This is a genomic window from Pseudomonas sp. R28(2017) (assembly GCF_002112505.1).
In the GTDB taxonomy this organism is placed as follows: domain Bacteria; phylum Pseudomonadota; class Gammaproteobacteria; order Pseudomonadales; family Pseudomonadaceae; genus Aquipseudomonas.
In genome coordinates, this window is record NZ_NEHW01000010.1 from 112377 (window position 1) to 170047 (window position 57671).

The window sequence follows — 57671 nt, forward strand, 5'->3', positions numbered from 1 at the left end:
CGGCTCAGGCGCTGGCGGCGCGGTTGGCCGCTACCGCCCTCATGGCGTTGCAGTTGGCGCGGGAACAGCCCCTGCTCGCGCAGCAACTGGCGTGCATGGCGTTCGCTGTCGGCCTGCAGGCTGGCCTTGTGGGTCTTGCCGGCGAGGTCGACGGCCTGGTAGCGGAAGGTCGGCATCGCTCAGCCCTGCACCGCGCGCAGCACTTCGGCCAGGCTGGTTTCGCCACGGGCCAGGCAGGCGCTGGCCATCGCCACCAGGCTCTGCCGGCGCTCGGCCAGGTAACCCTGCATGGCCAGTTCGCTGGCGCCGTCGTACAGCAGGCCGACCAGGCCGGCGTCCAGTTCGATGAATTCGTAGAGCCCCAGGCGGCCGACATATCCGCTGCCCTGGCACTGCTCGCAACCGACCGCGTGGTAGCTGCCATGCAGCGCTGCCAGCTCCGGCCAAAGGGCGCGCTCGGCTGGCTGCAAGGGCTGCGCGACGGCGCATTGGCACAACCGCCTGACCAGGCGCTGGGCCAGCACACCGCGCAGGCATGAAGCGATCAGAAACGGTTCGATGCCCATGTCGCGCAAGCGCGTGACCGCGCCCACCGCACTGTTGGTGTGCAGCGTCGACAGCACCAGGTGGCCGGTGAGGCTGGCCTGCACGGCGATCTGCGCAGTCTCGCGGTCGCGGATTTCACCGAGCATGATCACGTCCGGGTCCTGGCGCAAAATGGCCCGCAAGCCGCTGGCGAAGGTCAGCCCGGCACGTGGGTTGATGGCGGTCTGGCCGATGCCGGCGATGGCGTATTCGACCGGGTCTTCGACGGTGAGGATGTTGCGGCTGCCGTCGTTGAGGCTGTTGAGGCTGGCATACAGCGTGGTGGTCTTGCCCGAACCAGTCGGGCCGGTGGACAGGACGATACCGTTGGGCCGCGCCAGGCAAGTGCGCAGGCCCTGCAGTACGGCGGCGGGCATGCCCAGGTTGCCTAGCGCCAGCAGGCTGGCCTGCTTGTCGAGCACCCGCATGACCACGCGTTCGCCGTGGATGCCGGGCAGCGTCGACACCCGCACGTCCACTTCGCGGCCGGCCGCGCGCAAGGTGATGCGGCCATCCTGAGGCTGGCGCTTTTCGGCGATGTCCAGCCGAGCCATGACCTTGATCCGCGACACCAGCATCGCCGACAGTGCCCGCGGCGGGCGCAACACCTCGCGCAGGTGGCCGTCGACGCGCAGGCGCACCACCAGGCTCTGCTCGAAGGTTTCGATGTGGATGTCCGAGGCACGTAGCCGCAGGGCTTGGCCGAACAGGCCGTTGATCAAGCGGATCACCGGGGCTTCGTCGTCGCTTTCGAGCAGGTCCTCGATGCGCGGCATTTCGCTCATCAGGCTGTCGAGGTCGACCTGCTCGCCGATGCCTTCGATCAGCGCTTCGGTCGTGCCCTGGCCCGCTTCATAAAGCTGGCCAAGGCACTCGTCGAACGCTGCAGGATCAAGGTATTCCAGCGCCAGGGGCCGGCCATGCACGCGCAGCAGTTCCTGCAGCTGGTCGCTGTCGGCGTCGCGACGCAACCACAGGCACCAGCCTTCCTCGGCCGGGGCCATGGCCAGCCCGGCCTGACGGGCCAGGCGATACGGCAGCATCACCAGTTACCGCCTTCGAGACGCGCACGGCTGGCGGGGAACACCTGCAGCAACGGAGTGCTCTCGGCCAGGTCGGGCAACTGCAGCGGCGTGGTCTGCTGCAGGGTGCGGTACTTGCCTTCGCTGAGGCCCGCCAGGCTTGGGCCATCGCGCAGGATACGCGGGCGGATGAACACCATCAGGTTCTGCTTGGTGTTCTTGCTCGCATCGGAACGGAACAACCGGCCCAGGCCGGGAATGTCACCGAGAAACGGCACCCGCTGGTCGCTGGTGCTGAGCTCGTCGCTGATCAGGCCGCCGAGGATGACCAGGCCATTGTCTTCGACCATGACCTTGGTCTTGATCTCGCGCTTGTTGGTGATCACGTCGCTGGCGGCGCTGGAGTCGGCGATCGACGACACTTCCTGGACGATGTCCAGGCGCACGCTGTTGTCGATGTTGATCTGCGGCTTGATGCGCAACTTCACGCCGACTTCCTTGCGCTCGATGGTCTGGTAGGGGTTGGCGTTGTTCTGGGTCACCGAGCCGGTCACGAAAGGCACCTCCTGGCCGACCAGGATCGACGCCTCGGCGTTGTCCAAGGTCAGCAGGGTCGGCGTCGACAGCAGGTTGAAGCCGCTCTTGCCCTTGAGGGCGTTGATCAGCATGGCGAAGTTGAAACCGCCGCCGATATGGCCAAGCCCGGCGGTGACCCCGGTGGTGGACGACAGCAGGTCGCCCAGCGCCTCGTTGTCACCACTGGCGGCAGCACCCGCGATATTGGCGATGTTCACCCCGTTGCTGCCGAAATTGACGATGCCGGCACCGAACTTCTCGTCGGCGAACAACCACTGCACGCCCAGCTCCTGGGCTCGCGTGTCGGACACCTCGGCGATGATCGCCTCGACCACCACCTGGGCACGGCGGATATCCAGCTGTTCGACGATCGAGCGGTAGGCCGCCAGTTCACTGTCGGGGCCGACCATGACCACGGCGTTGGTGCCCTCTTCGTACTCCAGGCGGATGCCGGAGTCGCTGGCGGCAGCCGTCACCGGGCGCTCCTTGCCTTCCCCTTCGCCAGCCGCTTCGCCGGGCACCGCGCCTTCCTGGCTGAGGCCGCGCAGTACCTTGACCACTTCGGCGGCATTGGCATGGCGCAGGTACATCACCTGGGTGTTGCTGTTGTGCTGGTTGTCGCTGGGGCGGTCGAGCTGGCCGAGCAACGCTCTCACCCGGTCGGTGCTGCCACGCACCAGCAAGGCGTTGCTGCGCGGGTCGGCGACCACCTGGGTGCTGTCGGCGCCCTGCTCGCGGGCCAGCAGGCGGGTGAGCAACTGGGCGGTGTCGGCAGCGCTGGCATGGCGCAGCGGCATGACCTGCAGCGGCTCGTCACTGACCTGGTCGAGCTGGCGCAGCAGGCTGTCGATACGTTGCAGGTTGCTGCGCCAATCGGTGACCACCAGCAGGTTGGCCGCAGGGTACGGCGTGATCACGCCGACGCGCGGATCGATCAGCGGCTTGAGGATGCCGAGCATCTGCTCGCTGGCGGCATTGCGCACATTGAACACCCGGGTGGCCACACTGTCGCTGCCCTCGCCTTGCTTGCCAGCAGGCTCGACCGGCACCGGCTCCAGGCGCGCGGCCTGGTCGGGGACGATCTTCACGCTGCCGTTGGGCAGGTCGACAGCGGCGTAGCCCTGCGCGCGCAACTGGGCGAGGAAGATGTCGTAGATGGCATCGGCATCGTGGCGGTCGACGGTGCGCACGGTGACCTTGCCCTTGACCCGCGGGTCGACGATGAAGGTGGTGCCGGTGATGCGCGAGACGCTGTCGATGAACTCGCCCAGCTCGGTGTCGACGAAGTTCACCTCGTACAGCGGCGTGCCATTGTCGTCGAAGGCTTCCGGCTCTTCAGCCCAGGCGAGTGACAGGCCCAGGCTCAGGGCCGCAGCCACGCAGTATCTGGCAAACATCATTCATCCTTGGCGCTTGAAGCCGGTCACGGCGGGGCGTGGCGGCCAGGGCAGGCGTTCGCGCCGCCCCTGGTTGTCGAAAATCAGGCCATCGGCGTCGATGTCCTGCAATACGATGCCGGGCGCCAGGCGCTGGCCACGGCCGAGGGTGCGAACCTGCTGGCCGTAGCGCAGCACCACCACACTGGCCGACAACGGCTGGGCCTTGAGGCCGCCGAGGTACTGCAACGGCAGGCGGGTGATGGCGATCGCGCCGTCATCCACAGCAGGTTGCCAGTGACCGATCAGCAGGCCTGGCAGCGGGCTGGCGGCAACCTGCGCCGGGCTGGCCGGCTGCGGCTGGCGCCCCAGTTGCAGCACGCACTGGGCGGCCAGCCAGCCGGCCAGGGTCAGCAGGCCGCCGGTCATCAACCGTGTCGCCAGGCTCACGAAACAACCTGCCGTGGATGCCAGCCTGGGTGGCCTTGCACGTAGCGCACCTCGGGCAATTGCAGAGGCGCCAGCTGCCAGCCGGCCTTCTGCCGCGCCAGCCAGGCCTCGACCCGTTGCCACAGGGGCTCGCCCGCCCGGGTTTCGAATTGCAGGCCAAAGGTGCGGCACAGGCCCTGCCCCGCTTCGACGCCCGTGACGCGCTTGCCTTGCGGGCTGTAGCTGACACGCCAAGGCTGGCCCTGCCAGCGCGGCAGGTCCTGGCTGTTGTCGAGCAACAGTGGGTCACCGAACAGTTGCTCGGCGGCGTTCTCCAGCACTTGCTCGACTTGCCGGGCCGGGGCCTCGACCACCGGCGCCGGGTAGCCACCGGTGAGGCTGATCAGGTGCTCGCGGGTAATCGCTTCGCCCGCCGCCAGCGGATAGTCATAGCGCAGCCCCGGCAGCAGCACCGGCATGTTGCTGTCATCGGCCAAGGCCTGGTGCAGCAGGCGGTCCCAACTGCCGCCACGGGTGTCCCGGCGCCACAAGGCCTGGGGCGCGTGCGCCAGTGGCTGGTCGAGCCACGCCGCGTGGCCGGCCCGTTGCTGGCGCAGTTCACCCTGCAACTGGCTGGCGCGCATCTGCGCAGCAGGCGACAGGTAGCGTTCAAAGGCCGGGAAGAACTGCCCGTCGAACTGCCATTGCCCGGCAACCTGCTGGCAACGCAAACGGAATGCCCCGCTGCCGCGGCAACCAGCAAACAGCACCGGCACCCGACGGCCGCTGGCTTGGGTGGCCTGTACCGGCGCCGGCCACAAATCCTGGCCACGGGCGCAGAGCACTACATCGATTTCTGTCAATCGCTCGGCCAGCCACAGGCCCGGCCCGGTGCCGACATCGGCCATCGCCACGACCAGGTCGGCCTCGCGGCGCGCCTGCTCGAAATTCGGCTGCAGCGACTGGTACCACTGTTTAAGGGAGGCTTTCTGGTCCTGGGCATAGGGGTCGGTGACACCGACCACGGCGATGCGCACGCCGCCGCGCTCGAAAACATGCAGGGGCTCAAGGTTCAGCGACTTGCGCTGAGCGTCCGCAAGCCCTGCACCGAGGGTAAGCGTGGAAGCCTGGCGGTAGAGCGCCGCGCTGCGCTGGGGCCAGAGCACGCGTTCATCACTGCTGACCCGCACTTCACTGCCCAGCAGCTGGCTGCCCTGCACGCCGCTTTCGCCCTGGGTGAGGTAGGCCAGGCCACTGCCGTTCCAGCCCTGGCCGTTCTCCAGGGTGAGGCTGTTACCCGCCCCGGCTTCGCTGCGCAGTTGCTCCAGCAGCGCCCCGAGCACTGCATAGCCGCCCAGCGTGACGCCCGCCACCTGGCTGGCATCGAGCAACGGTGCCAGCTGCGGGTGTGCCAGGCTGGCACTGGCACCGGTCATCCATGGTGCCCGGCCCAGGTGGCTGACCGGGCCCAGGCGCGTGGCCGGCACGACCGGCAAACCGGGCTGGCGCGCATCGAGGGTGTCGGCCACGTACAGCAGATCCACACGTGCGCTGCCGCCATGCTGGCCTGGCAACGCAGAGCAGGCGCCGAGCAACGGTGCCAGCGCACCGACACCCATCCAGCTGATCAATTCGCGCCTGCTCACACTGCTTGCCATCGGGCCCGCCATCCTTATCCGAGTTCTCGTTGGGCCCCGGATGTTGCGGCGTAGGCATGACAGTTTAATGTCAGAAATCCGACAAGCATTCCAAATCGATCTTTCTGTGTTTGTAATAAGAACTTACAGTTTTAAAAACCCGTTAATATTTCTGCCAATGAATCATCACAGTAGCGCCCTAAAGTCGCGGTTTCCTCCAACTCAGCCACTATAAGGACACCCTGATGAGTCGAGATACCGGCGATAACCTGGACCGCAACCAGAGCGGCAACCTGCCGATGGCCAGCGTCATGGACGCTTACCTGAGCCGTCGCAGCGTGATGCGCGGCAGCCTGGGCGCCGCCATCGCCATGATTGCCGGTACCGGCCTGACCGGCTGCTTCGACAGTAGTGGCGGTTCAGATGACGATCCGGTCACCCCCCCTCCCGTGACCGAGCCTGAAGAGCCGAAACTGGCCCTGGGCTTCCAGTCCATCCCGGGCTCGCGCACCGACGCCTGTGTGGTCGCCGCTGGCTACAGCGCCTATGTGCTGGCCCCTTGGGGCACCCCGCTGAACAGCAACGCCAACCCGTGGAAACCGGACGGCAGCAACACCTCCACCGACCAGGCCAATGCCATGGGCATGCACCATGACGGCATGCACTTCTTCCCGATCAACGGCAGCTCCGAAGACGGCCTGCTGGCGATCAACTTCGAGTACATCGACACCGCTGCCCTGCACCCCAACGGCCCGACCACCGACGCCAGCGGCAAGCGCCCGGCCGAAGAGGTACGCAAGGAAATCAACGCCCACGGCGCGGGCGTGGTGCGCCTGCAGAAGCTCAACGGCCGCTGGCAGGTGGTCGACAACGACCCGCTCAACCGCCGCTTCACCACCGCTTCGCGCATGGAAATCACCGGGCCGCTGCGCGGCACCGACCACGTCAAGACCAAGTATTCGGTCGACGGCACCCACTGCCGTGGCACCAACAACAACTGCGGCAATGGCTATACCCCGTGGGGCACCTACCTGACCTGCGAAGAGAACTGGCCGGGCATCTTCGTCAACAAGGGCACCCGCCCCGAAGACCAGCGCCGCATCGGCGTGGGCACTTCCAGTGGCCAGTACAAGTGGGAAAGCGCGGCCGGCGACAGCAGCGAAGTGGCCGATGAGTTCGCCCGTTTCGATGTGACCGTCAAAGGTGCCAGCGCCACCGACGACTACCGCAACGAAGCCAGCACCTATGGCTACATCGTCGAGATCGACCCGTACAACAGCAGCACCCTGGCCACCAAGCGCACGGCCCTGGGCCGCTTCCGCCACGAAGGCTGCGCCCCAGGCTTGCCAGTCGCCGGCAAGCCGCTGGTGTGGTACATGGGTGACGACTCGAACAACGAGTACCTGTACAAGTGGGTGTCCACCGCCGTGTGGGATGCCGCCGACGCCACCCCGGCCGACCGCCTGGCCACCGGGGCCAAGTACCTGGACCAGGGCAAGCTCTACGTGGCCCGTTTCAATGCCGACGGCACCGGCGTGTGGCTGCTGCTGGACGTGGCCACCGCCACCACTGGCGGCAGCACCCTGGGTGCGCTGTACGGTGACCTGCCAGGCATCATCCTCAACACCCGTGGTGCTGGCGATGCCGTAGGCGCTACGCCGATGGACCGCCCGGAATGGACTACGGTCAACCCGCTCAATGGCGATGTGTACCTGACCCTGACCAACAACAGCGCGCGTACTCCGGACAAGGTCGATGCGGCCAACCCGCGCGGCCCGAACCGCCACGGCCACATCATCCGCTGGCACGACAGCGACGACCAGCTGAGCTTCACCTGGGACATCTTCGTGTTCGGCGCCAACGCCGCCGGTACGGCCGACATCAACCGCTCGGGCCTGACCGAACTCAACCAGTTCGCCAGCCCTGACGGCATGAGCTTCGATAGCCGTGGCGTGCTGTGGTTCGAGACCGACAACGGCGAAACCACGCTCACCGACTACACCAACGACCAATTGCTGGCGGTGATCCCCACCGACCTGGTCGATGCCAGTGGCAAGCAGGTGCCGATCAATGCCCAGAACCAGACGGCCCTGCGCCGCTTCTTCGTCGGGCCGAACGGTTGCGAGGTGACGGGCATCAGCTTCACACCAGACAACAAGACCTTGTTCATCAACATCCAGCACCCGGATAACTGGCCGTATACCGACAAGGCGACCGATGCGACCCCGGCAGGGGCCAAGGTCAGGCCGCGGGCTACGACGGTGGTGATCCAGCGCGATGATGGTGGCGAGATCGGTACAGCTTGATTCAGCGACGCTACAGGCAGCTTCGTGCTGACTGTAGCGTCATCATCGCAGGTGTCGAGTTCCGAAAGTCTCGCTAACAGGTATACGACCCTTCCAAAGAATCACTCGCATGGCGCCAGGCGAATACGACCAGACAGCCCCCCTGCACAACGTGCTCTTTTCTTGCTTAAGGTCCAGGAGCAAACGCTTGGGTCAACTGGCACAATTGACAGTTGATTTGTGAACGCAAAGGGAGAAAACATGGAAAAAATCCTGGCCCAGAGCACAAGCCTCATGCACATATCGGCGAGATCTTTGAAAGCCAATCAACGGAACACCATGATGAGTATTAATGAAAGTGGCTCCCCACGAAAATACTCACCATATGGCTTCATTCGGACTGACTTAGCGACGCCCCTGTTGGCTTTCGCCGGGCAAAGGCTGGAGGTTATTACGGGGAGCTATCTACTAGGCAACGGATACCGTAACTATCATCCGGGACTCATGCGATTTACTCAGCCGGATGCATTTTCCCCGTTTGGTAAAGGCGGGCTGAATGGCTACGGCTACTGCCTGGGCGACCCGGTCAATAGAGTCGACCTGAATGGACGCTGGCCATCCGTGCCCACCTGGATGAAAAAGCCGTTCAACTGGTTGTCAGAGAGGTTATTCAACAGCCCGCATCAACCCGACGTCGCCCTCGCAAGAAATTCGGACAACGATGTGCCCCCCTATCGTCAGTTGGCAACGACAGACAGCTCCAGCCAAAGCTTCAACTCAGGAAACCCGCACAGGGTTGCTACCAGCCTGAACTACCAGCAGATGCGGCCGTCACAACCAAGCCGCTTGCGCCCTCTGACTACCCGTGAAAAAGCACAAATTGCAGTGGCAGCCCCTGTGTACGCAGCTTTCAGCTTATGGCTTACGTATGAGGTAGCTACCGGTATCATGTACCCAACCAATATCCATGTCAGCCATATAAGCACCAGAAACGTCGTGGGTATGTTGGCTGGAATCCTCACGCAAACCATTACGCTGGTTCCGATGGTTTACGCCGCAGCTAAATTGCTTCGTCGAGGCCCAGAAAATAATGGCGCATCACGCGTTTAGAGTTTTGGCTCACGACTGCGAATTCTCACCTGCTGCGCCGGCACCCGTGCATGCCATTGCACCACCCCGAGCGCTTCCACCTGGAACTCGCTGCGCATCACCCTGCCCTGCTCCTCGAACGACAGCTGCAGCAGGTAATGCCCACTGTTGAGCAACAACCCCTCGCTCAGCCGCTCGAAGGTCTCGTCATCCACCGCCCCGAGTGCCTGGCGCAACGCCGAGGCATCTTCATACCCCGACGCTGGCCGGCCACTGACAATGCGGCTGAGCAATGAACGCGGGTAACGCCCCTCATACAACGCATCGAGCAACGGCAGGTGCTCAAGGCCCAGGGCATTGGCATTCAAGCGCCAGCCTGTGGTCTGCGGCAAGGCGCACAGCATCGGGTAACGGCGTTGGCGTGTAGCGTCTGGTTCGAGCAGCAGGTTCAGCTCGCTGGTATCAAGCATCGGCTGGTTGGCCGCCAGACGCGGGGGCTGCTGGCGCAGGTACTGGGCACTTTCGGCGCCTTGCAGGCGCGCGTCGCTGTCACTGTCGAGCCAGTCGGCCAGCGCATCGACCAGGCGCTCGGCGGCCATGTCGTCGCCCAACAGGTACTTGAGTTGGCGCTCGGCCCGCTCGCCGTCGGCCCCCAGCAGCGCATTCACGTTGAAGCAGCTGTGCTGGTCGCGCACCCGCAGTTGCGCCTGCCCGGCACCAAAATCGTATTTCAACGGTTGCCCGCGCACGGCCTGCCAGAACAGTGGGCTGAGCCGCCAGGCAGGGTCTCGCAGGGCTTGGTCGGCATAAGCCAGGCCAGCCTGTTCCATGGCGCGTACCTGCACCCGTTGGCGCAACAGCTGCACCTCGTCCACCTGACGGCGGCCATCCTCCACCAGCCAGGCCATGCCTGCAGCGAGCATTGCCAGCACCACCATCACCATCAGCAGTGCCGCACCCTGCTGTCGCTTGCCGTACATGCGCGCGCATCCTTTTCATCGATGAGTGCGCCAGTCAACACGCGGGTTGTTGCAGCCAGGTTGCAATGGCCTTGCAGTCATGTTCGCGTCATCTGCAAGCGGCAGGATTGGCCTTCAATTTCATGGCCTTACAGGAGTGGTCGAAATGGGTGGCATCGGAATCTGGCAATTGGTGATCGTACTGCTGATCGTGTTTCTGCTGTTTGGCACCAAGCGCCTCAAGGGCCTGGGCAGCGATGTCGGCGAAGCGATCCAGGGCTTTCGCAAATCCATGGGCGGCGAGCATGACGTCAACGCACCCAGCGCTGCTCACGTGCAGCAACAGCCGCCGGTAACCGCCCAGGCTGCACAGCAGCCGCAAGCGGATCGCCAAGCCTGATGTTCGAGATAGGCTTCAGCGAACTCTTGCTGGTCGGCATCGTCGCACTGCTGGTGCTTGGCCCGGAACGCCTGCCGGTCGCGGCGCGCACCTTGGGCCGCGGCCTGGGGCAGGCGCGCCGGGCGATGAACGGGTTACGCGCACAGATGGAGCGCGAAATCGACATGCCCAACCTGGACAGCGCGCCCTTGCGGCGCCTCGAGCAGGATATCCGCCAGGGCATCAGCCTCAAGGCGGAACCGGCCAATGACAGCGTAGCCACAACCGTCGCCCGGGAGAGCACGCCATGAGCATTGCCCTGGACCCGGCGGCACGCATGCCTTTGACCGAACACCTGCGCGACCTGCGCAAGCGCCTGGTACGCTGCCTGTTGCTCTTGGCGCTGGTATTCGCCGGGCTGTTTCCCTTTGCCCAGCAGCTTTACACGCTGATCTCGGAACCCCTGCGCCGCTTCCTGCCGGAAGGCGCCAGCATGATCGCGACCAGTGTCACCTCGCCGTTCCTCACGCCGTTCAAGCTGACGGCGATGTGCGCGCTGTTCGTTGCCATGCCGCTGTTGCTGCACCAGGCCTGGGGCTTTCTGGCTCCGGGCTTGTACCGCCGCGAGCGGCGCATCGCCCTGCCGTTGCTGGTGTCGAGCATCGTGCTGTTCTATGCCGGCATGGCCTTCGCGTTCTACCTGGTGTTCCCGATGATGTTCGGCTTCTTTGCCAGCGTGACACCGGACGGTGTGGCAATGATGACCGATATCAGCCAGTACCTGGACTTCATCATGGCGCTGTTCCTGGCGTTCGGCCTGGCGTTCGAGATCCCGGTGGCGACGTTCATCGTTGTCTGGGTGGGGTTGGCCGATGTCGCCACGTTGCGGCGCAGCAGGCCCTACGTGATCGTCGGGTGCTTTGTGGTGGGGATGATCCTGACGCCGCCGGACGTGTTTTCGCAGACCATGCTGGCGGTGCCGATGTGGCTGCTGTTCGAAATCGGCCTGGTGGCCTGCGCAGCCCTGCCTGGCCATGCGCCGCGAGGCTGACATGCTTCGGTCAGCCCCCTGCAGCGGGACATGTTGCCCGCTCCCCAGAGTGATTGGGAATTCTCATGCTGGCTTTTTCTCCCCAGCATGAGTTCCCGCCATGACCGCTTTACCCGACTGCCTGACGACTACTTTCGCCCTTGACCAACTGACTGAAAGCGCCGCCTCACTTTCGCCACAAGCCTTCCACTCGCTGCTTGCTCCTGTGTTCGGCGACGACCTGCCTGAAGCGTGCTATCAGTGCTTGCACGACGCACTTCGTGAAGGCACGTTGGCCAACCCGGTTCACCAGATCGGTACACAAGCCCATGGCAGGGCAAGCTACGACAATGCCACCCGCATCATCCACCTGCATCCCGACGTGATCGAGGCTGCACGCCAGCAGCCGGGCGGCGCCTGCGAACTGGCGACCATCCTGCTACACGAGTTCGGTCACCACCTGGACTGCCTCCTGCGCCAGGAATACGCACCTCGCCTGACCACAGGCAGAACCCAGGTTGCCCAAGACGCCTGGCTCGAAGAGGGTGCCCGATTTGCTTATCTGTTCTGTGAAATCGAACCACGCAAGCCTGGCAAGCTGACAGTCGCTCACCTACACAGCGGTGATGCAGATATCCACCTTCAGGTCGATCGGCAGGCGCTGCGTCACTACATCCGCCTGAGCCAGGGCCAGGAAGCGCAGCACAGCGAAAGCCGCTATGCGAGCCATGAGGGCTTTTCGGCTGGGCAAGGCAATGAGGCGCGTGAATCCGAGTCTTGGGGCCACGGCTCGATCGAGGAAGATTTGAAGTATGCCGGCTTTGACGAAAAGCAGCGCAAGGCGATCTATTTTGGCAACTGGTTGCGCGATTACTCACAGTTGCTCGACCCCAAGCTGGTGCGGGCCGCCGATGCTCCCAAGGACTTCCCGGCCAAGCTTTCAAGAGAAGTGCTTACCCAGCTCGTCGATCTTTTGGCACTGAGAGCCTTCCCCAGCCTGCAAAGCACGCCGCAAGAGCGCAGCCACTATGTTGTCACTCCGCAGATGCTGGGGGTCTATCGCCCCAGCGAACACATAGACAACCCCTTCAATCCGAGGCCTCCCAGCGTCGATCCACGCACCATCGACGAAGCCTTCGAGGCGCCCATCGCCGAGGATGACGCCCTGCTCCAGGTCGACCCTGACACCTCCATGAAGCGCTACATCTTCACTTCGGTCGACTACATGAGCAACTGCCTGCGTGACGCCATGGCAGCGGGGCCAACGCCGAAAGGCATGCGCCAGTTCGGCGCGGCCTTGCACGTGCTCGAGGACTACTTCGCCCACTCCAACTATGCAGAGCTGAGCCTGCGCAAGCAGAAACACGACCGTGTATTGCCATGGACCGCAAAGGTCGATTGCAGGCACGAGTGGCCAGTGGTCACCGGCATGTTCGCCGGTTCCGATGTGATCGCCAGCCTGGCCGAGCCAATGGCGAACCTGTTGTTCAAGCCCTCCGGCAGTTTCGAGAACATTACCCCGGGCCAACGCGCGAACTCGGAACTTGCATTGTTGATTCTGCTGCAAGACCACCCTGACCCGAAATGGCAGCAGTATCTGCAGACCTCCCTCGAGGTGCGCGACACACTGGCGGACCTCCCAGGGTTCAACGGCATGCGGCTGGTCTCCTGGATCATCAGCTCGCCGATAAGGGGCGCCCAGGATCTGCTCAAGCTGGGCTACCAAACCCTGCTCAACCTGATCGGCAATAGCGTTGACGATCTACAGACGCTGCGCCTGGGCAATCCTGAGCTGATCGGTTCGACCAACCCGACCCATTCACAACTCGCCAAAGATCATGACGTCCATCCTCTGCATACCTTGGCCGCACTCATGGCGCGCGTTGCGGTACGCGAGGTGGGCAAAGCCATGTACCACCACTGGGAGGGAAAGCGCCTGCTCGATCCGGTGAAAATCGCGCGCAGCTACTTTACCCACCCCTTTGACAGCGAGTGGCAGGATGAACTGGTCAGCCATTGGGCATCCGAGCACCCAGAGAAGATCGAGCAGGCTGGCAATGATTCGATCTTCGCCACATTGCACGGTCATGCCAACCACGAGGTCGACACAAGCGTGTGGGACCGCGTGCGTGGGCTGTTCGGATAGGCCTGAAACACAAAAGCCCCGGCAGGAAACTGCCGGGGCTTCTGGTATTGAACCAGTGACACTTCAATGCGTTCAGAAGTCAGCCAATGGCCATACTTCGTATGCCGGTGTCTCGTAGGGATGGCTCCGTTTGAGCGCAGCGACGACCTGAACGATCAGGTCGTCGGCCACCACCAGCTCCACCTTCCACTCCTCCACCACCTCGACCTGGCCGGTTTGCCCGAGGAACGGCTGGCTGCCGTCCAACGGGCGGAACTGGCCCTGGCCCAAGGTCTGCCAGGCGCAGTGATCGTAGTCGCCGATACGCCCGCCACCGGCGGCGAACACGGCGGCCTTGACCCCTTCAACATGGCTGGCCGGGACGAAGAAGGCGAGCTTGTACACGCCTTAGTTCACCCACACGCGGGCGTTGCGGAACATACGCATCAGCGCGGCGTCTTCCTGCCACTCATCCGGGCGCCAGGAGTTCTGCACGGCGCGGAACATACGCTCCGGGTGCGGCATCATGATGGTCACGCGGCCGTCACGGCTGGTCAGGCCGGTGATACCGCGCGGCGAGCCGTTCGGGTTGGCCGGGTAGGCTTCGGTGACCTTGCCGTGGTTGTCGACATAGCGCAGGGCCACGCAACCGGACAGGTCGGCTGCCAACAGTGCCTCTTCGCTGGCGAACTCGGCATGGCCTTCGCCGTGGGCGATGGCGATCGGCATGCGCGAACCGGCCATGCCCTGCAGGAAGATCGAGTTGGACTTCTGCACCTCGACCATGGCCACGCGCGCCTCGAACTGCTCCGAACGGTTGCGCACGAAGTGCGGCCAGTGCTCGGTGCCCGGGATCAGCTCGTGCAGGTTGGACATCATCTGGCAACCGTTGCACACGCCCAGGGCGAAGCTGTCGGTACGCTCGAAGAAGGCCTGGAAGGCATCGCGGGCGCGGCTGTTGAACAGCGCCGACTTGGCCCAGCCTTCACCGGCACCCAGCACGTCACCGTACGAGAAGCCACCGCAGGCGACCAGGCCCTTGAAGGCTTCGAAGTCCACGCGGCCTGCGAGGATATCGCTCATGTGCACGTCGATGGCGGCAAAGCCTGCGCGGTCGAAGGCGGCAGCCATCTCGACCTGGCCGTTGACGCCCTGCTCGCGCAGGATCGCCACTTGCGGGCGCACGCCCTTCTTGATGTACGGCGCGGCGATGTCGTCGTTGACGTCATAGCCCAGCTTGACCGACAGGCCCGGGTTTTCTTCCTCGAGCAGCAGGTCGAATTCCTGGTCGGCGCAGTCGGCGTTGTCGCGCAGGCGCTGGATCTGGTAGCTGGTTTCGGCCCACTGGCGCTGCAGCATGCGGCGGTCGTCGTCGAACAGCACTTCGCCATTGAGGCTGATGGACACTTCACCGTTGTTGACCGGCTTGCCGATCACCGCGACGCACTCCTCGCCCAGGCCGGCAGCGCTGAACTGTGCCAGCACGTCCGGGGTGGCATCCTGGCGAACCTGGATAACCGCGCCCAGCTCTTCGTTGAAGAGGATGGCGGCCACGTCGGCCTTGCTGTCGGTCAGCGGGTCGAGGTGCAGGTCGAGGCCGCAGTGGCCGGCGAAGGCCATTTCCAGCACGGTGGTCAGCAGGCCGCCGTCGGAACGGTCGTGGTAGGCCAGCAAGTGGCCGTCGGCGTTCAGGCCCTGGATCACGGCGAAGAACGCCTTGAGGTCTTCGGCGTCGTCGACGTCTGGTGCCTGGGCAGCGATCTTGCCGTAGGTCTGGGCCAGGATCGAGGCGCCCATGCGGTTCTTGCCGCGGCCCAGGTCGATCAGGATCAGGTCGGTCTCGCCCTTGTCCATACGCAGTTGCGGGGTCAGGGTCTGGCGGATGTCGGTGACCGGGGCGAAGCCGGTGATGATCAGCGACATCGGCGATGTGACGCTCTTCTCGACGCCCTCTTCGCTCCACTTGGTCTTCATCGACATCGAGTCTTTGCCGACCGGAATGGTGATGCCCAGCTCCGGGCACAGTTCCATGCCGACAGCCTTGACGGTGTCGTACAGACGCGCGTCTTCACCCGGGTGGCCGGCGGCGGACATCCAGTTGGCCGACAGTTTGATGTCGGACAGTTTCTCGATGCGGGCAGCGGCCAGGTTGGTCAGGGTCTCGCCGATTGCCATGCGGCCGGACGCCGGGGCATCCAGCAGGGCCAGCGGGGTACGCTCGCCCATGGCCATGGCTTCACCGGTGTAGACGTCGAAGCTGGTGGCGGTGACGGCACAGTCGGCCACCGGCACCTGCCACGGGCCGACCATCTGGTCGCGGGCAACCAGGCCGGTGATGGTGCGGTCGCCGATGGTGATCAGGAAGCTCTTGCTGGCCACGGCCGGGTGGTTCAGCACGCGCTGCACAGCCTGGTCCAGGTCCAGTTTGCTCGGGTCGAAGTCATCGCCCAGCTCGGCCTCGCGGGTGACCGAACGGTGCATGCGCGGCGGCTTGCCCAGCAGCACGTCGAGCGGCATGTCCACCGGGGTGTTGCCGAAGTGGCTGTCGCTGACGGTCAGGTGCGGCTCTTCAGTCGCCTCACCAACCACGGCGAACGGGCAACGCTCGCGTTCGCAGATGGCCTGGAAACGCTCGAAATCGACGGCGCTGACGGCCAGCACGTAACGCTCTTGCGATTCGTTGCTCCAGATTTCGTGCGGGGCCATGCCCGGCTCGTCGTTGGGCACGTTGCGCAGTTCGAAGCGGCCACCACGGCCACCGTCGTTGACCAGCTCCGGGAAGGCGTTGGAGATACCACCGGCGCCCACGTCGTGGATGAAGGCGATCGGGTTCTTGTCGCCCAGCTGCCAGCAGCGGTCGATGACCTCCTGGCAACGGCGCTCCATTTCCGGGTTTTCGCGCTGTACCGAGGCAAAGTCCAGGTCAGCCGAGCTGGCACCGGTGGCCACCGACGAGGCGGCGCCGCCGCCCAGGCCGATCAGCATGGCCGGGCCGCCGAGCACGATCAGCTTGGCGCCGACGGTGATCTCGCCCTTCTGCACGTGGTCTTCACGGATGTTGCCCATGCCGCCGGCGAGCATGATCGGCTTGTGGTAGCCGCGCACTTCTTCGCCATGCGGGGTGTCGATGGCCTGTTCGAAGGTACGGAAGTAGCCGGTCAGGGCCGGGCGACCGAATTCGTTGTTGAACGCGGCGCCGCCCAGTGGGCCTTCGATCATGATGTCGAGGGCGTCGACGATGCGCTCCGGCTTGCCGTAGGCCTGCTCCCACGGCTGTTCGAAGCCCGGGATGCGCAGGTTGGACACGGTGAAACCGGTCAGGCCGGCTTTGGGCTTGGCGCCACGGCCGGTCGCGCCTTCGTCGCGGATTTCGCCGCCGGAGCCGGTGGAGGCGCCGGAGAACGGGGCGATGGCGGTCGGGTGGTTGTGCGTCTCGACCTTCATCAGGATGTGCACCGGCTCCTGCACCGCACCGTACTGGCGGGTTTCAGGGTTCGGGAAGAAACGGCCGGCGACGCTGCCGACGATCACCGAGGCGTTGTCCTTGTAAGCCGACAGCACGCCTTCGTTGTGCATCTGGTAGGTGTTCTTGATCATGCCGAACAGGCTCTTTTCCTGAGCCTGGCCGTCGATGTCCCAACTGGCGTTGAAGATCTTGTGGCGGCAGTGCTCGGAGTTGGCCTGGGCGAACATCATCAGTTCGATGTCGTTCGGGTTGCGCGCAAGGCCCTGGAAGGCGTTGACCAGGTAGTCGATCTCGTCTTCGGCCAGGGCCAGGCCCAGGTCGATGTTGGCCTGGGCCAGGGCGGCGCGGCCACCGCCAAGGATGTCGACCGAGGTCATCGGCTTGGGCTGGGCGTGGCTGAACAGGTCGGCTGCCTGCTCCAGCTTGGCCAGCACGCGCTGGGTCATGCGGTCGTGCAGTTCGGCGGCGATCAGCTCGGCGTCGGCGTCGCTCAGGTTGCCGGCCACGTAGTAGGCGATGCCGCGCTCCAGGCGCTGAATCGACTGCAGGCCGCAGTTGTGGGCGATGTCGCTGGCCTTGCTGGCCCATGGCGAGATGGTGCCCAGGCGCGGCACGACCAGGAACAGGCGGCCGGTCGGCTCCTGTACCGGCACGCTCGGGCCGTATTTGAGCAGACGGCCCAGCACCTGCTGCTGGTCGGCGGTCAGCTCGCCGTCAACGTCGGCGAAGTGGGCAAATTCGGCATACAAACCAGTAACAGCGGGGACTTTCTGGCTCAGTTGCTCGAGTAATTTACCGTGGCGAAAGGCAGAAAGGGCAGGAGCGCCGCGCAGGATCAACATCGTCGGGACAGCCTCAGGAAGGGGTGTGCTTAGAGGCCGTGCATTCTAGCCTAATTCGACGGCTTTCGGCACCCGCTCTAAGCCATGGCTGCCGGGCGGCGGAACCGGACTTCGGGGTCAGAAAAAACAGCGAATCTGCCCGCCTTTCCCTGCCTGCACCGCGCCATATAGAAAAAATCGCTACCAGACAAGCTAACCGTTGTCGAGATATGGCTGGGGCGGTCCTTTGCGTATACTGCAACCTATGTTCGCCCACACTGCTTTGCGCCAACGTTGCGCCAGATGGCTAATCGCAACCGGACTCTTTCTGCTGCTCGGTGCCTGCGTTGAAAAACCCAGCACCCTCGAGCGCGTGAAGGAGGACGGCGTGCTGCGCGTCATCACCCGCAACAGCCCGGCCACCTACTTCCAGGACCGCAACGGCGAAACCGGCTTCGAATATGAGCTGGTCCAGCATTTCGCCGACGATCTTGGCGTGAAGCTGCAGATCGAGACCGCCGACAACCTCGACGAACTGTACGACGCCCTTGGCAAGCCCTCAGGCCCGGTGCTGGCGGCGGCCGGCCTGGTCAGCACTGACCGGCGCAAGGCCCAGGTCAAGTACTCGCACCCTTATCTGGAAGTAACCCCGCAGGTCATCTATCGCAACGGCCGCCCTCGCCCCACCGATGCCAAGGGCCTGGTCGGCAAGAAGATCATGGTGCTCAAGGGCAGCAGCCACGCCGACCAGCTGGCCGAACTGAAAAAACAGTACCCAGGCCTGGAATACGAAGAATCCGACGCGGTCGAAGTGGTCGACCTGCTGCGCATGGTCGACGAAGGGCAGATCGACCTGACCCTGGTCGACTCCAATGAACTGGCCATGAACCAGGTCTACTTCCCCAACGTGCGGGTCGCCTTCGACCTCGGCGACACCCGTGACCAGCGCTGGGCGGTGGCGGCCGGTGACGACAACAGCCTGCTCAACGAAATCAACGAATTCCTCGACAAGGCGCAGAAGAACGGCACCCTGCAGCGCCTGAAAGACCGTTACTACGGCCATGTCGACGTACTCGGCTACGTCGGCGCCTACACCTTTGCCCAGCACCTGCAGCAGCGCCTGCCCAAGTACGAGAAACACTTCAAGAGCTACGCCAAGGTCGAACAGGTGGACTGGCGCCTGCTGGCGGCGATCGGCTACCAGGAATCGATGTGGCAGCCGGAAGTCACCTCCAAGACCGGCGTGCGCGGCCTGATGATGCTGACCCAGCGCACTGCCCAGGCCATGGGCGTGTCCAACCGGCTGGACCCGAAGCAGAGCATCCAGGGCGGTGCCAAGTACTTCATGAAGATCAAGGAAGAGCTCGACGACAGCATCCAGGAGCCGGACCGCACCTGGTTCGCCCTGGCCGCCTACAACGTCGGCAGCGGCCACCTGGAAGACGCCCGCACCCTGGCCAAGCGCGAAAAGCTCAACCCGAACAAGTGGCTGGACGTGAAGAAGATGCTGCCACGGCTGGCCCAGAAGCAGTGGTACCGGCAGACCAAGTACGGCTATGCCCGTGGCGGCGAGCCGGTGCACTTCGTGGCCAACATTCGCCGTTACTACGACATCCTCACCTGGGTGACCCAGCCACAGCTTGAAGGCCAGGTAGCCGAGGGCAACCTGCATGTGCCTGGGGTGAACAAGGACAAGCCGGCGGATCAGTCGCCGCCGATGTAATCCTGTAGCGGCCTCTTCGCGGGCAAGCCCGCTCCCACAGGGCCCGTACAAGTTTTGACAGCGGTGCTATCTCTGTGGGAGCGGGCTTGCCCGCGAAGAGGCCGTTACAGGTTAATTCTTGGCCCTACGGGCCTTGAAGAAGTCACTCAGGATCTGCCCGCACTCCTCCGCCAGCACTCCGCCCTCCACCATCACCCGATGGTTGAGAAAGCCCTGCCCAAAGAACTGCCCCTGACTCTGCACGACACCCGCCTTGGGCTCCAGTGCGCCGAACACCACCCGCGCTACCCGCGAATGCACGATCAGCCCCGCACACATGCTGCAGGGCTCCAGGGTCACATACAGCGTGCTACCCGGCAGTCGGTAGTTGCTGGCAGCCTTGGCCGCCGCGCGAATGGCGACCATTTCGGCATGGGCGCTGGGGTCGCTGTCGATGATCGGCCGGTTGAAGCCCTGGCCGATGACCTGGCCATGCTGCACCAGCACCGCGCCCACCGGCACCTCGCCCATGGCCGCACCTTCGGCTGCCAGGCCCAGGGCCAGGCGCATGAATTCCTGATCGCGGCTGCGATCGATGATCTGCGGGCGCATCAGACCACCGCGATCGCGGCCATCAGGCCGGTTTCCATGTGGTCGATGACGTGGCAGTGGAACATCCAGGTGCCGGGGTTATCCGCCACCAGCGCGACCTGGGCGCGCTCGTTCTTGCCCAGCAGGTAGGTGTCGGTGAAGTAAGGCTCCGGGATTTGCCGGCGATTGGAGCCGATCACCTTGAAGCTCATGCCATGCAGGTGGATCGGGTGCTGGTACTGGGTCATGTTCTTCAGCTCGAAGATATAGCTCTTGCCCTTCTTCAGCGTGGCGATCGGCCGGTCGGCGCAGGTCTTGTCGGTGATGTCCCAGGCCTGGCCGTTGATCTGCCACATGCTCGACGGCTTGTCCGGGTCGCTGGTGACCGAGACGCTCGCCGCCCATTCGAAATTGAAGTTGAGCTTCTCGGCATTCTCCAGGTCCGGCTCGGCAATCGGATTCGGCGGCAGGGCCTTGGGCCACTCGCCCGATGCTTCGCTGCTGGCCACCGAGCGCAAGGTGCCCAGGCGCACGAAACCGTCGCGCAGGGAGATTTCCTCGCCTGCCTCTGGGATGCGGATGGCAAGGCAGATGCGCATGCCTGGGCCAAGCCAGTAGTCGTCATCCAGAGGCCGTGGCGTCACCGGGTTGCCGTCGAGGGCATAGATTTTAGCCTCGCAGTTGCCTTTGAGGTTGAGGCGGTAGGTCCAGGTGTTATCCAGGTTGAGCACCCGCACGCGCACCACCTGCCCGGCCGGCAGCTCGGTGACCGAATCGGCCTGGCCATTGATGGTGATCAGCCGCCCGGCAGTGCCGTTGCGCGCGGCCTCGCGGGGGATGCTGAAGGGCAGCCAGGCGCCCTGCTCGTCGACGTGCCAGTTCTTCAGGCTCAGGGTGCGTTCGTGGGCGAAACCGGTTGGCTCGCGCTCCTCGACAATCAGCGGGCCGACCAGGCCACGCCCCAGTTCCTCGGAGCTGCTGACATGGGGGTGGTACCAGTAGCTGCCGGCATCCGGCACGCGGAACTGGTAGTCGAAGTACTCGCCCGGCTTGACCGGCAGTTGCGAAACGTAAGGCACGCCGTCCATTTCCAGCGGCAGGCGAATGCCATGCCAGTGGATGGTGGTTTCCACCGGCAGGTGGTTGATGAAGCGTACCCGCAGCCAGGTGCCCTGGCGCACGCGTAACTCGGTGCCCGGCGCCGACGGGCCGAAGGCCCAGGCCTCGGTCTTGAAGCCCGGCACAAGCTCGACGTCCAGGGGGGCAGCGATCAGCTCGTAGTCATGCCCGGCGTTGTCGTCCTCGACCTTGCCCAGCCAGTAACGTGCTGCGCCACCGGCGCCCAGGCCAACCACAACCAGGCCGGTCAGGCCCTTGAGCATTTGTCGACGGGTGAAGGACATCGGTGCGGGTACCTCGTGTTCTGCGCAATCAAGCTGCCAGCATGGCTGGCGATGAAGGGCGAATACGATACACCTGCAAATGGGAAATATTAAGTGAAGTCTTGTTTTACCCGTGTGCGCTCGCTACTACCCGCGAATAACCACGGTACAGGAGACAGAAACAACAAGGGCGCCTTGCGGCGCCCTTGTGGCTCAACTCATTCCCACTCGATGGTGGCTGGCGGCTTGCTCGACACGTCGTAGGTGACGCGGGAGATACCGTCGATTTCGTTGATGATACGGCCGCTGACGGTTTCCAGCAGCTCGTACGGCAGGTGTGCCCAACGCGCGGTCATGAAGTCCACGGTCTCGACGGCACGCAGGGCCACGACCCAGGCGTAGCGACGGCCGTCGCCGACGACGCCGACCGACTTGACCGGCTGGAACACCACGAATGCCTGGCTGGTCTTGTGGTACCAGTCAGCCTTGCGCAACTCTTCGATGAAGATGTGGTCGGCACGACGCAGGATGTCGGCGTATTCCTTCTTCACTTCACCGAGGATGCGCACGCCCAGGCCCGGGCCCGGGAACGGGTGGCGGTAGACCATGTCGTACGGCAGGCCCAGCTCCAGGCCGATCTTGCGCACTTCGTCCTTGAACAGTTCACGCAGCGGCTCGACCAGCTTGAGGTTCATTTCCTCCGGCAGGCCGCCGACGTTGTGGTGCGACTTGATCACGTGGGCCTTGCCGCTCTTGGCGCCGGCCGACTCGATCACGTCCGGGTAGATGGTGCCCTGGGCGAGGAACTGGATGTTCTCCAGCTTGCTGGCTTCGGCGTCGAACACGTCGATGAAGGTGCGGCCGATGATCTTGCGCTTCTTCTCCGGGTCGGCTTCGCCTTCCAGGTTGTCGAGGAACTGCTTTTCAGCGTCGGCGCGGATCACCTTGACGCCCATGTTCTCCTTGAACATGGCCATCACCTGGTCGCCTTCGTGCAGGCGCAGCAGGCCGTTGTCGACGAACACGCAGGTCAGCTGGTCGCCGATGGCGCGGTGCAGCAGTGCGGCAACCACGGAGCTGTCGACGCCGCCGGACAGGCCCAGCAGGACGTTGGCCGAACCGACTTGCTCACGCACCTGGGCGATGGCGTCTTCGACGATGTTGGACGGGGTCCACAGGGCTTCACAGCCGCAGATGTCCTGCACGAAGCGGGACAGGATGCGACCGCCCTGCTTGGTGTGGGTCACTTCCGGGTGGAACTGCACGCCATAGTAGCCGCGCGAATCGTCGAACATGCCAGCGATCGGGCAGCTCGGGGTGCTGGCCAGCACGTGGAAGTTGCCCGGCATCTGGGTGACCTTGTCGCCGTGGCTCATCCACACGTCCAGGCCCAGTACGCCGTCGTCGTCGACGTGGTCTTCGATGCCATCGAGCAGGCGGCTCTTGCCGACCACGTCGACACGGGCGTAACCGAACTCACGCAGGTCGGAACCTTCGACCTTGCCGCCCATCTGCTCGGCCATGGTCTGCATGCCGTAGCAGATGCCCAGCAGCGGTACGTTCAGGTCGAACACGGCCTGCGGTGCGCGTGGGCTGTTGGCTTCGTGGACCGACTCGGGGCCGCCGGCGAGGATGATGCCGCGCGGGTTGAATTCGCGGATCGCTTCATCGTCCATGTCGAACGGGTGCAGCTCGCAGTACACGCCGATTTCGCGCACGCGGCGGGCGATCAGCTGGGTGTACTGAGAACCGAAATCGAGGATCAGGATACGGTGAGCGTGAATGTCGAGGGCCATGACTCAATCTCGTCAGTGGAAATCGGAAACGACGCGGGGCTGTCGTGACAGCCCCGCTTTCATGTTGTAGCTGGAAGCCTCAGCCTACGCGGTAGTTAGGGGCTTCTTTGGTGATCTGCACGTCATGCACGTGGGACTCGGCCATGCCGGCACCGGTGATGCGCACGAATTCCGGCTTGGTGCGCATCTCTTCGATGGTTGCGCTGCCGGTGTAGCCCATGGACGAACGCAGGCCGCCCATCAGCTGGTGGATGATCGCGGCCAGGGCGCCCTTGTAAGGAACGCGGCCTTCGATGCCTTCCGGTACCAGCTTCTCGGCGCCGGCCGAGGAGTCCTGGAAGTAACGGTCGGACGAGCCTTGCGCCTGTGCCATGGCACCCAGCGAGCCCATGCCGCGGTAGGCCTTGTAGGAACGGCCCTGGAACAGCTCGACTTCGCCCGGCGCTTCTTCGGTACCGGCGAACATCGAACCCATCATCACGCAGGACGCACCGGCAACGATGGCCTTGGACAGGTCACCGGAGAAGCGGATACCGCCGTCGGCGATCAGCGGCACGCCAGTGCCTTCCAGTGCAGCGGCGACGTTGGCGATGGCGCTGATCTGCGGCACGCCGACACCGGCAACGATGCGGGTGGTGCAGATCGAGCCTGGGCCGATACCGACCTTGACGGCGTCGGCGCCGGCTTCAGCCAGGGCCTTGGCGGCAGCGCCGGTGGCGATGTTGCCGCCGATCACCTGCACTTGCGGGTAGGTTTCCTTGACCCAGCGAACGCGGTCGATAACGCCTTTGGAGTGACCGTGGGCGGTGTCGACGACAACCACGTCAACGCCGGCGGCGACCAGGGCGGCAACGCGCTCTCCGGTGTCCTTGCCGGTGCCGACCGCAGCGCCGACGCGCAGGCGACCCTGGTCGTCCTTGCTGGCCAGCGGGTAGGCCTTGGCCTTTTCGATGTCCTTGACGGTCATCATGCCCTTGAGGTTGAACTTGTCGTCAACGATCAGGACCTTTTCCAGGCGGTGCTTGTGCAGCAGCTCGCGTACTTCGTTCTTGTCGGCGCCTTCACGGACGGTGACCAGACGCTCTTTCGGCGTCATCACGTCGCGGACCTTGGCGTCCAGACGGTTTTCGAAGCGCACGTCACGGGAAGTGACGATGCCGACCAGGTCGCCGTTCGCCAGCACTGGAACGCCGGAGATGTTGTTCAGGCGGGTCAGCTCGAACAGGTCGCGCACGGTGGCGTCGGCGTCGATGGTGATCGGGTCCTTGACCACGCCAGCCTCGAACTTCTTGACCTTGCGCACTTCGCCGGCCTGCTGTTCGATGGTCATGTTCTTGTGGATGATGCCGATACCGCCTTCCTGGGCCATGGCAATGGCCAGGCGCGCTTCGGTGACGGTATCCATGGCAGCGGAAACCAGCGGAATGTTCAGCTCGATGCCACGAGTCAAACGGGTCTTGAGACTGACTTCATTGGGCAGTACCTCGGAGTAGCCAGGTACAAGGAGGATATCGTCGAAGGTCAGGGCTTCTTGGCTGATACGCAGCATCGCGGGGGCTCCCGGGCGGGAAAAATGGAAGCGCGCCATTATACTCATGCACGGCGCGCCGCTCAATGCAAAATAAGGGCCTTCGGTCAGCGTGATGGCAGTTTTACCTGCACCACCGCCACTGGCTGGTCGAGCCAGTCGGCAAAGCTGTCGAGAAAGGCCTGGGTAAACCCGGCCTCGCCCCAGTTGTTGAAGATGAACCCGAGGTTGGAAAAGGCACATGGCTGCAGGTAAATGAAGCCATTGATGTCGTCTTCATGGCCGCACAGTGGGCAGGTGAAGTTGTCGCTCACCGCCGGCATCCACTCTTCCAGGCTCTCGAACAGCGGTTCGCCGACCTCGCGCCGGCACTCCGGGCAGCCGGCTTCCTCGAGAAAACCGTCGGTCGGCGTGTAGATGCAGCGCTTGAGCATCACTTCCAGGCCGTTGACCTGCTCACCAAAGGGCAGCTTTTCCGGATGCAGGGCGACCTTGCGCGCGCCCTCGGCCAAGGCATGGCCCATGCGGTTGCCGGTGCGCCCGCAGGTGGTGAGTTGTTCCTCGATGATCTTCTCGCGTACCAGCCATCGCAGGATGGCCCGCGAACGGGCTTCATGCGAGGGCACGGTGGACAGCTTGGGGACGATGATGCTCTGGGTGTTCATGAACGAAGCGGGCCTGCGGACTGCGGTAATCCTGTAATTCTACAGCTCAGCTGCCCAGGTAGCGACCGATCAGCGCCAGGCCACTGGCCAGCACCAGCCAGGTGACCAGGCGCACGAAGGCTTCGCGCGACAACTTCAGGGTCAGCCGGCGGCCAACCCAGAGGCCAATGAACATCACCGGCAGCAGGCAGGCGGCGAGCAGCAACAAGCGGGTATCGGCGTATACACCGGCAAGCAGGAACAGCGACAGGCGCACGAGGGTGCTGCAACTGATCAGGGCGCTCTGGGTCGCGCGAACCTGCTCCTTCACGTTGAGGCGTGCGCCGAGGTAGATCGCATAAAGGAAACCGCCACTGCCGAACAAGGCCCCGAACAGCCCGCCAATCGTGCCCATCGGCACCGCCCAGAGGCCCGATAACCTGGCCGGCCGCACCTTCACCGCCAGGCCGTAGATCGCGTAGGCCGTGACGAACAGGCCCATCAGCAGCAACAGCAGGTCGGACTTCAGGTGCAGCAGGAACACCACGCCCAGGGTGCAGCCCACCGCCATGCACGGCAACAGGCGCAGCAGCTCGCCGCGCACCACGTCGCGGCGCGACGGCAACAGGTTGCCGAAGGCGGCGACGAAGTCCAGCAGCACCAGCAGCGGGATGATCCGCGACAGGGGCATGAAATGGATCAGTACCGGGCCGGCCACCAGCGCGGTGCCGAAGCCGGCGATGCCGAAGACGATGTAGGCAGCGGCGATGGCGAGGAGGATGGGGAGCCAGTCAAGGCCGGAAAACGACAGCTGGGCGAGCATGGCAGCAGTTCCTGGGAAGACAGGCAAAGGTTAGCCAGCCACAAGCCATGCCGACTAATATGCCTTTAGCGCCCTACCCATCTCGAAAAGGCATGACATGACGTCGATCCGCCAGTTGCGTTACTTCGTGGAAATCGCCGAATGCGGCAGCTTCAGCGCTGCCGCCGAGCGGCTGTATATCGCCCAGTCGGCGCTGAGCCGCCAGATCAAGGACTTGGAGCAGCAACTGGGCACACCACTGTTCGAACGCACTGCACGCCTGCCGCGCCTGACGCTGGCCGGCCAGGCTTTCCTGGAGCGAGCGCGGCGCTTGCTGGCCGACCTGGCACAGGCAGAGCGGGTGACCCGCGACATTGGCGAAGGGCGGCAAGGCAGCCTGCGCCTGAACCACTCCAGCACGGTACCGCTGACCGGCCCGCTGCTGGCTCGCCTGGGCGGCTATCTGCAGGCCAACCTGGGGATTGCACTGGAGATTGCTCAGCAGTCGTCGGAGGCGCAGCTGGAGGATATCGCCGCCGGGCGGCTGGATATCGGCCTGTTGCGTTTGCCGGTGCTGCGCCAGCATGAAGGCGTGGTGCTGCATGAGCTGTTCAGCGAACCGTTGTTGTTGGCAGTCGCCGCTGGGCATCCGCTGGCCGATGCTGCGCAGGTGCGGCTGGAGCAACTGCGGGAACAGCGTTTTGTTTCCATCCCGCACCGCGACCGTGGTGGGTTGAGTTACCTGTCAGCTTCGCTGTGCATGGAGGCCGGTTTTTTCCCTCGGGCAGCGCAGGTGCTGTCGCGCAAGACCACGCAGTTGCAGCTGATCCAGGCCGGGTTCGGGATAGCGCTGCTGCCAGCGTGCATGCGTGAAATCGCCCCGAGGGCCATCAGCTTCGTGGCACTGGAGGGGGCATGCGAGAGTACCGTGGCGCTGGCCTGCCGGCGCGATGCGGGACCGATGGTGCAGCAGTTCGTGGCGGCAATGCAGGGTTGATTGTGCCGGCCGCGATATGCCAGAGGACATGGGCAAGACAGACAACCGGGGCCGATGTCCTTTATGATGCCCGCCATGATCAGAGACCCTTTCGAACGACTCGGCCTGGACCGCGAGGTCCTCACCGTCAGCCAGCTCAACGGCCGCGCCCGGGTGCTGCTGGAAGACGTGTTCCGCAGCGTCTGGGTGGAAGGCGAGATTTCCAACCTCGCCCGCCCGGCCTCCGGCCACATGTACTTCACCCTCAAGGACAGCGGCGCCCAGGTGCGCTGTGCGCTGTTCCGGCAGAACGCCACCCGCGTGCGCCAGGCCCTGCGCGACGGCCTGGCGGTGCGCGTGCGCGGCAAGGTGTCGCTGTTCGAAGGGCGTGGCGACTATCAGCTGATTCTCGACACGGTCGAACCGGCCGGCGATGGCGCCCTGCGCCTGGCCTTCGAGGCCCTGAAGGAAAAGCTCGGTGCCGAAGGACTGTTCAGCGCCGAGCGCAAGAAGCCGCTGCCGGCCCATCCGCAACGCATCGGCATCATCACCTCGCCCACCGGCGCGGTGATCCGCGACATCATCAGCGTGTTCGGCCGCCGCGCGCCGCAGGTCGAGCTGAACCTGATTCCCACCGCCGTGCAGGGCCGCGAGGCGATCAACCAGATCGTCCGCGCCCTGCAACAGGCTGACCGGCTGGGCTTCGACGCGCTGATCCTGGCCCGGGGTGGCGGCTCGCTGGAAGACCTCTGGTGCTTCAACGAAGAAGCCGTGGCGCGTGCCGTGGCCGCCTGCGTGACGCCGATCGTCAGCGCCGTGGGCCACGAGACCGATGTGTCGATCAGCGACTTCGTCGCCGACGTACGCGCGCCTACACCCTCGGCTGCCGCCGAACTGCTGGCCCCCGACAACAGCGGCCTGCAGCAGCGCCTCGACGGCCTGCAGCGGCGCCTGCTGCTGCGCATGCAGAACCGCCTGACCCACGACCGCCTGCGCCTGGAGTCACTGACCCGCCGCCTGCGCCACCCCGGCGAGCGCCTGCGCCAGCAGGCACAACGCCTGGACGACCTGGACATGCGCCTGCGCCGGGCGTTCATGCTCAACCTCAACCAGCGCCGCGAGCGCCTGGCACGCCTCGATACCCGCCTGGCCGCGCAGCACCCGGGGCGCACCCTGAAACTGCTGGGGCAGCGCCTGGACAGCCTCGCCGAGCGCCTGCCACGGGCCATGCGCGAGGTGCTCAAGGACCGCCGCCAGCGCTTCCAGGCACAACTGCAGACGCTGCACGTGGTCAGCCCCCTGGCGACCCTGGCGCGGGGCTACAGCATCCTCCTCGACGAGCATGGCCAGGCCATCCGCAGTGCCGAGCAGACCCGCAATGGCCAGCGCCTGACCGCCCGCCTGAACCAGGGCGAGCTGCAGGTACGCGTCGAAGACAATCACCTGACCCCGGTCACCCTCTCTTTACTGGACTGACACATGCCCCGCCTGTTCGCGCCCCTGCTCGCCCTTTCCCTCCTGCTGCTGGCCGCAGGCGCCCAGGCCAGCTACATCACCCGCACCCTGAACAAGCCCGTGCCGGGTGGCGTGGCGGTGGTCGACCTCGGCCCGGCGGCCACCGCGCCAAGCGCGCGCTTCGAAGGCAAGCCGGTGCTGGTGGTCAAGGAACAGGACAACTGGCTGGCCATCGTCGGCATCCCGCTGACCCAGAAGCCCGGCACCGCCGTACTGACCCAGGGCGGCCGCAGCCTGCCCTTCAGCGTCGGCAGCAAGAAGTACCCCGAACAGCACATCACCTTGAAGAACACCCGCCAGGTCAACCCCAACCCGGACGACCTCAAGCGCATCGACCGCGAACTGGCCGAGCAGATCAAGGCATATCGCAGTTTCAGCCCGGTGCTGCCGAGCAACCTGATCCTCGACAAACCCGTCAGCGGGCCGCTGTCGAGCAAGTTCGGCGTGCGTCGCTTCTTCAATGGCGAGGAGCGCAACCCGCATGCAGGGCTGGACTTCGCCGTACCGGCCGGCACCCCGATCAAGACGCCGGCCAACGGCAAGGTGATCCTGGTGGGTGATTACTTCTTCAACGGCCGCACGGCGTTCGTCGACCATGGGCAGGGCTTCATCAGCATGTTCTGCCACATGTCGAAGATCGACGTGCAGGTGGGCCAGCAACTGCGCCGGGGCGATGTGGTCGGGCGCGTGGGCTCGACCGGTCGGGCCACCGGGCCGCACATGCACTGGAACGTCAGCCTGAACGATGCACGGGTCGACCCGGCGATCTTCATCGGCGCGTTCCAGCCCTGATATCGGCGCCGCCTGCTTCGTGGGCAAGCCCGCACCCACAGGGGCCGCGATACCCTGTGGAAGCGGGCTTGCCCGCGAAGAGGCCAGCACAGCCAACACATCTTTCAGTGTGTTGCGCCATCGAAAAGTACTGCGCAAAAAATACAAAGCAAAAAAATCATCTCAGCGATAAATTCTCGTCATCGAGCTTTTTTTAAGCATTCCTCTCAATTTTTTCCGAACACTTGCCATCCCTCACCCCACTGGTTAGGGTTGAGGGCATGAAAACCTTCAGCACCCTCATCCTGCTCCGACAACATCGCAGCCTCTGCCTGGTCAGCGCCCGACTACCAGGTTGAATCGCGTCGCCTCGCCTCTTCATCTCGTTATCGCTCGGCAGGCCCGATCTCGGCCGCACACAAAAGGATTGCTTCCATGACCATGCTCAAAGACCCATCGAAGAAATACCGCGCTTTCCCGACCATCGACCTGCCTGACCGTACCTGGCCGTCGAAGACCATCACCGAGGCGCCGATCTGGTGCAGCTCCGACCTGCGTGATGGCAACCAGTCGCTGATCGAGCCGATGGATTCGGAGAAGAAGCTGCGTTTCTGGAAGACCCTGGTGCAGGTTGGCGTGAAGGAAATCGAAGCATCGTTCCCCTCGGCCTCGCAGACCGATTTCGACTTCGTGCGCACCCTGATCGAAGACGGCCACATCCCGGACGACACCACCATCCAGGTGCTCACCCAGGCCCGCGAAGACCTGATCGCCCGTACCTTCGAGTCGCTGCGCGGCGCCAAGAAGGCCATCGTCCACCTGTACAATGCCACCAGCCCGTCGTTCCGCCGCATCGTCTTCAACCAGGACAAGCAAGGCGTGAAGGACATCGCGGTGAACGCGGCCAAGCTGTTCGTCAAATATGCCGCCCAGCAGCCGGAAACCCAGTGGACCTTCCAGTACTCGCCAGAAACCTTCAGCGCCACCGAAATGGAGTTTGCCAAGGAAGTCTGTGACGCGGTCATCGAAGTGTGGAACCCGACCCCCGAGCACAAGATCATCCTCAACCTGCCGGCCACCGTGGAAGTGTCCACGCCGAACATCTACGCCGACCAGATCGAGTGGTTCTGCCGCAACGTCAGCCGTCGCGACAGCGTGATCATCAGCCTGCACTGCCACAACGACCGTGGCACCGGCATCGCCGCCACCGAGCTGGGCCTGATGGCCGGCGCCGACCGTGCCGAAGGCTGCCTGTTCGGCAACGGCGAGCGCACCGGCAACGTCGACCTGGTGACCTTGGCCCTGAACCTCTACACCCAGGGCATCGACCCGCTGCTGGACTTCTCCGACATCGATGGCGTGCGCAAGGTGGTCGAAGAGTGCAATCAGCTGCCGGTTCACCCACGTCACCCGTACGTCGGCGACCTGGTTCACACCGCCTTCTCCGGCTCGCACCAGGATGCCATCCGCAAAGGCTTCGCCAAGCAGCAGGAAGGCGAGCTGTGGGAAGTGCCGTACCTGCCGATCGACCCGGCCGACATCGGCCGCAGCTACGAGGCGGTGATCCGCGTCAACAGCCAGTCGGGCAAAGGCGGCATCACCTACCTGCTCGAGCAGGAATACGGCATCAGCCTGCCACGCCGCATGCAGATCGAGTTCAGCCAGGTGGTGCAGGGTGAAACCGACCGCCTGGGCCTGGAAATGACCGCCCAGCAGATCTACAGCCTGCTGCACAAGGAATACCTCCAGGCCAACGCCCCGTACGCGCTGGTCAGCCACCGCCTGCAGGAAGAAAACGGCCACAGCGCCGTGGAAGTGGAAGTCGCCGGCGAAGGCGAAACCACCCTGCACTGGCGCGGCAAGGGCAACGGCGCCCTGGAAGCCCTGGTCGCCGGCCTGCCGGTATCGGTCGAGATCATGGACTACAACGAGCACGCCATCGGTGCCGGCACCAACGCCAAGGCCGCGGCCTACATCGAACTGCGCGTGGCCGGCGGTCGCCCGGTGCACGGTGTGGGCATCGACGAAAACATCACCACGGCCAGCTTCAAGGCACTGTTCAGCGCGCTGAACCGCTCACTGAGCCAGCAGGAAGCCAAGGCGGCTTAAGCATCACCGCGATGAATGAAAAGCCCGCATCACATGATGCGGGCTTTTTTGTTGCCTGTACCGGCCTCTTCGCGGGCAAGCCCGCTCCCACAGGTACCTCACAAGGCTTGGCATTTGTGGTGAACCTGTGGGAGCGGGCTTGCCCGCGAAGAGGCAGCTAAGGGCATCTCAAAATCTGCGAACAAAAAAAAGGGCGCCGACCAAGCGCCCCATAAGCCGTAAAGCACACAACAGATTCAGTTGGCGTCGAGCAACGCCATCGCCTCGGCGCTGCACGCCTCGATCCGCGCCCAGTCACCATTCTTGATCCAGCTGCTGTCGAGCATCCAGGTGCCGCCCACGCACATCACGTTGGGCAACGCCATGTAATTGCGCACGTTGGCCGGGTTCACGCCGCCCGTCGGGCAGAAGCGGATATCGCCGAACGGGCCCGCGAATGCCTTGATCGCTGCCACGCCGCCGCTGATTTCCGCGGGGAACAGCTTGAAACGACGGTAGCCCAGGGCATAACCCATCATGATCTCGGACGGCGTGCTGATGCCGGGCAGCAGCGGGATTTCGCTGTCCACACCCGCTTCGAGGATGTCCTGGGTGATGCCGGGGGTGACGACAAACTGTGCACCAGCCGCTTCGACCGCCGCGAACATGCTGCGATCGAGCACGGTACCGGCGCCCACGCACAACGCCGGGCGTTGCTCACGCAGCACCTGAATGGCCTTCAGGCCATGCTGCGAGCGCAGGGTCACTTCCAGGGTGCGGATACCGCCAGCCGCCAGGGCGTCAGCCAATGGCAGGATGTCTTCCTCGCGGGCGATGGTGATTACCGGCAGGATGCGCGCCTGTTCGCAGATGGCATCGATCCGCGCGGCTTTATCCGCCATCGAAAGCTTGGGCTGTGGGCGTTCAAGGGTGGTCATGACAGTGGATCCTTGGCTCATGGGCACCAGTAGATGTCCAGGGGGTCGTGAAGAAAGGCGCGAATCGGCATTTCGGAAAAGTCGTTGCCCGCCAGCGCGGCGCGCAGGGTAGCGAGTTTGCCCGGGCCTTGCACGGCCAGCGCGATGAATGCCGCGCTGGCCAGCAGGCGGCGAGTCATGGACAGGCGCTGGTGCGGCACGCTCGGGGCCAGCATCGGCAGGCAACGGCGCGTGCTGCTCGGGTCCAGGCCTTCGGCGAGCTTGGGGCTATGGGGGAACAGCGAGGCGGTATGGCCATCGTCACCCATGCCCAGCACCAGTACGTCGATGGGCGGCAGCTCTGCCAACGCCTGATCGGCACTGACTGCCGCTGCATCAAGGTTTTCGGCCTGCTGATAGAGCCCGACGAAACGCGCCTTGGCGGCAGCGCCCTTGAGCAGGTGGCGGGCCAGCAAGCCAGCGTTGCTGTCGGCGTGTTCCACGGGCACCCAGCGCTCGTCGGCCAGGCTGACCGTGACCTTGGCCCAGTCCAGCTGCTCGCCGGCCAGTTGCTCGAGGAACGGCACCGGGCTGCGGCCACCAGACAGCACCACGCAGGCCTGCCCCTTGGCAGCAATGGCTGCACGCAAGCGCTCGGCCACGTCATGGGCCAGGGTTGCGGCCAGTGCCTTGGCATCCGCCAGGTCGTGCACCCGCACGGCCGCTGGCAGTTTCAATTCAGATATCGCCATACCACGCCCTCCCATCGCGCGTGATCAATGCAATCGAGCTCATCGGCCCCCAGGAACCTGCCGCGTAAGGCTTGGGCGCATCGCCCGCGTTACGCCAGCCGGCGATCAACTGGTCACACCACTTCCAGGCGTACTCGATCTCGTCCTTGCGCACGAACAGGTTCTGGTTGCCGCGCATCACTTCGAGCAGCAAGCGCTCGTAGGCATCCGGAATCCGCGCACTGCGCCAGGTGTCGGAAAAATTCAGCTGCAGCGGGCCACTGCGCAGTTGCATGCCCTTGTCCAGGCCCTGCTCCTTGGTCATCACCCGCAAGGATATGCCTTCGTCCGGTTGCAGGCGGATGATCAGCTTGTTACCGATCTGCAAACGCTGTTCCGGGGCGAAGATGTAGTGCGGCGTCTCCTTGAAGTGGATGACGATCTGCGACAGCTTCTGCGGCATGCGTTTACCGGTACGCAGGTAGAACGGCACGCCCGACCAGCGCCAGTTGCGAATGTCGGCGCGCAGGGCGACGAAGGTTTCGGTGTCGCTCTGGGCGTTGGAATTGTCTTCTTCCAGGTAGCCAGGCACCGGCTTGCCGTCGCTGTAGCCGGCGATGTACTGGCCACGCACCACACGGGTGCTCAAGCCTTCGCCGGTGATCGGTGCCAGTGCCTTGAGCACCTTGACCTTCTCGTCACGGATGCTGTCGGCCGACAGCTCGCTGGGTGGGTCCATGGCGATCAGGCAAAGCAGCTGCAGCAGGTGGTTCTGGATCATGTCGCGCAGCTGGCCGGCCTTGTCGAAGTAGCCCCAGCGGCCCTCGATGCCGACCTTCTCGGCCACGGTGATCTCCACGTGGGAGATGGAATTCTGGTTCCACTGGGTTTCGAACAGGCTGTTGGCAAAACGCAGGGCGATCAGGTTCTGCACCGTCTCCTTGCCCAGGTAGTGGTCGATGCGATAGACCCGGCTCTCCGGGAAGAAGCGCGCCACGGCATCGTTGACCCGCCGCGACGACTCCAGGTCATGGCCGATGGGTTTTTCCAGCACCACCCGGGTGCGCGCGGCCAGGCCAGCCTTGTCGAGGTTTTCGCAGATGGCGCCGTAGACCGCGGCCGCCGTGGCAAAGTAGGCGATCAGCGGCTGCTCGCCGGTCAGTTGTTCGGCCAGGGCCTGGTAGCCTTCGGGCTGCAGAAAGTCCAGGTGCTGGTAGTGCAGGCGGCCGAGGAAACGCCCCAGCGCGGCGGGCTCGATGTCAGCCTCAGCCACATGCCGGCGCAGGTGCGCCTCGATGGTGTTCAGGTGATCCACGGCGCTGCCGGCCTCGCGGGCCAGCGCCAGCAGGCGGGTGTCCGCGTGCAGGAGGTTGGCACGGTCGAGCTGGTAGAGCGCAGGAAACAGCTTGCGCAATGCCAGGTCGCCTAGGGCGCCAAACAGGGCAAAGGTGCAAGGTTCGACACTGATCGCAGCCATGATGTTGGTTCTTTCCTAAAGTTGGTCTAGGAATACCGCTTTCACACACGGTTTTCAAGGGATAATGTAGTAAAAACCACAACATTACACACAAGCGTTACAGACAAGTGGTACGCCAATCGCACCGACAGTACGATAGACGACCGTGCAAAAAGCCTGCTGCTCCCACAGCCGGCTGTCTTCCCGACCCAAGGACATACCATGGACCGCGTGCGAAACCTCCTGGAACAGATCCAGGGACGCCTCGACGAGCTGAACAAGGCCGAACGCAAAGTCGCCGAAGTCATCCTGCTCAACCCGCAACAAGCCACCCGCTTCAGCATTGCGGCGTTGGCCCAGGCGGCCAAGGTCAGCGAACCGACCGTCAACCGCTTCTGCCGTTCGTTCGGCGTCAGCGGCTACCCGGAGCTCAAGCTGCAACTGGCGCAGAGCCTGGCCAGTGGCGCCGCTTACGTCAGCCGTGCGGTGGAAGCCGACGACGACCCGGCAGCCTACACCCAGAAAATCTTCGGCAGCGCCATCGCCTCGCTCGACAGCGCCTGCCAGCAGCTCGACCCGCAACAGGTCAGCCGCGCCGTGGACATGATGATCCAGGCCCGGCAGATCCACTTCTTCGGCCTCGGCGCCTCGGCCCCGGTGGCCCTTGATGCCCAGCACAAGTTCTTCCGCTTCAACCTCGCGGTATCGGCCCATGCCGACGTGCTGATGCAGCGCATGCTGGCCTCGGTGGCCCACACCGGCGACCTGTTCGTGATCATTTCCTACACCGGGCGCACCCGCGAACTGGTCGAGGTGGCACGCCTGGCCCGGGAAAACGGTGCCTCGGTGCTCGGCCTGACCGCTGCCGGTTCGCCGCTGGCTCAAGCCTGCAGCCTGAGCCTGCACATCCCGCTGCCGGAAGACACCGACATCTACATGCCGATGACTTCGCGGATCATCCAGCTGACCGTACTCGACGTGCTGGCCACCGGCATGACCCTGCGCCGTGGCGTGGACTTCCAGCCGCACCTGCGCAAGATCAAGGAAAGCCTCAACGCCAGCCGCTACCCGATCGAGGACGACGAACTCAACTGAGCCGGTGCGCCTGCAGCCGCAGGTGCGCACGCTGCCCCGGCGCCAGGCTCAGGCCTTCGCCACTGCCACTGGCCGCCTCGACACAGACGAAGCCCTGGCACTCACGGCCGCTGACACCCATCAGCGGCCGATTGCCTGGGTGCCAGACCACCGTGTCGTCGCTGTCGCCGGTGTCGATGCACAGTTCCCGTTCCCAGGCCGGGTCCTGCAACTGCACCCGAGGCGTGCCCGGGTAGACCTTCTGGCAGCCACCCTTGAGCTTGAGCGCGCCGTCTTCACGGCAGGCCTGGCGGCTCAGGCGGTCATAGCCTTCGATATCCTCGAGCCCGGACAGCGCTATCTCGGACACGTCACTGATACGCCAGTAAGCCAGCAGCGCATGGCTCAGCTGGCAAGGTTCGCTGTCCTGGTGCTCGGTGCTCAGGCTCAATTCCATGCGGCTGCCAAGCCTGGCGTGCAGGTCTACCTGCCAGTCGCACAGGTCCAGCCGCCATTTCAGGCTTACGCCCTCCTCGTCTTCGCGGCTGTCCACCAGCTTCCAGTCCAGCAAGCGCGCCCAGCCATGGGCAGGCCACAGGTCTTCACTGGGATGGCGGCCATACCAGGGCCAGCACACCGGCACACCACCCCGAATGGCGCCCACTTGCGGCCATTGCTCGGCGCACCACAGCCAGGGCCGCTCCCCGGCCGGCTGGAAGTGCAGCAGTTGCGCACCCTGGCGGCTGAACACCGCCTGGCAACGGGGATGGTCGATGATCAGCACATCGCGCTGCTGGTAACGCTCCCACTCGAATGTCGGCCGGGGCCGCTGCGAGGAAAAGAAGCGATGTAGCGGATGTTCGGGCATGGTTCCAAGCTCTTGTTGTTTGAGATAGCGCTGTCTCGGCCCATCCCCGACAACCACTGCAAGCCAGTGGGTGCCGGGAGCCGAATTTGGATTGGCGTAAATTTACAACAAGTTCGCTTAGAAAGACGACTGAATCTTCAAACCTGCGACCAGCGCGTTGTCCACTTCGTCGACACCACCCGGGCTCTTGATGTACTGCAGGTTGGGCCGCACGGTCAGCCAGTTGGTGACGTGGAAGCCGTAGTAGAGCTCGGCGTTGTACTCGGTGCGCTGCAGCGGTACGAAGGCCGGGTTGTCGTAGTCGTCGATACCGCTTTGGGCATTGAGCAGTTCGGCGCGTTTCTTCACGTCGTCATTCACATGGATGCGGGCAACGCCAAAGCCGATATCGTCCTTGGGCCGGGCATCGAAGGCGCCTTTGTAGACCAGGCCGACCTGCTGGTAGTTGTCGACCACGTTGGTGGCCTTGTCGTGCACGGTGAAGTTGGCGAACAGGCTCAAGCCGCGATTGATGTCGCCGCCATGGGCGGTAACCTGTTGCTGCGCCACCACCCACCAGCCGTGCTTGCTCGAGTGTGACTTGAAGGCCTCGCCGGTGACCGCCTGCGGGTTGCCGTTGACATCCTCGAACACGTCGTCGGCCTTGGCCGTGCTGTAGTAGTAACCCAGGCGGTATTCACCCGGCAGGTCATTGACCTTGGGCGACCAGACCATCTCCACCGGCAGGATCGCGCCCTTGGTGCCGCTGCCGCTGAGCTTGAAGCCGTTGCCGGTCTCCAGGTTCGACGGGTTCTGCTCGAAGGCACCGACCTGGACGAAGAATTCCGGGGTGATGTTGTACTTGACCCGCAGTGCCCACTGGCTGACCGGCCAGTTGTACCAGATGCCACCGACCCAGTTGCCCACCTGCGAGCCGCAGAAGGCCAGGTTCTGGAAGTCGCAGGGGAAGCTGTTGAAATCCTCGCCTTCACCGAAGCGGCCGACTTTCACGTCCAGCGCGCCGTCGAAGTACTTCTGCTTGACCCACATCTGCGTCAGGCGCCAGGTCTGGCCACGGCCCCACACTTCCTGCACCGAACTGAACTGCCCGGCGCGCGGGTCGCTGATGCGGTCGTTGGACAGGTTGCGGCCACTGCGCTCGGTAATCGCCAGCTTGAATTCGGCATCGTGCCAACCGAGGATCTTCTGCAAGTCCAGGTGCGCGCCGAGGGCGAACTGGTCACTGTAGCGTGCGGTCTTGTCGTCGTTGTAGCCGCCATGCAGGTTGCCGGCCACCTCGCCGACGTAGTCGAGGGTGAAGTCGTAGCCTTTGTCCAGCAGCTCGGTGCGGGTGCCGCCCCAGTCGCCGGTCATCCATTTCGACTCGCTGGAAAATGCCTCGGCAGCCTGCACACCGCTGCTGCCAACCACGGCGAGCAGGGCCAGTGAACCCAAGGTCCTGATGCGATTGCGCTGTTCCATCCCTTTGCGTCCTCTTTTTTCTTATTGATGGTGTAGACGAATCAGCGGCCCTTGAAGTGAGCCACGTTGTCCTTTACCGCGGTATTGCTGCTGGCCAGGTGCAACCGTTCGCCGCTGTCGGCGTCGAACAGCAGCACCCGCGCCGGGTCGAACTGCAGGTTCAGGCTGTCGCCCACCCGGCAGGCGATGTCCGGCGCCAGGCGACAGCAGACCTTGGTCTGGTTGAGGGTGATGAACACCAGCAGGTCCGGCCCGGTGGGCTCGGTCACCTGCACGTCGGCGCGAATACCCGGCAGGCCATTGCCCTCACCTGCGCCCAGGGCGATCTGCTCGGGGCGGATGCCGAGGATGATCTGGCGGCCGTCGAGCTCATCGCTGGCCGGCCCCAACGGCAGTTCGCAGCGCGCCTGGCCACTGTCGAGCAGCGCCAGCAGGCGCCCGTCCTGCTTGGCCAGGCGCACCGGAATGAAATTCATCGGCGGCGAACCGATGAAGCTGGCGACGAACTGGTTGGCCGGGTCGTTGTAGATCTGCTGCGGCGTGCCGAACTGCTGGATGATGCCGTCCTTCATCACCGCCACCTTGTCGCCCAGGGTCATGGCCTCGATCTGGTCGTGGGTGACATACACCGTGGTGGTCTTCAGGCGCTGGTGCATCAGTTTCATTTCGGTGCGCATCTCGACCCGCAGCTTGGCGTCGAGGTTGGACAGCGGCTCGTCGAACAGGTAGATCTTCGGCCGCCGCGCCAGTGCCCGGCCCATGGCCACACGCTGTTGCTGGCCACCGGACAGCTGCGCCGGCTTGCGTGCGAGCAGGTGCTCGATCTGCAGCAGCTTGGCCACCCGCGCCACCTCTTCATCGATGGCCGCCTGCGGCATCTTGCGGATCTTCAGGCCGAACTCGATGTTCTCGCGCACGCTCATGGTCGGGTACAGCGCATAGGACTGGAACACCATGGCGATGTCGCGATCCTTGGGGCTCATGCCGCTGACGTCCTGGTCGTCGATGAGGATTGCGCCGCCGGTGATGTTCTCAAGGCCGGCGATGCAGTTCATCAGGGTCGACTTGCCGCAGCCCGAGGGGCCGACCAGGATCAGGAACTCGCCATCCTTGATCGACAGCTGGATGTCCTTGAGGGTGTCCGGCAGGCCGCTGCCGTAGGTCTTGTTCACATTGCGAAGTTCAAGCGTTGCCATGACTTACCCCTTGACCGCGCCGGCCGTGAGCCCGCGGACGAAATATTTGCCTGCCACCACGTAGACCAGCAGGGTTGGCAGGCCGGCGATCATCGCCGCTGCCATGTCGACGTTGTATTCCTTGGCCCCGGTGCTGGTGTTGACCAGGTTGTTCAGGGCCACGGTGATCGGTTGCGAATCGCCGCTGGAGAACACCACGCCGAACAGGAAGTCGTTCCAGATCTGGGTGAACTGCCAGATCAGGCAGACCATGATGATCGGTGTCGACATCGGCAGGATGATGCGGCGGAAGATGGTGAAGAAGCCGGCGCCATCCAGACGCGCGGCCTTGACCAGGGCATCGGGAATGCTCACGTAGAAGTTGCGGAAGAACAGCGTGGTGAAGGCCAGGCCGTAGACCACGTGCACCAGCACCAGGCCGCTGGTGGTGCTGGCCAGGCCCAGCTTGCCGAGGGTGAACGAGGCCGGCAGCAGTACGGTCTGGAACGGCAGGAAGCAGCCGAACAACAACAGGCCGAAGAACAGCTGCGAACCGCGAAAGCGCCACATCGACAGCACATAACCGTTCAGCGCACCGATGGCGGTGGAGATCAGCACCGCAGGCACGGTGATCAGGATGGAGTTCCAGAAGTAGCCGCTGACCGTGCCCCAGGCCTTGACCCAGCCAATGCCGGTAACCACGGTGGGCCAGCTCAGCAGGTTGCCGGTGCTGATGTCTTGCGGGGACTTGAAGCTGGTCAGCAGCATCACCACCAGCGGCACCAGGTACAGCAGCACCGCGAGCAGCAGCACGGCATGGATGGCGACGCGGCTGAGGCTCAGTGCCGGTCTGTCAGCTGGACTATGCATGGCGCTTGCTCCGCAGTTCCGAGTACAGGTACGGCACGAGGATCGCCAGGATCGCCCCGAGCATGAGGATGGCACTGGCCGAGCCCATGCCCATCTGGCCGCGGCTGAAGGTGAAGGAGTACATGAACATCGCCGGCAGGTCGGAGGAGTAGCCCGGGCCACCGGCCGTCATCGCCGCCACCAGGTCGAAGCTCTTGATCGCAATGTGCGCCAGGATCATCAGCGAGCTGAAGAACACCGGCCGCAGGCTGGGCAGCACCACGGTCCAGTAGATGCGCGGCAGGCTGGCACCGTCGATCTGCGCGGCGCGGATGATCGACTGGTCGACACCACGCAGGCCGGCGAGGAACATCGCCATGATGAAGCCCGAGGCCTGCCACACGGCGGCGATCACCAGGCAGTACACCACCCGGTCAGGGTCGATCAGCCAGTCCAGGCGAAAGCCCTCCCACCCCCAGTCGCGCAGCAGCTTGTCCAGGCCCATGCCGGGGTTGAGCAGCCATTTCCAGGCGGTGCCGGTGACGATCATCGACAGCGCCATGGGGTACAGGTAAATGGTGCGGATGAAGCCTTCGCGGCGGATGCGCTGGTCCAGCAGCACCGCCAGCAGCACGCCGATGGCCAGGCTGATGGCGATGAACAGGCCGCCGAACAGCATCAGGTTCTTGCTCGCCACCCACCAGCGGTCGTTGTCGAACAGCCGGGCGTATTGCGCCAGGCCTGCCCACTTGTAGGTCGGCAGGAAGGTCGAGGTGGTGAAGGACAGGACGAAGGTCCACAGGATGTAGCCGTAGAAGCCCACCAGGACGATGAACATGCTTGGCGCCAGCACCAGCTTCGGTAGCCAGCGCTGCAGCGCGTCCAGGGGGGAGGCCCGCAGTTGGGCGGTTGCTGTTGTCATGTTGTGGATCTCGAGGTACAGGCGGTGCTTTGCACCGCTTCGCGGGCACGCCCGCTCCCACAGGGGGCCTGCTCACCACAGGTGCCGGGCAGGACGCCGAACCTGTGGGAGCGGGCTTGCCCGCGAATGGTCTTACTTGGCAGCCTTGATCGCCGCCGCCAGCTTCTTCGCCGCATCGGCCGGGTCGGCCTTGGGGTCATTGATGTAGTTGGTCACCACATCGAAGAAGGCGCCCTGCACGGCCAGCGTGGTGGCCATGTTGTGCGCCATGCTCGGCTGCAGGCCGCCGCTCTTGGCGTCGGCGAGGAAGTCCTTGGCGGAGGTCTGGGCGCAAGCGTCGAAACCATGCTTGCCCATGTCGGCGAGCATGTCGTTGCGCACCGGGATCGAGCCCTTGTTGATGCTGAAGGTCTTCTGGAAATCCACGCCCATGACGTTGCGGGCGATGTCCTGCTGCCCGGCAGCAGTGCCCTTGTCGCTCTGCTTGAACACCACCAGCGAGTCGATGTTGTAGAGGAACGCCTTTTCAGTGCCGGGGAACGGTACGCACTGGTAATCCTTGCCGGCGGTTTTCTTGGCCAGGGTCCACTCGCTCTTAGCCCAGTCACCCATGATCTGCATGCCGGCCTTGCCGTTGATGACCTTGGCCGCCTCCAGGTTCCAGTCCTGGCCCTTGCCGTCCGGGTCCATGTAGGTGGCGACCTTCTTCAGCTCGGTGAGCGCCTTGACCATCTCGGGGCCGGTCAGCGCCGACTCGTCCAGGTCGACCATGGCCTTCTTGTAGCCCTCAGCCCCCATCACGGCCAGCACCACGCTTTCGAACACGGTGCTGTCCTGCCAGGGCTGGCCGCCGTGGGCGAGCGGGATGAAACCGGCGGCCTTGAGCTTGTCGGCGGCGGCATAGAATTCGTCGAGGGTGGTGGGCGTCTTGTCGATGCCGGCCTTCTTGAAGACCTCCGGATTGATCCACAGCCAGTTGATGCGGTGGATGTTGACCGGTACGGCGACATAGTTATCGTCGTACTTAACGGTGTCGGCGACCTTCTTGTCGAGCAGCGAGTCCCACTTTTCTTCCTTGGCGACTTCCTTGAGCACGTCCTCGTCGAGCAGGCCGGTGGCGGCCCAGTCCTGGATGTCCGGCCCCTTGATCTGCGCGACGCCTGGCGGATTGCCCGCCACTGCGCGGCTCTTGAGCACGGTCATGGCAGTGGCACCACCGCCACCTGCAACCGCGCCGTCCTTCCAGGTAAAGCCATCCTGCTCGACCTTGGCCTTGAGCACATCCACAGCAGCTTTTTCACCACCGGAGGTCCACCAGTGCACCACTTCGACGCTGCCTTTGGATTCGGCGGCGGTGGCACTGAGTGGCAGGAGCGAGGCAAGGGAGATCGCGGCGGCGAGGCGGAGAGTCGAATTCATCGGAGTACCTTTTCTTGTTGTTATGCCGGGCAAGTCGGTCGCTTGCATGGCATGGAGTCTAATCAGCGTGCCCGCCTCGCCAGGTAACGAAGCGATGCGCGAATGTCATCGTTTGGTTACATAACGCGAAAGTGCCGTCGCCAGGCTGGGTGCCAAAGGCAAACCCGGCAGCAGTACCGCTTGGTAAGCGTGATACAGGTCTGGCTTGCCCGGCCAGATGGTGCCGGCGGGGCGATTGTTCGCATCGAGTTCGTGGTGCCAGCTGCCGCCAGCACGGTCGATGAAGTGGTTGTCGATGAACCCCCAGAAGCAGTGATACCACTGCTCGTAACGGCCTTCACCGGTCCTGCGCAACAGCGCGGCAGCCGCAGCGCACGCCTCGGCATGCACCCAGTGCAAGCGCTGCCTGACGACCGGGCGGTTGTCCCAGTCCAGGGTGTAGACGAAGCCAGGCTCGCCATCGGCGTTCCAGGCGTGACGGCAGGCGCCGTCGAACAGGCCACCGGCGCAGTCCAGCAGCCAATCGGGCACGGGCTGCCCAGCCAGGCTCAGGCTGGCCTCCAGGTGCAGCAGCAGGCGCGCCCATTCCAGCGCATGCCCGGGCGTCGTGCCGTAAGGGCGGAAGTGATCGGCCGGATGCTCCAGGTTGTAGTGCAGCAATGGCTGCCAGAACGCGTCGAAATGCTCGATGACCCGGTAGCCATTGGCGGCAGCATGGGTGTGGATGATGCGCTCGACAATGCGCAACGCCCGTTGCAGCCACAACGTATTGCCGGTGGCATCGGCCAGGGCCAGGAAAGCCTCCGTTGCATGCATGTTGCTGTTGGCGCCGCGGTAGGCCTCCGGCAACTGCCAGGCACGCGAGAAGGTTTCACGCAAGGCGCCCTCTTTCTCGCACCAGAAATGCGCTTCGATCACCCGCACAGCGTCCGCCAGCAACTGCATAGCACCCGGCACGCCAGCCACCTTGGCGGAACTGGCAGCCAGCGCGACAAAGGCATGCAGGTAGGCGCCCTTGCCACTATCGTAGAGGCCTTCAGGGTGCGCGAACCAGCCATCGAAAGCGGCATCGTGCAGCACCCCGCCCAGGGCCGTGACACCATGCTCGGCGAAGGCCAGGCAGCCCGGCACGCCCTGGATGTGGGCAAGGGCGAAGCAATGGGTCATGCGCGCGGTGTTCATGGTTTCGGCGGCGGCATCGGGTGCCAGACGACCCGTGGCATCAAGGTTGCCAAAACCTTCCGGCAACTTCGCTGCCTTGGCGAAGGCCAGCAGGCGCTGCCCTTCAGCCATGAGCCAGGCAGCATGCACTGGCGAATCCAGCCAGCTGCCGAAAGGGAGATCGTTGTGCGTCATGGGGCCAGCTCGCTCCTTGCCAGTCGTCTGCGAAGTCTAGCCAGCCGTCCTGGCTGGGATGTCACGAAGGACTGCTGATGTGTCACCAGCCCGTGACACAACTCAATCCATGCCCCTGGGCAGGTAAAGCGTCACCCGCAAGCCCCCTTCGCGCAGGTTGAGCAGGCTCACCTCGCCGCCATGGCTATGGGCGATGTTGCGCGCGATACCCAGGCCCAGCCCATAGCCCTGCTGCTTGCCGGCCAGGCGAAAATGCGGCTCGAACACCTGCTCCATCTGCTGCTGCGGCACGCCGGGGCCCTGGTCATCCACCTGCAGGACGAAGCCTTCGGCACTGTCGATGATCCGCAGGTGCGCCCGCTCGCCATACTTGATGGCATTGTCGATCAGGTTGCCAATACAGCGGCGCAGCGCCAGCGGTTTGCCCGGGTACGGCGACAGCGCTCGCCCTTCGACGGTGATACGGCCATCGCCCAGGTACGGCTCGGCGAGAATCTCCAGCACCTGGTTGAGGTCGACCGGCTCGATGTTCTCGTGGATGTCGGTGTCCTTGACGCACTGCAGTGCCCCTTTGACCAGCAACTCCAGTTCGTCGAGGTCCTGACTGAACTTGGCCTGCAGGCGCTCGTCCTCGAGCAGTTCCACGCGCAGGCGCAAACGCGTGATCGGTGTGCGCAGGTCGTGGGAAATGGCGCTGAACAACTGGGAACGCTCGGTCAGGTAACGGCTGATGCGCTCGCGCATGCTGTTGAACGCGCGCCCCACTTCCACCACCTCACTGCCGCCGCCCTCGGCCACCGGCGCCACATCCGCACCCAATGACAGCTCACGCGCGGCGCGTGCCAGGCGCTTGAGCGGCCAGCTCTGCCAGTGCACCAGCAAACCGATGAACAGCAGCAGCAAGGCGGTGGTGAGAACGATGAAACCAATCTGCTGACGCGGCAGGCGTTCGGTTTCAAGGCTAGTGTAAGGCTCGGGCAGCAACGAGGCGATGTACAGCCATTCGCCCTGGTCGAGGCGGATCTGGGTCACCAGCACGGGCGGGTTGAGCGGCTCCAAGGTCAGCGAGTAGTGCGCCCAGGAGCGCGGCAGTTCATCGAGTTTCAGGCCACTGTTGAAGATGCGCAGGTCATCGGGGGCGACGAATTCGACAGAGATTTCCATCTGCTCGCCGAGGCGTTCGTGCAGCACGTGCTGGAACACGTCGATCACCGCCTGCTTGCGGGGCGTGATGGGCAACACCGGCATGTCCAGCGGTTTGTCGTTGAGCGACACGAAGAAGCGCGTGCCCCCCATGCTGCGCAACTGGTCGAGCACCATCGGCCGATAAGCCACCGGCAGCGAACGGAAGTAGCTGACACTGGCACTCATGGAATGGGCCAGGCTCCCGGCACTGGCACGCAGGCCCTGCAGTTGGCTGGCGCGCAACTGGGCGACCCAGATCAGGCTCGACAGGCCCTGGGCCAGCAGCACCACGAGCAGGGTCAGCAGCAGCATGCGCCCCAGCAGCGAGCGCGGCAGCAGGCGCCAGCGCCGCTCAGGAAGCGCAGCAGACATGGGCAGCCAGCAGGTAACCACTGCCACGCACGGTGCGGATCAGCCGCGGCGGCTTGTCGGTGTCGCGCAGGCGCTGGCGCAGGCGGCTGACCGCCATGTCGACGATGCGGTCCAGCGGCATCGGCTCGCGGCCACGGGTGGCGTTGCCGATGGTGTCGCGGTCGAGGATCTGTTGCGGGTGATCGAGAAACAGCTTGAGCAGGGCGAAGTCGGCGCCGGACAGAATCACCTCTTCGCCATCACGGTGGAACAATCGGTGGCTGACGGTATCCAGGCGCCAGTCGTCGAAGGCCAGCACGGCACTGGCGGGCACAGCCTGGCCGAACTCGCTGCGGCGCAACAGGGCCTTGATGCGCGCCTGCAGCTCACGCGGGCTGAACGGCTTGCCCAGGTAATCATCGGCCCCCAGTTCCAGGCCGATGACGCGGTCGGCCTCGTCGGAGCTGGCGGTCAGCATGATGATCGGTACCCGTGACTGGCGCGGGTGCTGGCGCACCCAGCGGCACAGGCTGAAGCCGTCTTCGTCGGGCAGCATGACGTCGAGGATCACCAGGTCGCAGGGGGTGTTTTCCAAGGCGCGGCGAAAACCCTGACCATCGGCTTCGGCGTGGACCTGGAAGCCGGCGCGGCTCAGGTAGGTTTGCAGCAGTTCACGAATTTCCTGATCGTCGTCGACCATCAGGATCGATTTTCCGGCAGTGCTCAAGGTATCCCGCCCTCTTGTTTGTCACAGGTCTTGATCGCCTGCTCTCGGGTATTGCATTCAGGGGCCGCAGAGCGGCCCCCGTCAGTGATCCAATGATTGCTGTAATGCCACTCCGGCCCCCAGCAGTCCAGAGAATTCCGCCGTCACCAGCCATACTGGCAAACCTGCGAAATAACCACTCATGCACCCCTTGTCGGCAAAGCTGGCGGCAAACCCGCTGCGCAGGAACAGCTCGGCAAACCGCGGGATCACGCCGCCGACAATGTACACCCCGCCGCGTGCACCGAGGGTCAGCACATTGTTACCGGCCACGCGCCCGAGGAAGCGGCAGAACTGCTCGATCACCGCCAGTGCCCGTGGCTCGCCGCCCAGCGCCGCATCAGTGACCTGCGCCGGGGATGTGTGTCGGGGCGTGTCGCCGTCCAGCGCGCAGATGGCCTGATACAAGCGCACCAGGCCCCCACCGCTGAGCACGGTCTCGGCGCTGACGTGGCCGATCTGGCGGTGCATCTGCTGATGGATCGCCGCCTCGCGGGCGTTGCCCACCGGCAGGTCGACGTGCCCGCCTTCACCCGGCAGTGCCTGCCAGTGCTGCTCGCCCAGGCGCAACAGGCTGCCGACGCCCAGGCCGGTGCCCGGGCCGATCACCAGCGCTGGCCGCGTCGGGTCCGCCTGGCCGGGGCAGACCTCACGGAACTCCCCCGGTTGCAGGCGGGTCATGCCCAGGGCCTGGGCAGAAAAATCGTTGATCAACAGCAGCCGCTCGACCTGCAAGGTCTGGCAAAACGCCCTGTGGCTCAGTCGCCAGTGATTGTTGGTGAAGCGGAACTCATCGCCATCCACCGGCCCGGCCACCGCCAGGCACACCGCTGCAAGGCCGCCACGGGCGATACCGTGGCCCTGCAGGTAAGCCTCGATGGCCTGTTCCGGGCTGGTGTAGTCCGCCGTGGCGAAGACCTTCACCTGGCACAGCTGGTTGTCACGCCACAACGCAAAACGGGCATTGGTGCCACCGATGTCGCCAACCAGCAGGTCCTTCATTTGAGGTTCTCCAGGGCCGAGGTGAAGGCGCTGGCGCCCTGCTCTGCCGGGCTGAACGCCATGCGCATGAAGCCGAACAGCTCACGGCCGCAGCCCAGGTCGTTGCCCTGGGGCGCGGGCGGCAGCTCACGGCTGGCCAGCTCTTCTGCCGACACCATGACCCGCAGCGTGCCTGCGACGCCATCGACCCGCACGATATCACCATCGCGCACGCGTGCCAGCGGGCCACCATCGAACGCTTCGGGGCAGACGTGGATGGCCGCCGGGATCTTGCCCGAGGCGCCCGACATGCGCCCGTCGGTCACCAGCGCGACCTTGTAGCCGCGGTCCTGCAGCACGCCGAGGAACGGCGTCAGCTTGTGCAGCTCGGGCATGCCGTTGCAGCGCGGACCCTGGAAGCGCACCACGGCGACGAAATCGCACTCCAGCTCACCGGCCTTGAAGGCATCGGCCAGCGACTGCTGGTCATGGAACACCCGTGCCGGCGCCTCGACCACCTGATGTTCAGGCGCTACTGCAGAAACCTTCATCACGCCACGGCCCAGGTTGCCCTCCATCACCCGCAGGCCGCCTTCGGCCGAGAATGGCCGCGCCACCGGGCGCAGGATGCTCTCGTCCAGGCTCTGCAGTGGCCCTTCGCGCCACACCAGCTTGCCGTTGTCGAGGAACGGCTCCTGGGTGTAGCGGCGCAGGCCATGGCCAGCCACGGTGTTGACGTCTTCATGCAAAAGGCCGGCATCGAGCAGTTCACGGATCAGGAAGGCCATGCCGCCAGCGGCCTGGAAGTGGTTGATGTCGGCCTTGCCGTTCGGGTAGACGTGGGACAGGGTCGGCACCACTTCGGACAGGTCGGCCATGTCCTGCCAGGTCAGCTGGATGCCGGCCGCCTGGGCGATCGCCGGGATGTGCAACGTGTGGTTGGTCGAGCCGCCGGTGGCGTGCAACGCCACGATGGCGTTGACCAGCGCCTTCTCGTCGACGATCTCGCCCAGTGGCATGAAGTTGCCGCTGGCCTTGGTCATGCGCGTGACCTGCTGCGCCGCCTCGGCGGTAAGGGCATCGCGCAGCGGGGTGTACGGGTTGACGAACGAGGCGCCTGGCAGGTGCAGGCCCATGACTTCCATCACCAGCTGGTTGGTGTTGGCGGTGCCGTAGAAGGTACAGGTGCCAGGGCTGTGATAGGACTTCATTTCCGATTCCAGCAGCTCCTCGCGGCTGGCCTTGCCTTCGGCATAGCGCTGGCGCACGTCGGCCTTCTGCTTGTTGGAGATACCGGAAACCATCGGCCCGCCCGGAACGAAGAGGGTCGGCAGGTGGCCGAAGCGCAGCGCCCCCATCATCAGGCCGGGGACGATCTTGTCGCAGATGCCGAGCATCAATGCTGCGTCGAACATGTTGTGCGACAGCGCTACCGCCGTGGACATGGCGATCACTTCACGGCTGGCGATAGCCAGCTCCATGCCCGGCTCGCCTTGCGTCACGCCGTCGCACATGGCCGGCACGCCACCGGCGAACTGGCCGACCGAGCCGACCTCGCGCAGGGCCTGCTTGATCTGGTCAGGGAAATGCAGATACGGCTGGTGCGCCGAGAGCATGTCGTTGTAGGCCGAGACGATGGCGACGTTGGCCGCGTTCATCAAGCGCAGGGTCTGCTTGTCCTCGGCGCCGCACCCGGCCACGCCGTGGGCGAAGTTGGCGCATTGCAGGCTGGCACGCATGGGCCCGTCACTGGCCGCGCCACGAATCAGCTGCAGGTAGCGTTCGCGGGTGGCACGGCTACGTTCGATCAGCCGCTGGGTGACCTCAAGGATGCGCGGATGCATGTACTGGACTCCAGGCTAATTGTAAGGGCGGTTTACCGGGCATTTCCCCTCCAAACGATTGCGGCCTAGGCTCAAGGTAGAGGGGCTCGCGATATCGGGGGAGGCACTGCGCCCAACCACTCGTTGTATGTTTAAACAAAATACTGCCACTAAAAAGGCTTGTTTTCTATCAGCAGGTGAATAATCTTGTAATTCCAACAACAAAACCGTTTCAGTGAAGCTCCTTTTTGCCACAGGTTTCACTCGGACCGCCAGAGGTACTGCCATGACCCTACGTATCGCCATCAATGGATTCGGCCGCATCGGGCGCAATGTCCTGCGCGCACTGTATACCCAAGGCTACCGCCAGGACCTGCAGGTCGTCGCCATCAACGACCTGGGCGACAGCGCGATGAACGCCCACCTGCTCAAATATGACAGCGTGCATGGCACATTCGATGCCGAGGTCGAGGCCGACCATGAAAGCCTGACGGTCAATGGTGACCGGATCGCGGTCAGTGCCATCCGCAACCCGGCCGAACTGCCCTGGAAGGCCGAAGCGATCGACGTGGTGTTCGAGTGCACCGGGCTGTTCACCGACCGCGCCAAGGCCGCCGCACACCTGGCCGCGGGCGCCGGCAAGGTGATCGTCTCGGCGCCGGGCAAGGGCGTCGATGCCACCGTGGTGTACGGGGTCAACCACGATATCCTGCGGGCTTCGCACCAGGTCATCTCCAACGCCTCGTGCACCACCAACTGCCTGGCGCCGATCGCCCAGGTGCTGCACCGCGAGTTCGGCATCGAACAGGGGCTGATGACCACCATTCACGCCTACACCAACGACCAGGTGCTGACCGACGTCTACCACAGCGACCCGTACCGTGCCCGCTCGGCTACCCAGTCGATGATCCCGAGCAAGACCGGTGCCGCCGAGGCAGTGGGCCTGGTGCTGCCGGAGCTGGCCGGCAAGCTCACCGGCATGGCCGTGCGGGTGCCGGTGATCAACGTGTCGCTGGTCGACCTGACTGTCAACCTCAAGCGCGAGGCCACTGCCGAGCAGGTCAACCAGCTGTTCCTCGAAGCCAGCCGGCACTCCAAGGTGCTCGGTTACAACGCCCTGCCGCTGGTGTCGTGCGACTTCAACCACAACCCGCTGTCGTCGATCTTCGATGCCAACCACACCCGCGCCAATGGGCGGATGCTCAAGGTGCTGGCCTGGTATGACAACGAGTGGGGGTTCTCCAACCGCATGCTGGACAACTGCTTGGCGTTGGCCAGCGCGCGCTGAAGCAGAACTGACCGTGTCATTTGTAGGAGCGGCCTCGTGTCGCGAAAGGGCCGCAGAGCGGCCCCGGGATTTAAGCGCTGACGCGGATGTACCTGGGGCTGCTCTGCTGCCCTTTCGCGACACAAGGCCGCTCCTACACGGGACCGCGCAAGGTTGAAGAACTCACAATCTTTACCTTTTCCTAACAATTCCAAGCTTGACCTGGCTACAAGATGATAAGCATTATCATTCACCTTTCGTCGGCCAGGTCCCCCCGTGAGTCAGTCCCGGTTCAACTCCGTCTTCCTCGTCCAGCGCCTTTCCCTGCTGCGCACCCTGCAGCGCATGGTGGGCAACCCCAGCACGGCCGAGGACCTGTTGCAGGAAACCTACCTGCGGGTATCCCGCGCCTTGGGTGAACGGCCCATCGAACACCTCGAACCGTTCGTGTTCCAGACCGCCCGCAACCTCGCCCTGGACCACCTGCGTACACGGCGGGTGCAGTCGCGCATGCTGGTCGACGATGTGCCCGACGAGGTGCTGCACAATGTCGCGTCCCCGCTCGGCAGCAGCGAGGACGCCGCCCACGCCGAACAGCTGCTCAAGCACCTGAGTGTCAGTCTCAACCAGCTGACCGAACGCCAGCAGCGCATCTTCATCCTCAGCCGCCTGCACGGTGCCAGCTACCTGGAAATTGCCGAGCAGCTGCAGGTCTCGGCCAGTACGGTGCAGAAGGAACTGAAACTGATCATGGCAATCTGCATGGGTGTGGCCGACCGCCTCAAGTAAGCCGACTGCCGGGACGCAGAATGCGGCGCAGCCCTTGCCATGCTTCGCCCCAGCCTTGATCATTCGCAAAAATACCTGCAAGGACCCACCGTGACCGACAGCCCCGTCACTCGCCCGCCAGCCAACGGGCCCGACGCCCGCGCCCGCGCGCTTGACGAGGCGCTGGACTGGCTCGTGCGCCTGCAGTGTGCCAGCGAGGCCGACACCCTGGCCTTCGAGCAATGGCTCAGCGCAGCGCCTGAGAACGCCGAAGCCTATGTCGAGGCCGAAGCCCTGTGGAACGGTACTCCGCTGCGCCAGGCCGCCATGCACCTGCACCAGCATCAGCGCCGCACGCTGCGCGGGCGCCTGCGTGCACACTGGAAGCCACTGGCGACGGCTGCCGTGCTGCTGGTCGGTCTGTTCACGTTCGGCAACCTGCCGGTGCGCTTGCAGGCGGACCACCTGACCGTGGTCGGCGAACGCCAGCGCCTGGAGCTGGATGACGGCGCCAAGGTCCTGCTCAACACCAACTCCGCTTTCGCCAGCGACCTGCAGGGCGGGCGCCAGGTCGCGCGCCTGCTGCAAGGCGAGGCGTATTTCCAGGTGCCCGGTGGCGCCCAGTTGCCGCTGGAGGTGCAGGCCGGGCCGGTGCGCGCGCAGGTGCGCGACACCGATTTTGCCGTGCGCTACCTCGACGGCGAGGCACAGGTTCGCGTGCAACGCGGCGACGTCGACCTGCAGGCCGCCAGCAACCAGCGCATCCGCCTCAGTGCCGGGGACAGCATCAGTGTCGGCCCCCAGGGCTTCGGCCAGCGCCAGCGCCCCGACATGCACAAGGACCTGGCCTGGGTCGACGGCCGCCTGGTGTTCGAGAACTGCCCGTTGAGCCAGGTACTGGCCGAAGTGCGGCGCTATTACCCTGGCTGGATCATCAACCGCAACGACCAGCTCGACGACATGGCAGTGACCGGCAACTACCGCCTCGATCAGCCATTGGAAACCCTGCGCGCCCTGGCCCACATCACCTCGGCGCAACTGCACGAATTCCCCGCCGTGGTCATCATCAACTGACCGACAAGTTTTTTTACGCGATCGCGCAACCCCGCCCGTCTCGTTATAGCCAATGCAACTGATTCTTGTTTCAAAACAAGAACGGTCATCACCTATAACAGTCCGCGCGTCTGGGAGCGCTTTCGATGTCCACAGGTCCAACTCGCCCGTCCACCCTTCCCCGCCGTACCGGCCAGCTGTCCCTGCTGACGCTGGCCCTGTTCGCCAGCGGTGCCTGCAGCCTCCCGGCGCTGGCCGCCGAACCGGCCCAGGCCAGCAGCCCGCGCATGGGCGACTACCGTTTCAGCATTGCCCAGCAGCCTCTGGTCGAAGCGATCAACGCCTTCAGCAAGGTCACCGGCTGGCAGGTCGGCTTCAGCGCCGAACTGGCCGACGGCGTGGCCTCGCCGGGTGTGCAGGGTTCGCTGCCGCCGGAAGCCGCGCTCAAGCGCCTGCTTCAGGGCACGGGCCTCGACTTCCGCAAGATCAGCAACGGCAACGTAGTGCTCGAACGCCACTCGGCGGGCAACGTCATTGCCCTGCAGCAGGTGACCGTCAGTGCCACCCGCAGCGCCCAGGACGTGAGCCAGGTGCCGAGCACCGTGACCGTGCAGACCCGCGAGCAACTGGACCGGCAGAACGTCAACAACATCCAGGAACTGGTCCGGTATGAACCCGGCGTGTCGGTGGGGGGCACCGGCCAGCGCAGCGGCCTGAACGGCTACAACATCCGCGGCATCGATGGCGAGCGCATCCTTACCCAGGTCGATGGCGTGTCGATCCCCGACAGCTTCTTCTATGGCCCCTACGCCCAGACCCAGCGCAACTACGTCGACCCCGAGATCGTCAAGCGCGTGGAAATCCTCCGCGGCCCGGCATCGGTGCTGTACGGCAGCAACGCCATCGGCGGCGCGGTGAGCTACTTCACCCTCGACCCGGACGACATCATCAAGCCCGGCAAGGACGTCGGTGCACGCCTGAAGACCGGCTACAGCTCGGCCGACGACAGCTGGCTGACCTCCGCTACCGTGGCTGGCCGCACCGGCGATTTCGACGGCCTGCTGCACCTGAGCCAGCGCAATGGCCACGAGACCGAGTCCTACGGCAGCCATGGCGGCACAGGCCTGGCGCGCACCGAGGCCAACCCGGAAGACGTGCGCACCACCAACGTGCTGGCCAAGCTGGGCTGGAACTACGCCGACGATGCCCGTCTGGGCCTCACCTACGAGCGCTACAAGGATGACCGCGACCAGGACATCCTCAGCGCCGTCGGTGGCCCGTTCACCAACGGCACCGGCCTGGGCATGTACCGCAGCCGCACCGGCAACGACACCGTGACCCGCGAGCGCTTCGGCATCAACCATGAGTTCGGCCTGGATTCGCTGGTTGCCGACCACGTCAAGTGGAGCCTGAACTATCAGGTCGCCAAGACCGACCAGAGCACCGAGGAAATCTACTTCCCGTTCAGCCGCACCGTGCTGCGCACCCGCGACACCACCTACAAGGACCGCCAGTGGGTATTCGACGCCCAGCTGGACAAGGCCTTCAGCATCGGCGCCACCGATCACCTGCTGACCTACGGCACCACGCTCAAGCACGAGAAGGTCACCGGCTCGCGCAGCGGCACCGGCACCTGCCTGGCGGTGGGTGGTACCTGCCGCACCATCGGCCAGGTCAGCACCAGCGACGCCCAGGCTCTGGTCAGCGACTTCCCCGACCCGACCGTGAACACCTACAGCCTGTTCGTGCAGGATGAAATCCGCTGGAACGACTGGACCTTCATGCCCGGCGCACGCTACGACTACACGCGCATGGAGCCGAAGTTCACCGAGGAGTTCCTGCGGGGCATCCAGGGCTCGGGTACCGCCCCGAGCAGCCTCGACGACTCGGACAAGAAGTGGCACCGCGTCTCGCCCAAGTTCGGCCTGACCTACGCCTTCAACGACAACTACACCTGGTACGGCCAGTACGCCGAAGGCTTCCGCACCCCGACCGCCAAGTCGATGTACGGGCGCTTTGATAACCCGACCCTGGGTTACAGCGTGCAGGGCAACCCCGGGTTGGAGCCGGAAAAGAGCAAGAGCTACGAAACCGGCCTGCGCGGCAACTTCGACGCTGGCAACTTCGACGTGGCGGTGTTCTACAACAAGTACCGCGACTTCATCGACGAAGACGCCGTGCAGTCGGCCAACCTGGAAACCACCTTCCAGGCCAACAACATCAAGCACGCCACCATCAAGGGCGCCGAAATCAAGGGCCGCCTGAACCTCGACCACTTCGGTGCACCGCAGGGCCTGTACACCCAGGGTTCGATTGCCTACGCCCATGGCCGCAACGATGACAACGGCCAGCCTTTGAACAGCGTCAACCCGCTGACCGGCGTGTTCGGTTTGGGTTACGAGCAGCCTAACTATGGCGGCCTGCTGAGCTGGACCCTGGTCAAGCGCAAGACCCGCGTCGACGACACCACGTTCTTCGCGCCGGACGGCCAGAGCTCGCAGTTCCGCACCCCGGGCTACGGCGTGCTTGACCTGAGCGGCTTCTACAAAGTGACCGACGACGTCACCGTCAATGCCGGGCTGTACAACCTGACCGACAAGAAGTACTGGCAGTGGGATTCGGTGCGCGGCTACGACGGCCAGGGTGAAGCAGGTGTGACCCAGCCGGCCAACCTCGACCGCCTGACCATGCCTGGGCGCAACTTCGCCATCAATGTGGTGTGGGATATCTGACACTGGCGTTTAGCCTGTTCCGGCCCTTTCGCGGGCAAGCCCGCTCCCACAGGTACTGCACAGGTGCTGAAACCTGTGGCATTCCTGTGGGAGCGGGCTTGCCCGCGAAGGGGCCGGAACAGACATTACAAAAAACCACTTTTTTTACTGTACCCGCCCCGCTGTTTCGTCTTGTCACTAGACGCCCTCATTTACCAAGGACACCCCCATGACCGACCGCCCAGCCTTGCGCTCGCAACGCCTGAACCAGGCCACCCAAGCTCCGCACAGCGAGCTCGACGCCCTGGTCAAGTCCCACGCGCCGTTCGACAGCCGCGAAAGCTTTGCCCGTTTCGTCGTCGCCCAGTACCTGTTCCAGGCCGAACTGCAAGCGCTGTACAACGACCCGCAACTGATCGCCATCGTCCCCGACCTGGCCGAGCGCTGCCGCGCCGAACAGGCCCGCCTGGACCTCGCCGACCTCGGCACCGAAGTGCCGGCTGCCGTGCCTGGCGCGCTGCTGAACCCGAGCCTGGGTGAGGCAATGGGCTGGATCTTCGTGTCAGAAGGCTCCAAACTTGGCGCTGCGTTCCTGATCAAGCGTGCCGCGGCCCTGGAACTGTCCGACAGTTTCGGTGCCCGCCACCTCGGCGAGCCGGCCGGTGGCCGTGCCGAAGGCTGGAAGCAGTTCACCCGGATCCTCGATGGCCTGGCGCTGTCGCCCGAGGAAGACGCCGCCGCCGAGCGTGCTGCGGTTGCCGCCTTCGAGCGCTTCACCGAACTGCTCAAGCATGCCTATGCCGCGGATGCCGCGCTGGCCTGAATACGCACCAACCGGCCACCTTTCCGGTGGCCGGACGTTATTTGCAGTGAGACCATGACCCGACCTGCCCGCTCGAAACTGTCCCGCCTGCTGTATGGCATCCTGGCTTACGTGAGCCTGGGGATAGGCCTGGTCGCCATCGTCATCCCCGGCCTGCCGACCACCGAGTTCATCCTGCTGGCCGCCTGGGCCGCCACGCGCAGTTCGCCGCGCCTGTCCGCCTGGCTGGAAAACCATCGCCTGTTCGGGCCGATCCTGTACAACTGGCGCAACGGCAAGGTGATCCAGCGCCGTGCCAAGGTCAGCGCCACCCTCAGCATGCTGCTGTGCGCCACCCTGATGCTGGTTTTCCTCGAACACCACTGGCCGGTGTTTCTGGCGATTGCCGGCATGACCCTGGGCAACCTGTGGATCTGGTCACGCCCGGAACAGCCCTGCCCCGCCGTGTCACAAGCTCAGCAGCCCTGAATACAGCAGGTAGGCCGCCAATGCCGCCCCCGCCAGTACTGCCGCGAAAATCAGCTTCTCCCAGGTGGTGAACAGGGTCTGCCCTTGTTCGTGCTTGGCCCGGGCAAACAGGATGACCCCTGGGGCGTACAGCAGTGCCGACAGCAGCAGGTACTTGAGGCCGCCCGCGTACAACAGCCATACCGCATACAGCAGCGCCACCGCTGCCACCATCAGGTCCTTGCGCCGCAGCCCCGCCTGCCCGTGGTAACTTTCCCCGCGCCAGGCCAGCAGCACCGCATAGGCCGCCGACCACAGGTACGGCACCAGAATCATCGACGAGGCGAGATAGATCAGGCTGGTATAGGTGCCTGCTGAAACCAGCGTGATCAGCAAAAAGCCCTGGATCATGCAATTGGTCAGCCACAGGGCATTGGCCGGCACATGGTTGGCGTTTTCCTTGGCCAGGAAGCGCGGCATGGTCTTGTCACGCGCCGTGGCGTAAAGAATTTCCGCGCACAGCAGTGCCCACGACAGCAAGGCACCGAGCAGCGACACGGCCAGGCCAATGCTGATCAGCAATGCCCCCCAGGGGCCGACGATATGTTCCAGCACCGAGGCCAGCGACGGATTCTGCAACCCGGCCAGTTCCGGCTGGGTCATCACCCCCAGCGACAGCACATTGACCAGCACCAGCAGTGCCAGCACCCCGAGAAAGCCGATCACCGTGGCCTTGCCGACATCGGAACGGCGCTGCGCCCGCCCGGAATACACGCTGGCGCCCTCGATACCGATGAACACGAACACCGTGACCAGCATCATGTTGCGCACCTGGTCCAGCACATTGCCGAACTGCGGGTTGCTCAGGCCCCAGATGTCGCGGGTGAAGATGTCGGCGCGGAAGGCAAAGGCGGCGATGACGACGAAGATCAACAGCGGCACCACCTTGGCCACGGTGGTCACCTGGTTGATGAACGCCGCCTCCTTGATGCCACGCAGCACCAGGAAGTGCACCGCCCACAGCAGCAGCGAGGCGCAACCGATGGCAATCGGCGTGTTGCCTTCGCCAAACACCGGAAAGTAGAAGCCCAGGGTGCTGAACAACAGCACGAAATAACCGACGTTGCCCAGCCAGGCACTGATCCAGTAGCCCCAGGCGGAGGAGAACCCCATGTACTCGCCGAAACCGGCCTTGGCGTAGGCGTAGACCCCCGAATCCAGCTCGGGCTTGCGGTTGGCCAGGGTCTGGAACACGAAGGCCAGGGCCAGCATGCCCACTGCCGTGATTGCCCAACCGATCAGCACGGCACCGACGTCGGCACGTGCGGCCATGTTCTGCGGCAGCGAGAAGATCCCGCCACCAATCATCGAACCGACCACCAGTGCGATCAGTGCACCCAGACGCAGCTTTTGTCCCGGTTCGCTCATGGGGCTCCCTTTTTTCCGTGCTGTCATGCGTTTGAAACAGCCATGGGGGCCATATAAATGCTGTTACTTATATGGCCAAAACCATTAAACCTATAGCATTAATAACCACAATGTCTATCGGCGCACCTCTGTAAAAACTAGCAGCTGCGAAGCAACTAGAAAAGAAACTGATAAAACTCGAAATTCTTGTGAAAAATTTGCGAAAGCGGCAAAAACGGCTAGCTTCAGACATCGCAGGTCAAACAGAGCGTTTGCTCTAGAAGGAC

The 57671-nt window shown here is 64.3% G+C and carries 47 protein-coding genes (1 of these 47 only partly in view); 18 read left to right on the forward strand and 29 right to left on the reverse strand.

The window, feature by feature from the left end; all coding sequences use genetic code 11:
• The 5 genes in view from gspF to CAF78_RS18450 are tightly spaced (at most 3 nt apart) and all read right to left on the reverse strand, a layout consistent with a single transcriptional unit that may run on beyond the window.
• Positions 1-176, reverse strand: partial view of a type II secretion system inner membrane protein GspF gene (gene gspF / locus CAF78_RS18430; protein ID WP_085673433.1) — the 5' portion only. The gene continues 1027 nt to the left of window position 1, outside the view; the window shows 176 of its 1203 coding nt (coding positions 1-176); it begins with the start codon at positions 174-176; the stop codon falls past the left edge of the window.
• Positions 177-179: 3 nt separating this feature from the next.
• Positions 180-1628, reverse strand: coding sequence for a GspE/PulE family protein (locus CAF78_RS18435; protein ID WP_085673435.1), 1449 nt, complete (start codon positions 1626-1628; stop codon positions 180-182).
• Positions 1628-3580, reverse strand: coding sequence for a type II secretion system secretin GspD (gspD, locus tag CAF78_RS18440; RefSeq protein ID WP_139831351.1), 1953 nt, complete (start codon positions 3578-3580; stop codon positions 1628-1630). The genes CAF78_RS18435 and gspD overlap by 1 nt, the downstream gene beginning before the upstream one ends.
• A gap of 3 nt (positions 3581-3583) precedes the next feature.
• Positions 3584-4009 (reverse strand): pilus assembly protein PilZ, encoded by a 426-nt coding sequence (locus tag CAF78_RS18445; protein WP_085673437.1) that lies wholly within the window; start codon positions 4007-4009, stop codon positions 3584-3586.
• Entirely contained in the window at positions 4006-5646 is a 1641-nt protein-coding gene (locus CAF78_RS18450; RefSeq protein WP_085673439.1) for a lipoprotein UxpA, read from the reverse strand. Before CAF78_RS18450 ends, CAF78_RS18445 begins: the two co-directional genes overlap by 4 nt.
• A 224-nt stretch (positions 5647-5870) precedes the next feature.
• Between CAF78_RS18450 and CAF78_RS18455 the strand changes: the two genes are divergently transcribed.
• Both CAF78_RS18455 and CAF78_RS18460 read left to right on the forward strand, forming a co-directional pair.
• Entirely contained in the window at positions 5871-7931 is a 2061-nt protein-coding gene (locus tag CAF78_RS18455) for a PhoX family phosphatase (protein WP_085673441.1), read from the forward strand.
• A gap of 240 nt (positions 7932-8171) precedes the next feature.
• Positions 8172-9020: an RHS repeat-associated core domain-containing protein gene (locus CAF78_RS18460; protein WP_085673443.1), complete on the forward strand. Its 849-nt coding sequence runs from the start codon at positions 8172-8174 to the stop codon at positions 9018-9020.
• On the opposite strand, the gene gspK is transcribed toward CAF78_RS18460, so the two are convergent.
• Positions 9017-9979 (reverse strand): type II secretion system minor pseudopilin GspK, encoded by a 963-nt coding sequence (gene gspK / locus CAF78_RS18465; RefSeq protein WP_085673445.1) that lies wholly within the window; start codon positions 9977-9979, stop codon positions 9017-9019. The genes CAF78_RS18460 and gspK overlap by 4 nt on opposite strands.
• Before the next feature lie 145 nt (positions 9980-10124).
• Here gspK and tatA point away from each other — a divergent pair, with 145 nt between their 5' ends.
• From tatA to CAF78_RS18485, 4 genes are all read left to right on the forward strand, one after another.
• A complete protein-coding gene (gene tatA / locus CAF78_RS18470; protein ID WP_085673447.1) occupies positions 10125-10358 on the forward strand; it encodes a twin-arginine translocase TatA/TatE family subunit in 234 nt (77 codons plus the stop codon).
• Positions 10358-10648 carry a Sec-independent protein translocase protein TatB gene (tatB, locus tag CAF78_RS18475; protein ID WP_085673450.1) on the forward strand — a complete coding sequence of 97 codons (291 nt, stop codon included), beginning with the start codon at positions 10358-10360 and terminating at the stop codon, positions 10646-10648. The genes tatA and tatB overlap by 1 nt, the downstream gene beginning before the upstream one ends.
• Positions 10645-11388, forward strand: a complete 744-nt coding sequence (gene tatC / locus CAF78_RS18480) for a twin-arginine translocase subunit TatC (RefSeq protein WP_085673452.1) — start codon at positions 10645-10647, stop codon at positions 11386-11388. The genes tatB and tatC overlap by 4 nt, the downstream gene beginning before the upstream one ends.
• Before the next feature lie 100 nt (positions 11389-11488).
• Positions 11489-13513 (forward strand): HET-C-related protein, encoded by a 2025-nt coding sequence (locus CAF78_RS18485; protein WP_085673454.1) that lies wholly within the window; start codon positions 11489-11491, stop codon positions 13511-13513.
• 72 nt (positions 13514-13585) lie between these two features.
• On the opposite strand, the gene CAF78_RS18490 is transcribed toward CAF78_RS18485, so the two are convergent.
• On the reverse strand, positions 13586-13897 hold the full coding sequence (locus tag CAF78_RS18490; RefSeq protein WP_085673456.1) for an NGG1p interacting factor NIF3: 312 nt from the start codon (positions 13895-13897) through the stop codon (positions 13586-13588).
• 3 nt (positions 13898-13900) lie between these two features.
• Entirely contained in the window at positions 13901-17800 is a 3900-nt protein-coding gene (gene purL / locus CAF78_RS18495; protein ID WP_085673458.1) for a phosphoribosylformylglycinamidine synthase, read from the reverse strand.
• A gap of 244 nt (positions 17801-18044) precedes the next feature.
• On the opposite strand from purL, the gene mltF reads away from it, so the two are divergent.
• Positions 18045-19502: a membrane-bound lytic murein transglycosylase MltF gene (gene mltF / locus CAF78_RS18500; protein WP_085673460.1), complete on the forward strand. Its 1458-nt coding sequence runs from the start codon at positions 18045-18047 to the stop codon at positions 19500-19502.
• Positions 19503-19613: 111 nt separating this feature from the next.
• Here the strand turns inward: mltF and tadA are convergent, their stop codons facing one another.
• From tadA to CAF78_RS18530, 6 genes are all read right to left on the reverse strand, one after another.
• Positions 19614-20093 carry a tRNA adenosine(34) deaminase TadA gene (gene tadA, locus CAF78_RS18505; RefSeq protein WP_085673462.1) on the reverse strand — a complete coding sequence of 160 codons (480 nt, stop codon included), beginning with the start codon at positions 20091-20093 and terminating at the stop codon, positions 19614-19616.
• Positions 20093-21475 (reverse strand): multicopper oxidase family protein, encoded by a 1383-nt coding sequence (locus CAF78_RS18510; RefSeq protein WP_085673464.1) that lies wholly within the window; start codon positions 21473-21475, stop codon positions 20093-20095. Before CAF78_RS18510 ends, tadA begins: the two co-directional genes overlap by 1 nt.
• A gap of 197 nt (positions 21476-21672) precedes the next feature.
• Positions 21673-23250: a glutamine-hydrolyzing GMP synthase gene (gene guaA / locus CAF78_RS18515; protein ID WP_085673466.1), complete on the reverse strand. Its 1578-nt coding sequence runs from the start codon at positions 23248-23250 to the stop codon at positions 21673-21675.
• A 79-nt stretch (positions 23251-23329) separates the two neighbouring features.
• Positions 23330-24799 carry an IMP dehydrogenase gene (gene guaB, locus CAF78_RS18520; protein ID WP_003255025.1) on the reverse strand — a complete coding sequence of 490 codons (1470 nt, stop codon included), beginning with the start codon at positions 24797-24799 and terminating at the stop codon, positions 23330-23332.
• 86 nt (positions 24800-24885) lie between these two features.
• Complete coding sequence (locus CAF78_RS18525) at positions 24886-25443, reverse strand: sugar ABC transporter ATPase (RefSeq protein ID WP_085673468.1); 558 nt, start codon at positions 25441-25443, stop codon at positions 24886-24888.
• A gap of 46 nt (positions 25444-25489) precedes the next feature.
• Complete coding sequence (locus CAF78_RS18530; RefSeq protein ID WP_085673470.1) at positions 25490-26245, reverse strand: sulfite exporter TauE/SafE family protein; 756 nt, start codon at positions 26243-26245, stop codon at positions 25490-25492.
• Positions 26246-26342: 97 nt separating this feature from the next.
• Between CAF78_RS18530 and CAF78_RS18535 the strand changes: the two genes are divergently transcribed.
• The 4 genes from CAF78_RS18535 to leuA all read left to right on the forward strand — a co-directional run bounded on the left by CAF78_RS18535 (position 26343) and on the right by leuA (position 31595).
• Positions 26343-27221, forward strand: coding sequence for a LysR family transcriptional regulator (locus tag CAF78_RS18535; protein WP_085673472.1), 879 nt, complete (start codon positions 26343-26345; stop codon positions 27219-27221).
• A 75-nt stretch (positions 27222-27296) separates the two neighbouring features.
• Entirely contained in the window at positions 27297-28676 is a 1380-nt protein-coding gene (xseA, locus tag CAF78_RS18540; RefSeq protein ID WP_085673474.1) for an exodeoxyribonuclease VII large subunit, read from the forward strand.
• A gap of 3 nt (positions 28677-28679) precedes the next feature.
• Entirely contained in the window at positions 28680-29507 is an 828-nt protein-coding gene (locus tag CAF78_RS18545) for a peptidoglycan DD-metalloendopeptidase family protein (RefSeq protein WP_085673476.1), read from the forward strand.
• A gap of 414 nt (positions 29508-29921) precedes the next feature.
• Complete coding sequence (gene leuA / locus CAF78_RS18550) at positions 29922-31595, forward strand: 2-isopropylmalate synthase (RefSeq protein ID WP_085673478.1); 1674 nt, start codon at positions 29922-29924, stop codon at positions 31593-31595.
• A gap of 236 nt (positions 31596-31831) precedes the next feature.
• On the opposite strand, the gene CAF78_RS18555 is transcribed toward leuA, so the two are convergent.
• From CAF78_RS18555 to zwf, 3 genes are read right to left on the reverse strand one after another with little or no spacing between them, the layout of a single operon-like run.
• On the reverse strand, positions 31832-32512 hold the full coding sequence (locus CAF78_RS18555) for a bifunctional 4-hydroxy-2-oxoglutarate aldolase/2-dehydro-3-deoxy-phosphogluconate aldolase (protein WP_085673480.1): 681 nt from the start codon (positions 32510-32512) through the stop codon (positions 31832-31834).
• Positions 32513-32529: 17 nt separating this feature from the next.
• Positions 32530-33243, reverse strand: coding sequence for a 6-phosphogluconolactonase (gene pgl, locus CAF78_RS18560; protein ID WP_085673482.1), 714 nt, complete (start codon positions 33241-33243; stop codon positions 32530-32532).
• Entirely contained in the window at positions 33230-34699 is a 1470-nt protein-coding gene (zwf, locus tag CAF78_RS18565) for a glucose-6-phosphate dehydrogenase (protein ID WP_085673484.1), read from the reverse strand. The genes pgl and zwf overlap by 14 nt, the downstream gene beginning before the upstream one ends.
• Before the next feature lie 210 nt (positions 34700-34909).
• Here zwf and hexR point away from each other — a divergent pair, with 210 nt between their 5' ends.
• The gene (gene hexR / locus CAF78_RS18570; protein WP_177326722.1) at positions 34910-35773 is read left to right on the forward strand and encodes a DNA-binding transcriptional regulator HexR; all 864 of its coding nucleotides are present in this window, start codon (positions 34910-34912) and stop codon (positions 35771-35773) included.
• Here the strand turns inward: hexR and CAF78_RS18575 are convergent.
• The 11 genes from CAF78_RS18575 to edd all read right to left on the reverse strand — a co-directional run bounded on the left by CAF78_RS18575 (position 35766) and on the right by edd (position 48929).
• Positions 35766-36620: a D-hexose-6-phosphate mutarotase gene (locus CAF78_RS18575; protein WP_085673486.1), complete on the reverse strand. Its 855-nt coding sequence runs from the start codon at positions 36618-36620 to the stop codon at positions 35766-35768. The two genes, hexR and CAF78_RS18575, sit on opposite strands and share 8 nt — an antisense overlap.
• Positions 36621-36737: 117 nt before the next feature.
• Positions 36738-38081, reverse strand: coding sequence for a carbohydrate porin (locus CAF78_RS18580; RefSeq protein WP_085673488.1), 1344 nt, complete (start codon positions 38079-38081; stop codon positions 36738-36740).
• A 41-nt stretch (positions 38082-38122) separates the two neighbouring features.
• Positions 38123-39277: an ABC transporter ATP-binding protein gene (locus CAF78_RS18585; RefSeq protein ID WP_085673490.1), complete on the reverse strand. Its 1155-nt coding sequence runs from the start codon at positions 39275-39277 to the stop codon at positions 38123-38125.
• Between the two features lie 3 nt (positions 39278-39280).
• Positions 39281-40126, reverse strand: a complete 846-nt coding sequence (locus CAF78_RS18590) for a carbohydrate ABC transporter permease (protein ID WP_085673492.1) — start codon at positions 40124-40126, stop codon at positions 39281-39283.
• A complete protein-coding gene (locus CAF78_RS18595) occupies positions 40119-41027 on the reverse strand; it encodes a carbohydrate ABC transporter permease (RefSeq protein WP_085673494.1) in 909 nt (302 codons plus the stop codon). Before CAF78_RS18595 ends, CAF78_RS18590 begins: the two co-directional genes overlap by 8 nt.
• A gap of 132 nt (positions 41028-41159) precedes the next feature.
• On the reverse strand, positions 41160-42446 hold the full coding sequence (locus tag CAF78_RS18600) for an ABC transporter substrate-binding protein (RefSeq protein WP_085673496.1): 1287 nt from the start codon (positions 42444-42446) through the stop codon (positions 41160-41162).
• A 105-nt stretch (positions 42447-42551) separates the two neighbouring features.
• Entirely contained in the window at positions 42552-43802 is a 1251-nt protein-coding gene (locus tag CAF78_RS18605) for an AGE family epimerase/isomerase (protein ID WP_085673498.1), read from the reverse strand.
• Between the two features lie 102 nt (positions 43803-43904).
• Positions 43905-45359 (reverse strand): ATP-binding protein, encoded by a 1455-nt coding sequence (locus CAF78_RS18610; protein ID WP_085673500.1) that lies wholly within the window; start codon positions 45357-45359, stop codon positions 43905-43907.
• Positions 45340-46065 (reverse strand): two-component system response regulator GltR, encoded by a 726-nt coding sequence (gene gltR / locus CAF78_RS18615; RefSeq protein WP_085673502.1) that lies wholly within the window; start codon positions 46063-46065, stop codon positions 45340-45342. The genes CAF78_RS18610 and gltR overlap by 20 nt, the downstream gene beginning before the upstream one ends.
• Positions 46066-46146: 81 nt before the next feature.
• On the reverse strand, positions 46147-47106 hold the full coding sequence (locus tag CAF78_RS18620; RefSeq protein WP_085673505.1) for a glucokinase: 960 nt from the start codon (positions 47104-47106) through the stop codon (positions 46147-46149).
• Positions 47103-48929: a phosphogluconate dehydratase gene (gene edd / locus CAF78_RS18625; protein ID WP_085673507.1), complete on the reverse strand. Its 1827-nt coding sequence runs from the start codon at positions 48927-48929 to the stop codon at positions 47103-47105. Before edd ends, CAF78_RS18620 begins: the two co-directional genes overlap by 4 nt.
• A gap of 265 nt (positions 48930-49194) precedes the next feature.
• Between edd and gap the strand changes: the two genes are divergently transcribed.
• The 6 genes from gap to CAF78_RS18655 all read left to right on the forward strand — a co-directional run bounded on the left by gap (position 49195) and on the right by CAF78_RS18655 (position 55998).
• On the forward strand, positions 49195-50196 hold the full coding sequence (gap, locus tag CAF78_RS18630; protein ID WP_085673509.1) for a type I glyceraldehyde-3-phosphate dehydrogenase: 1002 nt from the start codon (positions 49195-49197) through the stop codon (positions 50194-50196).
• Between the two features lie 255 nt (positions 50197-50451).
• Entirely contained in the window at positions 50452-50964 is a 513-nt protein-coding gene (locus CAF78_RS18635) for an RNA polymerase sigma factor (protein ID WP_085673511.1), read from the forward strand.
• 90 nt (positions 50965-51054) lie between these two features.
• Entirely contained in the window at positions 51055-52017 is a 963-nt protein-coding gene (locus tag CAF78_RS18640; protein WP_085673513.1) for a FecR domain-containing protein, read from the forward strand.
• A gap of 125 nt (positions 52018-52142) precedes the next feature.
• Positions 52143-54728, forward strand: coding sequence for a TonB-dependent receptor (locus CAF78_RS18645; RefSeq protein WP_085673515.1), 2586 nt, complete (start codon positions 52143-52145; stop codon positions 54726-54728).
• Between the two features lie 208 nt (positions 54729-54936).
• Complete coding sequence (locus CAF78_RS18650) at positions 54937-55530, forward strand: biliverdin-producing heme oxygenase (protein WP_085673517.1); 594 nt, start codon at positions 54937-54939, stop codon at positions 55528-55530.
• A gap of 54 nt (positions 55531-55584) precedes the next feature.
• Positions 55585-55998: a YbaN family protein gene (locus tag CAF78_RS18655; protein WP_085673519.1), complete on the forward strand. Its 414-nt coding sequence runs from the start codon at positions 55585-55587 to the stop codon at positions 55996-55998.
• On the opposite strand, the gene arcD is transcribed toward CAF78_RS18655, so the two are convergent.
• The gene (arcD, locus tag CAF78_RS18660) at positions 55978-57405 is read right to left on the reverse strand and encodes an arginine-ornithine antiporter (protein ID WP_085673521.1); all 1428 of its coding nucleotides are present in this window, start codon (positions 57403-57405) and stop codon (positions 55978-55980) included. The two genes, CAF78_RS18655 and arcD, sit on opposite strands and share 21 nt — an antisense overlap.
• Between the last annotated feature and the right edge of the window lie 266 nt (positions 57406-57671).

Excerpts from the sequence above, each read along its gene's own strand:
- CAF78_RS18450 (WP_085673439.1), bottom strand. The coding sequence starts at position 5,646 with ATGGCAAGCAGTGTGAGCAGGCGCGAATTGATCAGCTGGATGGGTGTC.
- CAF78_RS18510 (WP_085673464.1), bottom strand. The coding sequence starts at position 21,475 with ATGTCCTTCACCCGTCGACAAATGCTCAAGGGCCTGACCGGCCTGGTT.
- CAF78_RS18545 (WP_085673476.1), top strand. The coding sequence starts at position 28,680 with ATGCCCCGCCTGTTCGCGCCCCTGCTCGCCCTTTCCCTCCTGCTGCTG.
- CAF78_RS18610 (WP_085673500.1), bottom strand. The coding sequence starts at position 45,359 with ATGTCTGCTGCGCTTCCTGAGCGGCGCTGGCGCCTGCTGCCGCGCTCG.
- CAF78_RS18655 (WP_085673519.1), top strand. The coding sequence starts at position 55,585 with ATGACCCGACCTGCCCGCTCGAAACTGTCCCGCCTGCTGTATGGCATC.
- CAF78_RS18600 (WP_085673496.1), bottom strand. The coding sequence starts at position 42,446 with ATGAATTCGACTCTCCGCCTCGCCGCCGCGATCTCCCTTGCCTCGCTC.
- tatA (WP_085673447.1), top strand. The coding sequence starts at position 10,125 with ATGGGTGGCATCGGAATCTGGCAATTGGTGATCGTACTGCTGATCGTG.
- CAF78_RS18605 (WP_085673498.1), bottom strand. The coding sequence starts at position 43,802 with ATGACGCACAACGATCTCCCTTTCGGCAGCTGGCTGGATTCGCCAGTG.
- leuA (WP_085673478.1), top strand. The coding sequence starts at position 29,922 with ATGACCATGCTCAAAGACCCATCGAAGAAATACCGCGCTTTCCCGACC.
- CAF78_RS18455 (WP_085673441.1), top strand. The coding sequence starts at position 5,871 with ATGAGTCGAGATACCGGCGATAACCTGGACCGCAACCAGAGCGGCAAC.
- purL (WP_085673458.1), bottom strand. The coding sequence starts at position 17,800 with ATGTTGATCCTGCGCGGCGCTCCTGCCCTTTCTGCCTTTCGCCACGGT.
- xseA (WP_085673474.1), top strand. The coding sequence starts at position 27,297 with ATGATCAGAGACCCTTTCGAACGACTCGGCCTGGACCGCGAGGTCCTC.
- tatC (WP_085673452.1), top strand. The coding sequence starts at position 10,645 with ATGAGCATTGCCCTGGACCCGGCGGCACGCATGCCTTTGACCGAACAC.
- CAF78_RS18650 (WP_085673517.1), top strand. The coding sequence starts at position 54,937 with ATGACCGACCGCCCAGCCTTGCGCTCGCAACGCCTGAACCAGGCCACC.
- CAF78_RS18585 (WP_085673490.1), bottom strand. The coding sequence starts at position 39,277 with ATGGCAACGCTTGAACTTCGCAATGTGAACAAGACCTACGGCAGCGGC.
- tadA (WP_085673462.1), bottom strand. The coding sequence starts at position 20,093 with ATGCGCCCGCAGATCATCGATCGCAGCCGCGATCAGGAATTCATGCGC.
- CAF78_RS18575 (WP_085673486.1), bottom strand. The coding sequence starts at position 36,620 with ATGCCCGAACATCCGCTACATCGCTTCTTTTCCTCGCAGCGGCCCCGG.
- CAF78_RS18460 (WP_085673443.1), top strand. The coding sequence starts at position 8,172 with ATGGAAAAAATCCTGGCCCAGAGCACAAGCCTCATGCACATATCGGCG.
- mltF (WP_085673460.1), top strand. The coding sequence starts at position 18,045 with ATGTTCGCCCACACTGCTTTGCGCCAACGTTGCGCCAGATGGCTAATC.
- edd (WP_085673507.1), bottom strand. The coding sequence starts at position 48,929 with ATGCATCCGCGCATCCTTGAGGTCACCCAGCGGCTGATCGAACGTAGC.
- CAF78_RS18580 (WP_085673488.1), bottom strand. The coding sequence starts at position 38,081 with ATGGAACAGCGCAATCGCATCAGGACCTTGGGTTCACTGGCCCTGCTC.
- CAF78_RS18485 (WP_085673454.1), top strand. The coding sequence starts at position 11,489 with ATGACCGCTTTACCCGACTGCCTGACGACTACTTTCGCCCTTGACCAA.
- guaB (WP_003255025.1), bottom strand. The coding sequence starts at position 24,799 with ATGCTGCGTATCAGCCAAGAAGCCCTGACCTTCGACGATATCCTCCTT.
- CAF78_RS18435 (WP_085673435.1), bottom strand. The coding sequence starts at position 1,628 with ATGCTGCCGTATCGCCTGGCCCGTCAGGCCGGGCTGGCCATGGCCCCG.
- tatB (WP_085673450.1), top strand. The coding sequence starts at position 10,358 with ATGTTCGAGATAGGCTTCAGCGAACTCTTGCTGGTCGGCATCGTCGCA.
- CAF78_RS18555 (WP_085673480.1), bottom strand. The coding sequence starts at position 32,512 with ATGACCACCCTTGAACGCCCACAGCCCAAGCTTTCGATGGCGGATAAA.
- guaA (WP_085673466.1), bottom strand. The coding sequence starts at position 23,250 with ATGGCCCTCGACATTCACGCTCACCGTATCCTGATCCTCGATTTCGGT.
- CAF78_RS18530 (WP_085673470.1), bottom strand. The coding sequence starts at position 26,245 with ATGCTCGCCCAGCTGTCGTTTTCCGGCCTTGACTGGCTCCCCATCCTC.
- CAF78_RS18620 (WP_085673505.1), bottom strand. The coding sequence starts at position 47,106 with ATGAAGGACCTGCTGGTTGGCGACATCGGTGGCACCAATGCCCGTTTT.
- pgl (WP_085673482.1), bottom strand. The coding sequence starts at position 33,243 with ATGGCGATATCTGAATTGAAACTGCCAGCGGCCGTGCGGGTGCACGAC.
- CAF78_RS18595 (WP_085673494.1), bottom strand. The coding sequence starts at position 41,027 with ATGACAACAGCAACCGCCCAACTGCGGGCCTCCCCCCTGGACGCGCTG.
- gspK (WP_085673445.1), bottom strand. The coding sequence starts at position 9,979 with ATGTACGGCAAGCGACAGCAGGGTGCGGCACTGCTGATGGTGATGGTG.
- gap (WP_085673509.1), top strand. The coding sequence starts at position 49,195 with ATGACCCTACGTATCGCCATCAATGGATTCGGCCGCATCGGGCGCAAT.
- gspD (WP_139831351.1), bottom strand. The coding sequence starts at position 3,580 with ATGTTTGCCAGATACTGCGTGGCTGCGGCCCTGAGCCTGGGCCTGTCA.
- zwf (WP_085673484.1), bottom strand. The coding sequence starts at position 34,699 with ATGGCTGCGATCAGTGTCGAACCTTGCACCTTTGCCCTGTTTGGCGCC.
- CAF78_RS18525 (WP_085673468.1), bottom strand. The coding sequence starts at position 25,443 with ATGAACACCCAGAGCATCATCGTCCCCAAGCTGTCCACCGTGCCCTCG.
- CAF78_RS18590 (WP_085673492.1), bottom strand. The coding sequence starts at position 40,126 with ATGCATAGTCCAGCTGACAGACCGGCACTGAGCCTCAGCCGCGTCGCC.
- CAF78_RS18645 (WP_085673515.1), top strand. The coding sequence starts at position 52,143 with ATGTCCACAGGTCCAACTCGCCCGTCCACCCTTCCCCGCCGTACCGGC.
- CAF78_RS18535 (WP_085673472.1), top strand. The coding sequence starts at position 26,343 with ATGACGTCGATCCGCCAGTTGCGTTACTTCGTGGAAATCGCCGAATGC.
- arcD (WP_085673521.1), bottom strand. The coding sequence starts at position 57,405 with ATGAGCGAACCGGGACAAAAGCTGCGTCTGGGTGCACTGATCGCACTG.